Origin of the sequence: Actinomadura chokoriensis (assembly GCF_041463665.1) — a bacterium.
Classification (GTDB): Bacteria; Actinomycetota; Actinomycetes; order Streptosporangiales; family Streptosporangiaceae; genus Spirillospora; species Spirillospora chokoriensis_A.
The window spans coordinates 1-55,413 of the sequence record NZ_JAXCEJ010000031.1 but is presented as its reverse complement, the minus strand read 5'-3'; the positions used below and the strand labels follow the sequence as shown (position 1 = coordinate 55,413).

At 72.5% G+C, this 55,413-nt stretch carries 57 protein-coding genes and 1 riboswitch (1 of these 58 only partly in view); of the genes, 29 read left to right on the top strand and 28 right to left on the bottom strand.

Annotated elements, in window-relative coordinates:
• Positions 1-455 carry the final stretch of an adenylate/guanylate cyclase domain-containing protein gene (locus SM418_RS33505; RefSeq protein WP_371945468.1) on the top strand. The gene continues 1,138 nt to the left of window position 1, outside the view, so 455 of the gene's 1,593 nt are visible here — the last part of the coding sequence; its start codon lies off the left edge, out of view; the stop codon is at positions 453-455.
• On the opposite strand, the gene SM418_RS33500 is transcribed toward SM418_RS33505, so the two are convergent.
• From SM418_RS33500 to SM418_RS33480, 5 genes are all read right to left on the bottom strand, one after another.
• Complete coding sequence (locus SM418_RS33500) at positions 452-1,198, bottom strand: RlpA-like double-psi beta-barrel domain-containing protein (RefSeq protein ID WP_371945469.1); 747 nt, start codon at positions 1,196-1,198, stop codon at positions 452-454. The genes SM418_RS33505 and SM418_RS33500 overlap by 4 nt on opposite strands.
• Before the next feature lie 51 nt (positions 1,199-1,249).
• Positions 1,250-1,879: an MBL fold metallo-hydrolase gene (locus SM418_RS33495; RefSeq protein ID WP_371945470.1), complete on the bottom strand. Its 630-nt coding sequence runs from the start codon at positions 1,877-1,879 to the stop codon at positions 1,250-1,252.
• A complete protein-coding gene (locus SM418_RS33490; protein ID WP_371945471.1) occupies positions 1,879-2,964 on the bottom strand; it encodes an S-(hydroxymethyl)mycothiol dehydrogenase in 1,086 nt (361 codons plus the stop codon). The genes SM418_RS33495 and SM418_RS33490 overlap by 1 nt, the downstream gene beginning before the upstream one ends.
• Positions 2,965-3,114: 150 nt before the next feature.
• Positions 3,115-3,690 carry an ATP-binding protein gene (locus tag SM418_RS33485; RefSeq protein WP_371945472.1) on the bottom strand — a complete coding sequence of 192 codons (576 nt, stop codon included), beginning with the start codon at positions 3,688-3,690 and terminating at the stop codon, positions 3,115-3,117.
• A 167-nt stretch (positions 3,691-3,857) separates the two neighbouring features.
• Positions 3,858-4,523 (bottom strand): MBL fold metallo-hydrolase, encoded by a 666-nt coding sequence (locus SM418_RS33480; RefSeq protein WP_371945473.1) that lies wholly within the window; start codon positions 4,521-4,523, stop codon positions 3,858-3,860.
• A 188-nt stretch (positions 4,524-4,711) separates the two neighbouring features.
• On the opposite strand from SM418_RS33480, the gene SM418_RS33475 reads away from it, so the two are divergent.
• The 3 genes from SM418_RS33475 to SM418_RS33465 all read left to right on the top strand — a co-directional run bounded on the left by SM418_RS33475 (position 4,712) and on the right by SM418_RS33465 (position 9,817).
• A complete protein-coding gene (locus SM418_RS33475; RefSeq protein WP_371945474.1) occupies positions 4,712-5,203 on the top strand; it encodes a hypothetical protein in 492 nt (163 codons plus the stop codon).
• A gap of 5 nt (positions 5,204-5,208) precedes the next feature.
• Positions 5,209-9,015: a tetratricopeptide repeat protein gene (locus SM418_RS33470; protein WP_371945475.1), complete on the top strand. Its 3,807-nt coding sequence runs from the start codon at positions 5,209-5,211 to the stop codon at positions 9,013-9,015.
• A gap of 103 nt (positions 9,016-9,118) precedes the next feature.
• Positions 9,119-9,817, top strand: coding sequence for a Crp/Fnr family transcriptional regulator (locus tag SM418_RS33465; protein WP_371966133.1), 699 nt, complete (start codon positions 9,119-9,121; stop codon positions 9,815-9,817).
• Here the strand turns inward: SM418_RS33465 and SM418_RS33460 are convergent.
• Positions 9,814-10,560, bottom strand: a complete 747-nt coding sequence (locus SM418_RS33460) for a maleylpyruvate isomerase family mycothiol-dependent enzyme (RefSeq protein WP_371945477.1) — start codon at positions 10,558-10,560, stop codon at positions 9,814-9,816. The genes SM418_RS33465 and SM418_RS33460 overlap by 4 nt on opposite strands.
• Before the next feature lie 71 nt (positions 10,561-10,631).
• On the opposite strand from SM418_RS33460, the gene SM418_RS33455 reads away from it, so the two are divergent.
• The 4 genes from SM418_RS33455 to SM418_RS33440 all read left to right on the top strand — a co-directional run bounded on the left by SM418_RS33455 (position 10,632) and on the right by SM418_RS33440 (position 15,600).
• Positions 10,632-11,435: an MBL fold metallo-hydrolase gene (locus tag SM418_RS33455; protein ID WP_371945478.1), complete on the top strand. Its 804-nt coding sequence runs from the start codon at positions 10,632-10,634 to the stop codon at positions 11,433-11,435.
• A gap of 230 nt (positions 11,436-11,665) precedes the next feature.
• The gene (uvrA, locus tag SM418_RS33450) at positions 11,666-14,500 is read left to right on the top strand and encodes an excinuclease ABC subunit UvrA (protein ID WP_371945479.1); all 2,835 of its coding nucleotides are present in this window, start codon (positions 11,666-11,668) and stop codon (positions 14,498-14,500) included.
• Positions 14,501-14,572: 72 nt separating this feature from the next.
• The gene (locus SM418_RS33445; RefSeq protein ID WP_371945480.1) at positions 14,573-15,007 is read left to right on the top strand and encodes a Rieske (2Fe-2S) protein; all 435 of its coding nucleotides are present in this window, start codon (positions 14,573-14,575) and stop codon (positions 15,005-15,007) included.
• A 95-nt stretch (positions 15,008-15,102) separates the two neighbouring features.
• Complete coding sequence (locus tag SM418_RS33440; RefSeq protein ID WP_371945481.1) at positions 15,103-15,600, top strand: Rieske (2Fe-2S) protein; 498 nt, start codon at positions 15,103-15,105, stop codon at positions 15,598-15,600.
• On the opposite strand, the gene SM418_RS33435 is transcribed toward SM418_RS33440, so the two are convergent.
• Positions 15,587-16,813, bottom strand: coding sequence for a mechanosensitive ion channel family protein (locus tag SM418_RS33435; RefSeq protein ID WP_371945482.1), 1,227 nt, complete (start codon positions 16,811-16,813; stop codon positions 15,587-15,589). The genes SM418_RS33440 and SM418_RS33435 overlap by 14 nt on opposite strands.
• 174 nt (positions 16,814-16,987) lie before the next feature.
• Between SM418_RS33435 and uvrC the strand changes: the two genes are divergently transcribed.
• The 4 genes from uvrC (at position 16,988) to whiA (ending at position 21,917) form a co-directional block, all read left to right on the top strand.
• A complete protein-coding gene (uvrC, locus tag SM418_RS33430) occupies positions 16,988-18,985 on the top strand; it encodes an excinuclease ABC subunit UvrC (RefSeq protein ID WP_371945483.1) in 1,998 nt (665 codons plus the stop codon).
• The gene (gene rapZ / locus SM418_RS33425) at positions 18,982-19,860 is read left to right on the top strand and encodes an RNase adapter RapZ (protein ID WP_371945484.1); all 879 of its coding nucleotides are present in this window, start codon (positions 18,982-18,984) and stop codon (positions 19,858-19,860) included. The genes uvrC and rapZ overlap by 4 nt, the downstream gene beginning before the upstream one ends.
• A 37-nt stretch (positions 19,861-19,897) precedes the next feature.
• A complete protein-coding gene (locus SM418_RS33420; RefSeq protein ID WP_371945525.1) occupies positions 19,898-20,875 on the top strand; it encodes a gluconeogenesis factor YvcK family protein in 978 nt (325 codons plus the stop codon).
• 61 nt (positions 20,876-20,936) lie between these two features.
• A complete protein-coding gene (whiA, locus tag SM418_RS33415) occupies positions 20,937-21,917 on the top strand; it encodes a DNA-binding protein WhiA (protein ID WP_371945485.1) in 981 nt (326 codons plus the stop codon).
• Between the two features lie 6 nt (positions 21,918-21,923).
• Here the strand turns inward: whiA and SM418_RS33410 are convergent, their stop codons facing one another.
• The 3 genes from SM418_RS33410 to SM418_RS33400 are packed head-to-tail and all read right to left on the bottom strand — an operon-like array spanning position 21,924 to position 25,175.
• Positions 21,924-23,111 carry a hypothetical protein gene (locus tag SM418_RS33410; protein ID WP_371945486.1) on the bottom strand — a complete coding sequence of 396 codons (1,188 nt, stop codon included), beginning with the start codon at positions 23,109-23,111 and terminating at the stop codon, positions 21,924-21,926.
• Positions 23,101-24,372 (bottom strand): hypothetical protein, encoded by a 1,272-nt coding sequence (locus SM418_RS33405; RefSeq protein ID WP_371945487.1) that lies wholly within the window; start codon positions 24,370-24,372, stop codon positions 23,101-23,103. Before SM418_RS33405 ends, SM418_RS33410 begins: the two co-directional genes overlap by 11 nt.
• On the bottom strand, positions 24,369-25,175 hold the full coding sequence (locus SM418_RS33400) for a hypothetical protein (RefSeq protein WP_371945488.1): 807 nt from the start codon (positions 25,173-25,175) through the stop codon (positions 24,369-24,371). The genes SM418_RS33405 and SM418_RS33400 overlap by 4 nt, the downstream gene beginning before the upstream one ends.
• A gap of 219 nt (positions 25,176-25,394) precedes the next feature.
• Between SM418_RS33400 and gap the strand changes: the two genes are divergently transcribed.
• From gap to glyA, 6 genes are all read left to right on the top strand, one after another.
• A complete protein-coding gene (gap, locus tag SM418_RS33395) occupies positions 25,395-26,399 on the top strand; it encodes a type I glyceraldehyde-3-phosphate dehydrogenase (protein ID WP_371945489.1) in 1,005 nt (334 codons plus the stop codon).
• Positions 26,400-26,477: 78 nt separating this feature from the next.
• Complete coding sequence (locus tag SM418_RS33390) at positions 26,478-27,665, top strand: phosphoglycerate kinase (RefSeq protein ID WP_371945490.1); 1,188 nt, start codon at positions 26,478-26,480, stop codon at positions 27,663-27,665.
• A 3-nt stretch (positions 27,666-27,668) separates the two neighbouring features.
• Positions 27,669-28,463 (top strand): triose-phosphate isomerase, encoded by a 795-nt coding sequence (tpiA, locus tag SM418_RS33385; protein WP_371945491.1) that lies wholly within the window; start codon positions 27,669-27,671, stop codon positions 28,461-28,463.
• A gap of 151 nt (positions 28,464-28,614) precedes the next feature.
• A complete protein-coding gene (gene secG, locus SM418_RS33380; RefSeq protein WP_371945492.1) occupies positions 28,615-28,857 on the top strand; it encodes a preprotein translocase subunit SecG in 243 nt (80 codons plus the stop codon).
• A gap of 81 nt (positions 28,858-28,938) precedes the next feature.
• Entirely contained in the window at positions 28,939-29,310 is a 372-nt protein-coding gene (locus tag SM418_RS33375; protein WP_371945493.1) for an RNA polymerase-binding protein RbpA, read from the top strand.
• Positions 29,311-29,439: 129 nt separating this feature from the next.
• A riboswitch (ZMP/ZTP riboswitch) is annotated at positions 29,440-29,526 on the top strand.
• 53 nt (positions 29,527-29,579) lie between these two features.
• Positions 29,580-30,860 (top strand): serine hydroxymethyltransferase, encoded by a 1,281-nt coding sequence (glyA, locus tag SM418_RS33370; RefSeq protein ID WP_371945494.1) that lies wholly within the window; start codon positions 29,580-29,582, stop codon positions 30,858-30,860.
• Here the strand turns inward: glyA and SM418_RS33365 are convergent.
• Both SM418_RS33365 and SM418_RS33360 read right to left on the bottom strand, forming a co-directional pair.
• Positions 30,857-31,645, bottom strand: coding sequence for a class I SAM-dependent methyltransferase (locus SM418_RS33365; protein ID WP_371945495.1), 789 nt, complete (start codon positions 31,643-31,645; stop codon positions 30,857-30,859). The genes glyA and SM418_RS33365 overlap by 4 nt on opposite strands.
• Positions 31,629-32,741, bottom strand: a complete 1,113-nt coding sequence (locus SM418_RS33360) for a GNAT family N-acetyltransferase (protein ID WP_371945496.1) — start codon at positions 32,739-32,741, stop codon at positions 31,629-31,631. The genes SM418_RS33365 and SM418_RS33360 overlap by 17 nt, the downstream gene beginning before the upstream one ends.
• A 164-nt stretch (positions 32,742-32,905) precedes the next feature.
• Between SM418_RS33360 and SM418_RS33355 the strand changes: the two genes are divergently transcribed.
• On the top strand, positions 32,906-33,694 hold the full coding sequence (locus tag SM418_RS33355) for a carboxymuconolactone decarboxylase family protein (protein WP_371945497.1): 789 nt from the start codon (positions 32,906-32,908) through the stop codon (positions 33,692-33,694).
• Positions 33,691-34,314, top strand: coding sequence for a GNAT family N-acetyltransferase (locus SM418_RS33350; RefSeq protein ID WP_371945498.1), 624 nt, complete (start codon positions 33,691-33,693; stop codon positions 34,312-34,314). The genes SM418_RS33355 and SM418_RS33350 overlap by 4 nt, the downstream gene beginning before the upstream one ends.
• Positions 34,315-34,342: 28 nt before the next feature.
• Here SM418_RS33350 and SM418_RS33345 read toward each other — a convergent pair whose 3' ends face one another.
• The 7 genes from SM418_RS33345 to SM418_RS33315 form a co-directional block, all read right to left on the bottom strand.
• Positions 34,343-35,110 (bottom strand): isocitrate lyase/PEP mutase family protein, encoded by a 768-nt coding sequence (locus tag SM418_RS33345; RefSeq protein WP_371945499.1) that lies wholly within the window; start codon positions 35,108-35,110, stop codon positions 34,343-34,345.
• Entirely contained in the window at positions 35,107-35,952 is an 846-nt protein-coding gene (locus tag SM418_RS33340; protein WP_371945500.1) for a cytochrome P450, read from the bottom strand. Before SM418_RS33340 ends, SM418_RS33345 begins: the two co-directional genes overlap by 4 nt.
• Positions 35,953-36,044: 92 nt before the next feature.
• Positions 36,045-36,776 (bottom strand): aspartate/glutamate racemase family protein, encoded by a 732-nt coding sequence (locus tag SM418_RS33335; protein WP_371945501.1) that lies wholly within the window; start codon positions 36,774-36,776, stop codon positions 36,045-36,047.
• Between the two features lie 34 nt (positions 36,777-36,810).
• On the bottom strand, positions 36,811-38,205 hold the full coding sequence (locus SM418_RS33330) for an MmgE/PrpD family protein (protein ID WP_371945502.1): 1,395 nt from the start codon (positions 38,203-38,205) through the stop codon (positions 36,811-36,813).
• Positions 38,202-39,020, bottom strand: a complete 819-nt coding sequence (locus tag SM418_RS33325) for a cyclase family protein (RefSeq protein WP_371945503.1) — start codon at positions 39,018-39,020, stop codon at positions 38,202-38,204. The genes SM418_RS33330 and SM418_RS33325 overlap by 4 nt, the downstream gene beginning before the upstream one ends.
• Entirely contained in the window at positions 39,017-39,874 is an 858-nt protein-coding gene (locus SM418_RS33320; RefSeq protein ID WP_371945504.1) for an HpcH/HpaI aldolase/citrate lyase family protein, read from the bottom strand. The genes SM418_RS33325 and SM418_RS33320 overlap by 4 nt, the downstream gene beginning before the upstream one ends.
• Positions 39,871-41,058, bottom strand: a complete 1,188-nt coding sequence (locus SM418_RS33315) for a CaiB/BaiF CoA transferase family protein (protein WP_371945505.1) — start codon at positions 41,056-41,058, stop codon at positions 39,871-39,873. Before SM418_RS33315 ends, SM418_RS33320 begins: the two co-directional genes overlap by 4 nt.
• Positions 41,059-41,361: 303 nt before the next feature.
• Between SM418_RS33315 and SM418_RS33310 the strand changes: the two genes are divergently transcribed.
• Together SM418_RS33310 and SM418_RS33305 are read left to right on the top strand one after the other, a co-directional pair.
• Complete coding sequence (locus tag SM418_RS33310; protein WP_371945506.1) at positions 41,362-42,831, top strand: dihydroorotase; 1,470 nt, start codon at positions 41,362-41,364, stop codon at positions 42,829-42,831.
• 16 nt (positions 42,832-42,847) lie between these two features.
• The gene (locus SM418_RS33305) at positions 42,848-43,624 is read left to right on the top strand and encodes an IclR family transcriptional regulator (protein WP_371945507.1); all 777 of its coding nucleotides are present in this window, start codon (positions 42,848-42,850) and stop codon (positions 43,622-43,624) included.
• A gap of 126 nt (positions 43,625-43,750) precedes the next feature.
• Here SM418_RS33305 and SM418_RS33300 read toward each other — a convergent pair whose 3' ends face one another.
• A complete protein-coding gene (locus SM418_RS33300; protein WP_371945508.1) occupies positions 43,751-44,512 on the bottom strand; it encodes a phosphodiesterase in 762 nt (253 codons plus the stop codon).
• Positions 44,513-44,559: 47 nt separating this feature from the next.
• Between SM418_RS33300 and pdxR the strand changes: the two genes are divergently transcribed.
• Together pdxR and SM418_RS33290 are read left to right on the top strand one after the other, a co-directional pair.
• A complete protein-coding gene (pdxR, locus tag SM418_RS33295; protein WP_371945509.1) occupies positions 44,560-45,966 on the top strand; it encodes a MocR-like pyridoxine biosynthesis transcription factor PdxR in 1,407 nt (468 codons plus the stop codon).
• Between the two features lie 70 nt (positions 45,967-46,036).
• Entirely contained in the window at positions 46,037-46,435 is a 399-nt protein-coding gene (locus SM418_RS33290; protein ID WP_371945510.1) for a VOC family protein, read from the top strand.
• A gap of 140 nt (positions 46,436-46,575) precedes the next feature.
• Here the strand turns inward: SM418_RS33290 and SM418_RS33285 are convergent, their stop codons facing one another.
• The 4 genes from SM418_RS33285 to SM418_RS33270 all read right to left on the bottom strand — a co-directional run bounded on the left by SM418_RS33285 (position 46,576) and on the right by SM418_RS33270 (position 48,517).
• A complete protein-coding gene (locus tag SM418_RS33285; protein ID WP_371945511.1) occupies positions 46,576-47,148 on the bottom strand; it encodes a TIGR03086 family metal-binding protein in 573 nt (190 codons plus the stop codon).
• Entirely contained in the window at positions 47,135-47,617 is a 483-nt protein-coding gene (locus tag SM418_RS33280) for an SRPBCC family protein (RefSeq protein ID WP_371945512.1), read from the bottom strand. Before SM418_RS33280 ends, SM418_RS33285 begins: the two co-directional genes overlap by 14 nt.
• On the bottom strand, positions 47,550-47,945 hold the full coding sequence (locus SM418_RS33275; RefSeq protein ID WP_371945513.1) for an ArsR/SmtB family transcription factor: 396 nt from the start codon (positions 47,943-47,945) through the stop codon (positions 47,550-47,552). Before SM418_RS33275 ends, SM418_RS33280 begins: the two co-directional genes overlap by 68 nt.
• Before the next feature lie 140 nt (positions 47,946-48,085).
• Positions 48,086-48,517, bottom strand: a complete 432-nt coding sequence (locus SM418_RS33270; RefSeq protein ID WP_371945514.1) for an ATP-binding protein — start codon at positions 48,515-48,517, stop codon at positions 48,086-48,088.
• A gap of 183 nt (positions 48,518-48,700) precedes the next feature.
• Here SM418_RS33270 and SM418_RS33265 point away from each other — a divergent pair, with 183 nt between their 5' ends.
• Together SM418_RS33265 and SM418_RS33260 are read left to right on the top strand one after the other, a co-directional pair.
• On the top strand, positions 48,701-49,555 hold the full coding sequence (locus SM418_RS33265) for a helix-turn-helix domain-containing protein (RefSeq protein ID WP_371945515.1): 855 nt from the start codon (positions 48,701-48,703) through the stop codon (positions 49,553-49,555).
• Positions 49,552-49,767, top strand: a complete 216-nt coding sequence (locus tag SM418_RS33260; RefSeq protein ID WP_371945516.1) for a DUF397 domain-containing protein — start codon at positions 49,552-49,554, stop codon at positions 49,765-49,767. Before SM418_RS33265 ends, SM418_RS33260 begins: the two co-directional genes overlap by 4 nt.
• Positions 49,768-50,020: 253 nt before the next feature.
• Here SM418_RS33260 and SM418_RS33255 read toward each other — a convergent pair whose 3' ends face one another.
• On the bottom strand, positions 50,021-50,644 hold the full coding sequence (locus SM418_RS33255) for a TetR/AcrR family transcriptional regulator (protein ID WP_371945517.1): 624 nt from the start codon (positions 50,642-50,644) through the stop codon (positions 50,021-50,023).
• A gap of 113 nt (positions 50,645-50,757) precedes the next feature.
• On the opposite strand from SM418_RS33255, the gene SM418_RS33250 reads away from it, so the two are divergent.
• From SM418_RS33250 to SM418_RS33240, 3 genes are all read left to right on the top strand, one after another.
• A complete protein-coding gene (locus SM418_RS33250) occupies positions 50,758-51,141 on the top strand; it encodes an ester cyclase (RefSeq protein WP_371945518.1) in 384 nt (127 codons plus the stop codon).
• Positions 51,142-51,237: 96 nt separating this feature from the next.
• Entirely contained in the window at positions 51,238-51,651 is a 414-nt protein-coding gene (locus tag SM418_RS33245) for a VOC family protein (RefSeq protein ID WP_371945519.1), read from the top strand.
• Between the two features lie 5 nt (positions 51,652-51,656).
• A complete protein-coding gene (locus SM418_RS33240) occupies positions 51,657-52,121 on the top strand; it encodes a nitroreductase family deazaflavin-dependent oxidoreductase (protein ID WP_371966132.1) in 465 nt (154 codons plus the stop codon).
• Positions 52,122-52,373: 252 nt separating this feature from the next.
• Here the strand turns inward: SM418_RS33240 and SM418_RS33235 are convergent, their stop codons facing one another.
• From SM418_RS33235 to SM418_RS33225, 3 genes are all read right to left on the bottom strand, one after another.
• The gene (locus tag SM418_RS33235; protein ID WP_371945521.1) at positions 52,374-53,609 is read right to left on the bottom strand and encodes a reverse transcriptase domain-containing protein; all 1,236 of its coding nucleotides are present in this window, start codon (positions 53,607-53,609) and stop codon (positions 52,374-52,376) included.
• 17 nt (positions 53,610-53,626) lie between these two features.
• Positions 53,627-54,232, bottom strand: a complete 606-nt coding sequence (locus SM418_RS33230) for a reverse transcriptase N-terminal domain-containing protein (protein WP_371945522.1) — start codon at positions 54,230-54,232, stop codon at positions 53,627-53,629.
• A gap of 710 nt (positions 54,233-54,942) precedes the next feature.
• Positions 54,943-55,413: ISAs1 family transposase (locus tag SM418_RS33225; RefSeq protein WP_459077259.1), on the bottom strand; the 471-nt coding region annotated here is incomplete at its 5' end.

Sequence of the window (55,413 nt, the reverse complement as noted above, 5' to 3'; positions counted from 1 at the left end):
CCGTGGTCGTCGAGGTCGTCGGCGCGCACGGCGGCTGGATCAACAAGTTCGAGGGCGACGCCGCGCTCGCCGTGTTCGGGGCGCCGCTCGCGCTGGACGGACTGCCCGGCCGCGCGCTCGCCGCGTCCCGGGAGCTGGCCGTGCGGCTGCGCGAGGACGTCCCCGAACTGCGGGCGGCGGTCGGCGTCTCGGCGGGCGAGGCCGTCGCCGGGCACATCGGGGCCGAGGAGCGCTTCGAGTACACGGTGATCGGCGACCCGGTGAACGAGGCCGCCCGCCTCACCGACCTGGCCAAGAACACCGGTGAGCGCGTCCTCGCGGCGGGCTCCCTGGTCGCGCGGGCCGATCCGGAGGAGGCCGCCCGGTGGTCGCTCGGCGAGGAGGTCACCCTCCGGGGCCGGACGCAGGCCACCCGGCTCGCCTCGCCCCTCCCGTCCGAGCGCGTCCCCTCCTAGGACGGGCCGAGGGTCGCGCCGTTCAGCGTCGTGTAGAAGGGCGACTCGGACAGCCGCGCGTCCTTCTCCTCACCGATGTAGACGTCGGCGTGGTTCTCGCCCCCGTATCCCGGTCGAAACAGGTCTACGACCGTCCAGCGAGCCTTCTGGAACCCCGCGCACACCTCGCCCTCGATCGGGCGGCCGTCGCCGTCCCTGCCGCAGCCGACGATCGCGAACCGCCGGCCCCGGGCCAGGACCGACTTGTCGGCCGCCGCCGACGCCCACGGCACCAGCGGACGGCCCCGCGAGTCGCGCGTCGTGTCGTCCAGCCAGAAGCCGACGCTGTGCGACCAGTTCAGGTACCGGCCCCGCTGCGGCCCGCCGGTGATGCGCCCGCTGCCCTCCATCTGGACGACCTTCAGGAAGTCCGCCGGATACGACCCGAGCGGCGCCTTCCCGTGCGAGCAGTGGAAGCGGGCACAGCCCCGCACGGCCTTCCGCTCGCCGTCGTAGAGGCTTTCGAGCGCCGTGTAGTAGGTGGTGACGCGCCACCCTCCGGCCCGCCCGAGCGGCTGCGGCCTCGTCGTCGGCTGCGCCGTCGCGAACGGTGCGGGCTCGGGCGTGGGCTCGGGTGCGGGGGTGGGTGCGGCCGGCGGCGGGACGTATCCCGCCGCCTCTTCGCTGCTCTGGCCGCACCCCGCCAGCGCCGCGCCCAGCATCGCGCCGCCCAGCGCGAGGGCGAGCGGTGCCGTGCGTCGCATCGCACCCTCCCCGATCGGGACGCCAGTCCGCCACCGGGGACACTACCGGGGTCAGTGCCCGCGGGCGATCCACTCGTCCAGGTGCGGGGCCTCCGCGCCGATGGTGGTCGAGTCGCCGTGCCCGGTGCGGACGGTCGTCTCCGCCGGCAGCGTCAGCAGCCGCTCCCGGATGGAGTCGATGATCGTCGGGAAGTCGGAGAACGACCGGCCCGTCGCGCCCGGCCCGCCGTTGAACAGCGTGTCGCCGGAGAACACCGTGCCCAGCGCGGGCGCGTGCAGGCAGACCGCGCCGGGGCTGTGGCCCGGCGTGTGCAGGACGGTCAGCCCGGTGCCCGCGACCGTGATGACCTGCCCGTCGGCGAGGTCGCCGTCGGGGCTGGTGTCCGGATGCTTCTGCTTCCACAGCATCAGGTCGTCCGGATGCAGCAGGATGGGCGCGCCCGTGCGGGCCTTCAGCGCGGGCGCCGCGTCGATGTGGTCGTCGTGCCCGTGCGTGGACACGATCGCCACGAGGCGCCGTCCGCCGACCGCCGCCGCGATCGCGTCCGCGTCGTGCGCCGCGTCGATGACGATCGCCTCGCTGTCGTCGCCGACGATCCAGACGTTGTTGTCGACGTCCCAGGTGCCGCCGTCGAGCGAGAACGTCCCGGACGTGACGATGTGGTCGATGCGCGCCGCCATCAGAGCATCACCACCGAGCGCAGCACGTCGCCGTGGTGCATCTTCTCGAACGCCGCCTCCACATCGCCGAGCCCGATCGTCTCGGAGACGAACGCGTCCAGGTCCAGGCGCCCCTGGAGGTAGAGGTCGATGAGCATCGGGAAGTCGCGCGAGGGCAGGCAGTCGCCGTACCACGACGACTTCAGCGACCCGCCGCGGCCGAACACGTCCAGCAGCGGCAGCTCCAGCCTCATCTCGGGCGTCGGGACACCGACGAGCACGACCGTCCCGGCGAGGTCGCGCGCGTAGAACGCCTGCTCGTAGGTCTCCGGGCGGCCGACCGCGTCGACGACGACGTCCGCGCCGAACCCGCCGGTCAGCTCGCGGACCGTCTCGACGACGTCCTTCTCCCTGCCGTTGACGGTGTGCGTGGCGCCCAGCGCGGACGCGGTGGTCAGCTTCCGCTCGTCCAGGTCCACCGCGATGATCCTCGCGGCGCCGGCCAGCCGGGCGCCGAGCACGGCCGCCGCGCCGACGCCGCCGCAGCCGATGACCGCGACGGAGTCGCCCCGCCCGACCTGCCCGGTGTTGATCGCCGCGCCGAGCCCGGCCATCACCCCGCAGCCGAGCAGCCCCGCCACCTCGGGCTTGGCCGCCGGGTCGACCTTCGTGCACTGCCCGGCGTGGACGAGCGTCTTGTCGGCGAAGGCTCCGATCCCGAGCGCCGGCGACAGCTCGGTGCCGTCCTCCAGCGTCATCTTCTGCGCGGCGTTGTGCGTGTCGAAGCAGTACCAGGGACGCCCCCGCAGGCACGCCCGGCACTGCCCGCACACCGCGCGCCAGTTCAGGACGACGAAGTCGCCCGGCGTCACTTCGGTGACCCCGTCGCCGACCGACTCGACCACCCCGGCGGCCTCGTGGCCGAGCAGGAACGGGAACTCGTCGTTGATCCCGCCCTCGCGGTAGTGCAGGTCGGTGTGGCAGACCCCGCACGCCTGGACCTTGACGACCGCCTCCCCGGGACCGGGGTCCGGGACGATGATCGTCTCGATCCGCACCGGCTGTCCCTTGCCCGGTGCGACGACCCCGCGTACCTGCTGCGCCATGCTGCCGCCTCCCTTCGTCCGATCTTCTCGTCCGATCTTCTCGTCCGATCTTCTCGTCCGATCTTCTCGTCCGATCTTCTCGTCCGATCTTCTCGTCCGATCTTCCCCGACCCTACCCAGCCACCCGGCCGGGCCGCCGGTGCCGCCTGCTCAGCTGAAGTGGATGGCCTGGAGCTTGTCGGCGGCGTCGCGGTCGAGGACGGTGACGCCGGCGGCGGGCGGGAGGGGGGCGCCGCCGCGGGCGCGGTCGATGAGCGGGCGCCAGCGGCGGCAGTGGCGGTTGAAGGCGGTGGAGGTGACGACGCGGCCGCGGGCGAACTGGCCGGCGCGGGCGGTCTCGGGGGCGACGTCGATGAGGATCAGGTGCAGCCGGCCGCCGCGCCGGCGCGCCAGCCAGGCGAACAGGTGCAGGATGTGCGGCCAGGTGCCGCGCGTGTGCGCGACGACGCCCTGCCCGCTGAGGATCGCGCGCCCGATCCGCCACACGTGGGTGGCGTGGACGAGCGGGGTGCGCAGCCGCACGGGGAGGGGCCGCAGGAACCGCGCCCACCAGTTGCGGGACTGCCGGGAGTCGATCACCAGGGCGCCGCCCGCGGGCACCGGTTCCGTCTCGTCGCCCCGCAGCCCGTAGAGCCGGTCGAGCAGGGTGCTCTTGCCCGCTCCGGGCAGCCCGGCGACGAGTACCAGCGAGCCCGCCGGGTAGCGCAGGGCGGGTCCCGGATCCACTTCGTGGATTTCGTGGATGGTCGTCTCCTGGTTTCGGCCCGGTGGTGAAGGGGCCAACGAACACCCCGCACCGCTTGTTCCGGCCCGCGCGTACCGGCCTCGCGCGTCACCGGCCCGCGCGTCACCAGCCCGCGCGTCACCAGCCTCGCGCGCCACCAGTCCGCGCGTCACCAGCCTCGCGCGCGCCACTCCGGGAGCGAGGGACGCTCGCGGCCGAGCGTCGAGTCCTTGCCGTGGCCGGGGTAGAACCAGGTGCCGTCGGGGAGGCGGTCGAAGAGGCGCTCCTCCACGTCGGAGAGCAGCTGCTTGAAGCGGGTCGGGTCGCCCCAGGTGTTGCCGACGCCGCCCGGGAAGAGGCTGTCGCCGGTGAACAGGTGCGGGCGGTCGGCCAGCTCGCCGCCGGCGTCGTACAGCAGCGCGATCGAGCCGGGCGTGTGGCCGCGCAGGTGGATGACGTCCAGGGACACCCGCCCGAACCGGACGGTGTCGCCGTGCTCGACGGGTTCGGCGACCGGCTCGGGCAGCGACTCGGCGTCGCGGGGATGGGCGACGACCTGGGCGCCGGTGGCGCGCACCACCTCGCCCAGCGCCATCCAGTGGTCCTGGTGGCGGTGCGTGGTGACGATGCGGGACAGGGGACCGTCGCCGACCAGCTCCAGCAGCCGGGGCGCCTCGTTCGCCGCGTCGATCAGCAGCTGCTCGCCGGTCGCGGTGCAGCGCAGCAGGTAGGCGTTGTTGTCGTAGGGGCCGACGGCCGCCTTCGTGATCGTCAGCCCCGGCAGCTCCCGGACGTCGGGGCGTCCGCCGGTCTCGACGTTCCCGGTGTAGCTCATGGGGTCCTCCCCGTCGGTAGTGCGAAGACCATCCTCCATCATCGCGCGCCGCAGGGTGACCGTGGACCGCAGGGCGGTTGAGTCACCAGACGCAGCACGACCGTGCGCTCACGGACGGACATTTCAGTCTTGCCACTGCAGCATGGGAATTGGAAGATCAGGTTCGACCCCGTGAGGACGGTGAAGCGTTGGTTACCGCATTCCGTCCCGGACCGGGCAGGGAGCAGCCGGAGGACCTCCTCGGGCACGCCTGCACGCTGGTCCGGCTCTGCGGCCGGGACTCCGCCGTCGCCGCGGTGGTGCTCGCCCTCGTCCTGACCGGGACCGTGTCCCGGCTCGCGGCCGGCCTGCCCGGCCTCGCCGCGCTGGCGCTGCTGCCGGTGCTGGCCGGGTCGTTCGCGGTCTCGGCCGGCTACGCGGTCCGGTCGCGCCGCACGCTGCTGTCGGTGCTCGGCGACGTGCGCGCCCGCACCGGCTCGCCCCTCGACCCGGGCGTGCCGTGGACGCCGTTCGGGTCCGCGATAGCGCTGGACGACCGGGTCCGGGACGTGGAGCTGCGCCGGCTGCTGTCGGCGGCGCACCGCTGCGGCGAGCTGTCCTGGCAGGCCGTCGCGTGGGCGGCGGCGACCTCCGTGCTGTTCCTCTTCTGGACGCTGGCGGCGGCGATGGCGGGAGGGTGACCGGATTGATCGACTCCGTATCGAGCGACCACGCGCCCGACGTCCGGCCGGGCAGCTTCTGGGACCGGCTCGCCCCGAGCGACCGGCAGGCCCTGCGCGCCATGGGCCGGCGCACCGACATCCCGCCCGGCGGGATGCTGTGCCACCAGGGATCGGTCGCCCCCGCCGTCTACGTGGTGTTCAAGGCCTCGCCGCGCGCGGCCAGCAACGCGGTCGCCAAGGAGTTCGTCGACTCCAGCGACGGCGACGAGTCGATCATCGATCTGTTCGGGGCCGGGGACCTGGTCGGCTTCCTCGGCCCGTGGGGGCATCCGCAGCGCGGCACCGTCGCCGCGCTCGACCACGTCGCGGCGCTGCGCGTGGACCGCGCCAAGTTCCGCAGCCTGCTGGCGGCGAGCCCGCAGGTCGCCGAGGCGATGATGCACGCGATCTCGCAGAGCGTCACGTTCGGCGGCCGCCGGCACGCGGTGCGCGCGGCCGACCATCCGCAGCGGCTCGCCTACCATCTGCTGGAGCTGGCGCACCGGTTCGGCGAGCCCGGCGCCGGGGACGGGACGCGGATCCCGCTGAAGCTCAGCCAGGCCGAGCTGGCGAACTGGGCGGGGATCTCCCGCGAGACGCTGGTGCGGTGGTTCCGGTCGTGGCGGGCCAAGGGCATCCTCCACCAGCGGCCGCGCCCGCTGACCGTGCTGGACGTCGAGCGGCTGCGGCGCGCCGCGAGCCCGTGGGGGGACGAGTGGCCGGCCGCCGCCGAGCCCGCCGCTCCGGCCGGGCCCGCCGCGGACGCCGCGATCGCGGCGCGCGAGCCGGTGCGGCTGGAGCCGCCGGGCGGCCGCCCGCTCGCCGCGCGGCTGCCCGCCGACAACCCGTTCTTCGCCGGGCGCGCGGTGAGCCTCAGCAAGCTGGACCTGCTGGTCGGCCAGTCCGTGTGGCCGCGCGCGGTGATCGTCCAGGGCATGGCGGGGGTCGGCAAGACGACGCTGGCACTGCACTGGGCGCACCGCGTCGCCGACCGGTTCCCCGACGGGGCCCTGTTCGCCGACCTGCGCGGCACGAGCCGCAGCCCGGTCACCCCGGCGGAGGCGATGGGGCAGGTGCTGCGCGCCGCGGGCGTGCCCGGCGACCAGCTTCCGCGTACCGAGGACGGGCTCGCGGCGCAGTGCCGGTCGCTGCTGGGCGACCGCCGGATGCTGCTGATCCTCGACAACGCCGTCCAGCCCGAGCAGGTCAGGCCGCTGCTGGCGGCGGTGACGTCCGGGCTGGTGGTCGTGACGAGCAGGCGGCGGCTGCCCGCGCTCCTGGACGGCGCCGACGTCCGCACGCTGGAACTTGCGGAGATGGCGCCGCAGGAGGCCGTCGACCTCATCGCGGGCGTTCTCGGACCGGGGGACGCCCGCCTCCGGGACGAGCGCAAGGCCGTCGTGCGGCTCGCCCGCGAATGCGGCCATCTGCCGCTCGCGCTCGGCGTCATGGCCGGCCGGCTGGCCGAGAACCCGGACGAGTCGATCGCCGGGACCGTCCGGGAACTGGCCGCGCGGGACGCGCCCGACGCCGCGCCGTACGGGACGGGACTCGGCGTCTCCGCGGGGCACGGGACGTCCGGGCCGGGGCTGAGCGCCGTCGTCAACCCGACGTTCGACGTCGCCTACCGCAGCCTGCGCCGTGACCAGCGGGAGGCGTTCCGCAGGCTCGGGCTCGTCGCCGGCCCCGACTTCACGCCCGCCGCCCTCGCCGCCCTCCAGGACCGGACGGTGGACGAGGCGCGCGAATGCCTGGAGGGACTCCGGCAGGCCTACCTCGTGCACGACGTCGGCCCCGGCCGCTACCGGATGCACGACCTGCTGCGCGACTTCGCCCGCGAGCGCGGGCTCGGCGAGGACTCCGACGGCGAGCTGCAGGCGGCGCAGCGGCGGCTGCTGGCCGGCTACCTCGCCGAGGCCCGCGAGGCGGGCGCGGCGCTGCCCGGACGGCCCCGCCCCACCGCGCACCGGGGCGAGGCCCGCGGCCGCCCGTCACCGGCGGAGCGCGCGGCGGGGCTCGCCTGGTTCGAGATGGAGCGGCGCAACCTGGTCGCCGCCGTCCACCAGGCCGCCCGGCTCGGCCTGCACCGCACCTGCTGGGAACTCGCCGACGCGCTGTTCGACTTCCAGGACTTCCGCCGCTACAGCGAGGACAACATCGCCGTCCAGCAGGCGGGCCTGCACGCCGCCCGCGCCGAGGAGGACTGGGCGGCGGCGGCCGTCATGCTGCACAACCTCGCGATGGCGCACTTCGAGCTGGGCGGCTCCGTCCAGGCGATCGGCTACGGGGAGGACGCGCGGCGCGGGTTCCGGGCGGTCGACCCGCCCGACCGGTACGGGGAGGCCGTCACCCTCGCCACGCTCGCCGACGTCCACGTCGTCCGGGGCCGGTACCTGACGGCGATCGACCATGCGCGGCGGTCCCTGAGCATCCACGAGGAGCTCGGGGACGACGGGGGAGTCGCCAAGAGCCGCAGCACTCTCGCCCGCGCCCACCTCGGCCTCGGCGACTACGAGACGGCGCTGGAGCACGCGGCCAAGGCGCTGGTCATCCGGCGCCGGATCGACGACCAGGCGGGCGTGGCGGAGACCCTGATCACCGTGGCCGGCGTGCACCGGCGGCAGGGGAGCGTCCACGAGGCGGTGGCGCACGCGCTGGAGGCGCTGTCCATCCGGCAGGAACTCGCGGACATGCACGGCGCCGCCCAGGCGCTGACGGAGCTCGCGCGGATGAACGCCGCGCTCGGCCTGCGCGACATGGCGCAGCAGGACGCCGAGCAGGCGCTGCGCACCTACCGCGCCCTGGGCGGACGCCACGGCGAGGCGCGCGCGCTGAACACGCTCGCGATGCTGATGTGCGAGGCCTCGAAGTTCGCCGAGGCGTTCACCTACTGCGGCGAGGCGCTGCGGCTGCACCGCGACACCAGCGACCGGCACGGCGAGTCCGAGGCGCTCGCGCAGATCGGGATCGTCCACTGGAGGCTCGGCCGGTACCGGGAGGCGCGCGAGCACCTGCTGCAGGCGCTGGAGATCCGCCGCGAGATCGGCGACCAGCACGGCGAGGCCCACGATCTGGAGTACCTGTCGGTCGTGATGCGCCGACTCGGCCGCCCCCAGGAGGCGCTCGTCCTCGGCCTCGAGGCCCTCGACCTGTGGCACCACCTCGGCGCGCGGAGCGGGATGGCGGGGACGCTCGGCAGCCTCGCCCGCACCTACTCCTGGCTCGGCCTGCCTGAGGAGGCCGAGCGGGCGGCCCGGCAGGCGCTGCACCTGCGCAGGTCGGGCGGCGACCGGTACGGCCTCGGCGTCGGGCTGGACACCCTGGCCGCCGTGCTGCGCCGCGCCGGCCGTCCCGAGGAGGCGCTGTCGGAGGAGCTGGAGGCGCTGCGCTTCCTCGGCGAGGTCGGCGACCGGCACAGCGAGGCCACCGGCCTGGCCCACCTCGCCGCCATCCACCTCGACCTCGGCCGCGCCGACGACGCCCTGGAGACCGGGCGGCGCGCCCTCGACCTCGCCGCCGAGCTGGGCGCCGCGCGCGAGCAGGCGCACGCGCTGCACTCGATGGCCCGCGCGTCCCAGCTGCTCGGCAAGCACGCCCGCGCGGTGGAGCACGTCAACGCCGAGATCGTCATCCGCCGGGACATGGACGACCGGCGGGGGCTCCGGCAGGCGCTGGAGCTGCTGGGCGGCTCGCACCTCGCGCTCGGCGACCGCGCGGCGGCGGCCGACTGCGTGCGGCGCGTCCGCGCCCTCGACAACCTGCTTGAATCGGAAAGATCGCTGGACATGTGACGAATGAGGTAGTCCATCGGCGCAGCGCCGCGTTCACTGGACCATGACACGTGATCACGAGGTCGTGGCCCCGGCCCGGCCCGGGGTCCGGTGGGGAGGCGGGATGGCGGCCCTCGGATTCTGGGACGCGCTGAGCCCCCGCGCCCGGGAGGCGCTGCGCGCGGCCGGCGCCCCGGTGGTGATCAGGCCGGGCGCGTTCCTGATGCGCGAGCACACCCGCGCGTCCCAGGTCTTCGTGCTGCGCGCCGGCGCCGTCAAGGTCTGGGTGGACCGGCGCGGCGAGATCGCCATCCTCGACGTGCTCGGGCCCGGCGACCTGGTCGGCGAGGTGGAGGCGGCGGACGGCGGGATCCGGCACGCCAACGTGGAGGCGATGACCCGGGTGGAGGCGCTCGTGCTGCCCGCCGCCCGGTTCCGCGGAGTCCTGGACGCCCATCCCGGCTCGGTGTGGGCCGTCGCAGCCGTCCTCGCCGAGCGGCTGCGCGACTCCAACGAGCTGCGCGTCGCCCACTTCCCCGACGACCCCGGACGCCGCCTCGCCGGCCGCCTCCTGCGCCTGGCCGCGCGGTTCGGCACCCCGGTCAAGCGGGAGCGGCCGGACGGCGTGACGGAGGAGGTCGTCCACGTCCAGGTCCCGATCTCCCAGCAGGACCTCGGCCGCTGGGCCGGGATGGGCCGCCGGAAGGTCGCGCAGATCCTCGCCGCCGCACCGCTGCGCGACGGCCTGACCGTCGCCCGCGGCACGATCGCCGTCCGCTCCGCGGACGCCCTGCGCCTGCTCGCCGGACGCGACCCCGACTAGAACCCCGACGGCTCGTGCGGCCAGGGCGGCGGCACCGGGAGCGGGCCGTCCGGGCGGACGTGCACGCCGGAGCCGTCGGTGCGGCCGCTCAGCCAGCCGAGCAGCGCCCGTCCCGAGCCGGACGCCTCCGGCCCGCCCGCCGTCCAGCCGAGCTCGGCGGACTCGCCGGAGTCGGTCGCGGTGATCCGGTACCCGGCCAGCTCGCCGCGGCGCCCGGCCGGGACCGCGGCCACGTCCGCCAGCGTCGCGGCCGCCGCCCACCGGACGTAGGGCTCGGGCCAGTCGGCGGGCCCGTACCCGGCGGCGAGGTCGACGTGGTGCGCCTCCACCTCGTTCCACCGGCGGAACAGGGTGTACCAGGCGGGGTGCGGCCAGCCCTGCATCGCCTTCACGGGAGCGTTCCACGCGTCCTCGGGCAGGGTGCGGACCTGCTCGGCGAACCGCTCGGCGGTCGCGCGGACGTCCGCGATCAGCTCCGCACCGCTCCGCCCGGCGCCCGCGTCGAGGTCGGCGTTGCGCTTGTCCAGGCTCGGGTACTGCGGGATCTCCACCCCGGTCCGCGCCCATTCCAGCAGGTTCCAGAGGGAGTCGGCGTTACGGGCGATATGAGTGGCGACATGCCCGCGGCTCCAGCCCGGCAGCGCGGACGGGCCGCGCAGGTCGGCCTCGCCGAGCCCGCCCAGCGTCCCGGCGATGCGCTCGGTGCCCGCGTCCAGTTCGTCGATCACGTCGCGCCAGTCCATGACCCCTCCTCGACCGGAAAAGAGCCTCCATCCTGTCGCACCCGCCGGTCCGGTGCCAGACAATGGTGATCATGGATCTTCCGATCTGCGTGACCTGCGGCGTCCAGTACGCCGGGCCGCGTCCGGACTGCCCGATCTGCGAGGACGAACGCCAGTACGTCGGCTGGGACGGTCAGAGATGGACGACCCTCCGGGAGCTGCGGGCCGGCCACCGGGGCCGGATCGCCGAGGAGGGCCCGGACGTCGTCGGTATCGGCACCGAGCCGTCCACCGCGATCGGCCAGCGCGCCCTGCTGCTGCGCGCCCCGTCCGGCAACGTCCTCTGGGACATGATCACGCACATCGACGACGACGTGATCCGCCGGGTCGGCGAGCTCGGCGGCGTCTCCGCGATCGCGATCAGCCATCCGCACTTCTACGGCACCATGATCGAGTGGGCGCACGCGTTCGACGCCCCCGTCTACATCCACGAGGCCGACCGGCGGTGGGTCGCCCGCCCGGACGACGCGGTCGTCTTCTGGGAGGGCGACACCCACGAGCTGGCGGACGGCCTCACGCTGATCAACGCCGGCGTCCACTTCGACGGCGGCCAGGTCCTGCACTGGCGCGACGCCCGCGCCATGTTCTCGGGAGACATCCTTCAGGTCGTCCAAGACCGGGACTGGGTGAGCTTCATGTACAGCTACCCGAACCTCATCCCGGAGCGCCCGCGCACGGTCCGGCGGGCGCTGCGCCTGCTGGAGCCCTACGACTTCGACCGCGTCTACGGCGCCTGGTGGAAGAAGATCGTCTACACCGACGGCAAGGACGCCGTCCGACGCTCCGCCGACCGTTACCTCTCCTTCGCCCTGGACGACGAGCGGCCCGCGCCGTGAGCGGGCGCGCGAAGCGCGCGCGGGGGTGATGTGGTGGCGGGTGGTGTTCGAACACGTGTACGGTGCGGGAGTGCCGTCCGGACCGTTCGGAACGGGCGGGTAACTTCGTGAAATGCGGCGGCGGCCGTCGCCGTTAAGGAGTCGGGGGATTCTGTCGCACCCCGTGGCTAGCCTTGAGGCAGACCTGTCTCCCTACCGCCGCGCCCCAGAAGAGGAACCGGATCAACGCCGTGCATGACCGACTCATCGTGCGTGGAGCACGCGAGCACAACCTGAAGGACGTCTCGCTCGACCTCCCGCGGGACTCCATGATCGTGTTCACCGGTCTGTCGGGTTCCGGGAAGTCCAGCCTGGCGTTCGACACGATCTTCGCCGAGGGCCAGCGCCGGTACGTGGAGTCGCTGTCGGCGTACGCCCGGCAGTTCCTCGGCCAGATGGACAAGCCCGACGTCGACTTCATCGAGGGGCTGTCCCCGGCGGTGTCGATCGACCAGAAGTCGACCAGCAAGAACCCGCGGTCGACGGTCGGGACCATCACCGAGGTGTACGACTACCTGCGGCTCCTCTACGCGCGGATCGGGCACCCGCACTGCCCCGAGTGCGGCCGGCCGATCAGCCGGCAGGCGCCGCAGCAGATCGTCGACCGGGTGCTGGAGCTGGAGCCCGGCACGCGCTTCCAGGTGCTGGCGCCGGTGATCCGCGGGCGCAAGGGCGAGTACCTGGAGCTGTTCCGCGAGTTGCAGTCCAAGGGGTACTCCCGGGCGCTCGTGGACGGGCAGATGATCCGCCTGGACGAGCCGCCCAAGCTGAAGAAGCAGGAGAAGCACGACATCTCCGTCGTGGTCGACCGGCTCTCGGTGAAGGACTCCGCGCGGCAGCGGCTCGCCGACTCGGTGGAGACGGCGCTGGGGCTCGCGGGGGGCACGATCGTCCTCGACTTCGTCGACGTCCCCGAGGACGACGAGAACCGCACCCGGATGTACTCCGAGCATCTCTACTGCCCCTACGACGACCTGTCGTTCGAGGAGCTGGAGCCCAGGTCGTTCTCGTTCAACTCGCCGTACGGGGCCTGCCCCGACTGCACCGGGCTGGGCACGCGCATGGAGGTCGACCCGGAGCTCGTCGTCCCCGACGAGGAGCTCACGCTCGGCGAGGGCGCGATCCAGCCGTGGTCCAACGGGCACGTCAGCGACTACTTCCTGCGCCTGCTGTCCGCGCTCGGCGACGCCATGGGGTTCGACCTGAACACCCCGTGGCACAAGCTGCCGGCCAAAGCGCGCAAGGCCGTCCTGAACGGTCACGAGACGCAGGTCCACGTGCGGTACAAGAACCGCTACGGCCGGACGCGCTCGTACTACACGGCCTACGAGGGCGTGATCCCCTACATCCAGCGGCGGCACGCCGAGTCCGAGAGCGACTCCAGCCGGGAGCGCTTCGAGGGCTACATGCGGGAGATCCCATGCCCGACCTGCGAGGGCGCCCGGCTCAAGCCGGTCGTGCTGGCCGTCACCATGGGCGGGATGTCCATCGCCGAGGTCGCCGCGATGCCCATCGGCGAGGCCGCGAAGTTCCTGCTGGCGATGCAGCTGAGCGAGCGCGACGCGCATATCGCCGAGCGCGTCCTCAAGGAGATCAACGCGCGCCTCGGCTTCCTGCTGGACGTCGGCCTCGACTACCTCACCCTCGACCGGGCGTCGGCGACGCTCGCCGGCGGGGAGGCGCAGCGCATCCGGCTGGCGACGCAGATCGGCTCCGGCCTGGTCGGCGTCCTGTACGTGCTGGACGAGCCGTCCATCGGCCTGCACCAGCGCGACAACCACCGGCTGCTGGAGACGCTGATCCGGCTCCGCGACATGGGCAACACCTTGATCGTCGTCGAGCACGACGAGGACACCATCGCCGCCGCCGACTGGATCGTCGACATCGGCCCCCGCGCGGGCGAGCACGGCGGCGAGATCGTCGTGTCCGGCACCGTCGAGGACCTGAAGAAGTCCGACCGCTCGCTGACCGGCGCCTACCTGGACGGGCGCCGCGAGATCGCCGTCCCGCAGATCCGGCGGCCGCGCACGAAGGGCCGCGAGGTCACCGTCAGGGGCGCCCAGCAGAACAACCTGCGCGACGTGGACGTGGCGTTCCCGCTCGGCGTCCTCACCGCGGTGACGGGCGTGTCCGGGTCGGGCAAGTCGACGCTGGTCAACGACATCCTCTACAACGCCCTCGCCAAGAAGCTGAACGGGGCGAAGACCGTCCCCGGCAAGCACAGGCGCGTCAACGGCGTCGACCAGCTCGACAAGGTCGTCCACGTCGACCAGTCGCCGATCGGGCGCACGCCGCGCTCCAACCCGGCGACCTACACCGGGGTGTTCGACCACATCCGCAAGCTGTTCGCGCAGACCACCGAGGCGAAGGTGCGGGGCTACCAGCCGGGCCGGTTCTCCTTCAACGTCAAGGGCGGGCGCTGCGAGAACTGCTCCGGCGACGGCACCATCAAGATCGAGATGAACTTCCTGCCGGACGTCTACGTCCCGTGCGAGGTCTGCCACGGCGCCCGCTACAACCGGGAGACCCTGGAAGTCCACTACAAGGGCAAGACGATCTCCGAGGTGCTCGACATGCCGATCGAGCAGGCCACCGAGTTCTTCGAGCCGATCAAGGCGATCCACCGGCACCTGAAGACGCTGAACGACGTCGGGCTCGGCTACGTCCGGCTCGGCCAGCCGGCCCCGACCCTGTCCGGCGGCGAGGCGCAGCGCGTCAAGCTGGCCTCCGAGCTGCAGAAGCGCTCCACCGGCCGCACCATCTACGTGCTGGACGAGCCGACCACCGGCCTCCACTTCGAGGACATCCGCAAGCTCCTCGGCGTCCTGAACGGCCTGGTCGACAAGGGCAACACGGTGATCGTCATCGAGCACAACCTGGACGTCATCAAGACCGCCGACTGGATCATCGACATGGGCCCCGAGGGCGGCTCCCGGGGCGGCACCGTCGTCGCCACCGGCACCCCCGAGGAGGTCTGCGAGGTCGAGACCAGCCACACCGGCCATTTCCTCAAGAAGATCCTCTGACGGGTCGGTCTCGTGCGCCACGGCTCCGGGGGCCGGGACGGGGCATCGGAGGACGTGCACCAAGATGGACGCATGGGAGACAACATGACGGGTGGGGCCGTCGAGGCCGGGGCCGTCGGGCGCCGTGTGGTCCTGTGCGGCGGGGCGGCCGTCGTCGGGGCGACCGCGCTCGCGGGGTGCGCCTCGGGCAACGAGGAGAAGTCCGCCGCGGACCTCAAGGGCAAGGAGATCGCCAAGGCAGCCGACGTCCCGGTCGGCGGCGGGAAGATCTACGGGGACGAGAAGGTCGTGGTGACGCAGCCCAGCCAGGGCTCCTTCAAGGCGTTCACGGCGGTGTGCCCGCACCAGGGCTGCACGGTGGGCAGCGTCGCGAACGGGCAGATCAAGTGCCCGTGCCACGGCAGCGAGTTCAAGATCGCGGACGGGTCGGTGACGAAGGGGCCGGCGGCGCAGCCGCTCAAGGAGTACCCGGTCCAGGTCCAGAACGGCGGCATCGTCGTCACCTGAGCCCGGCCGATTTGGTTCTGGTTTGAACCATCCCGCCCTCCCGTACGTGCTAACCGGTGACGTGAAGGAACCGACAGTGCACCGGAGGGGCGAGCATGCCACAGGGGTCCGAGACGCAGGCCGACGGGACGGAGCAGGCGCCGGGGGCCGAACCCGGCCGCACCCGCAGGGGCCTGCTCATCGGGGCGGGGATCGCGGGCGTGGCCGGGCTCGCGGCCGCGTGCGGCGGGTCCGGGGACGGCGACGACGCGGGCGGCTCGGACGCGGGCTCCGGCTCCTCCGCGGGCGGCGGCGCCGATGGTTCGGGCGCCGCGCTCGCGTCTGCCGGTGAGATCCCGGTCGGGGGCGGCAAGGTCTTCGAGGACGCCAAGGTCGTCGTGTGCCAGCCGCGGCAGGGCCAGTTCACGGCGTTCTCCGCGACGTGCACGCACCGGGGCTGCAGCGTCGGATCGGTGTCCGGCGGGACGATCAACTGCCCCTGCCACGGCAGCAAGTTCAAGATCACCGATGGTTCGGTGGTGAACCCGCCCGCGGACGAGCCCCTGAAGGCGAGGAAGGTCACCGTCCAGGGCGACAAGATCATGCTCGCCTGAGCGACTTCGCCTTCGAACCCGGCTGCGCCGGGCCGTCCCCGTGGGGGACGGCCCGGCCGCCGTCGGGGTCGTCGGGCGCGTTCACGCCGGACGAGGCGCCGCCCGCCGTCCGCGGGCCGGGATGCGGGGCCGCGGGCGGCGCATCCCCGTCCGGGGACGCGCCCGCGCCGTTCGCGCCGTCGGCCACGGGCTCGGCGCCCACGCGGAACCGGGGGAGCGCCTCCGGATGGTGCTCGCGGACGTAGGCGACGAGATGCTCCCGCACGTCGCAGCGCAGGTCCCAGGTGCTCGCCGAGTCGGCGGCGCTCATCAGCGCCCGCAGCGTGACCAGCCCGTTCGGCAGGGTCTCCACGACCTGGAGCACCCACTCGCGGCGGTCCCACAGCGGGTTGTCCTTCAGCGCCGAGTACAGCTCGGCCCGCAGTTCCTCGACCGGGACCGTCCAGTCCACGTGCAGCTCCACCGAGCCGAGCAGCCGGCTGGAGTGCCGGGTCCAGTTCTCGAACGGCTGCTCGGTGAAGTGCGACACCGGGAAGATCATCCGCCGGTCGTCCCAGAGCCGCAGCACCACGTACGACAGCGTCAGCTCCTCGACCCGCCCCCAGATGTCCTGGGTGACCACGATGTCGTCCAGCCGCAGCGCGTCGCTGAACGCCAGCTGCAGCCCGGCGAGCAGGTTGCCGAGCGTGGGCCGGGCCGCGATGCCGACGACGAGCCCGGCGACGCCCGCGGAGGCGAGCACCCCGGCGCCGACCGCCCGGACGCCGGGGAAGGTGAACAGCGCGGCGCCCACCGCGAGGATCACGATCAGCACGGCCGCGATCCGGCGCAGCAGCATCATCTGGTTGCGGGCGCGCCTGGCCCGCCGGTTGCGCTCGCCCTCGATGTTCATCAGCCGGGTCAGCGGCGGGTCGCTCAGCGCGTAGCCGATCCGCAGCACCAGCCAGGTGGCGGCGCCGATGGCGGCGATCCGCAGCGCGTGCCGGACGGCGTCCTCGGCCTCGCCGTGCATCAGGTGGTACGGCATCGCGGCGTTGGTGCTGACCACCACCGCGAACGCGAACGCGGGGGCGGCGCAGCGGCGGGCGACGCGGCCGGCCCCCGGCCAGCGGGCCGACATCCGGCCGGCGAGCAGGCGCCGGCCTCCCTCGACGACGATCACGGACGTGGCGACGACGGCCGCCAGGACGACCCATGCCCAGAGCGCGGACACGTGCGCAACGACCCCCTCGGCTGATCGGAAACCTTCGTCCGACGTTCCCTTTCCCAGCGCTTTGCGGTCATCCGGTCCAAAAAGGGAGATCTATATCACCTTGTCCGGTTGCCCGTGCGCGGACGGGACGCGCGCGGCGTCCGGCTGTCGGTGCCGCCCATTAGGCTTTTGAGCGTGGCAGATCCGGCGACCTACCGACCCGCCCCGGGCTCCGTTCCGGAGTCCCCCGGGGTGTACCGATTCCGCGACGAGCACGGCCGGGTCATCTACGTGGGCAAGGCGAAGAGCCTGCGCTCGCGCCTGAACTCCTACTTCACCGACTTCTCCGCGCTGCACCCCCGCACGCAGACGATGGTGCAGACCGCCGCCAGGGTCGACTGGACGGTCGTCGGCACCGAGGTCGAGGCCCTCCAGCTCGAATACTCCTGGATCAAGGAGTTCGACCCCCGGTTCAACGTCCGCTACCGCGACGACAAGTCCTATCCGTATCTCGCCGTCACCCTGAACGAGGAGTTCCCGAGGGTGATGGTGATGCGGGGCGCCAAACGCAAGGGCGTGCGCTACTTCGGGCCGTACTCGCACGCGTGGGCGATCCGCGAGACGGTCGACCAGCTGCTGCGCGTGTTCCCCGTCCGGACGTGCAGCGCCGGCGTGTTCAAGCGGCAGCACCAGCTCGACCGCCCCTGCCTGCTCGGCTACATCGGCAAGTGCTCCGCGCCCTGCGTCGGCCGCGTCTCCCCGGACGAGCACCGCCTGCTCGCCGAGGACTTCTGCGACTTCATGGCGGGCAACACGACCCGGTTCATCAAGCGCCTCGAACGCGACATGCGCGAGGCCGCCGCGTCCCAGGAGTACGAGCGCGCCGCCCGGCTCCGCGACGACGTCCGCGCGCTGGAGCGCGCCCTGGAGAAGCAGGCCGTCGTCCTGCCCGACACCACCGACTGCGACATGATCGCCTTCGCCGAGGACGAGCTGGAGGCCGCCGTCCAGGTGTTCTACGTGCGCGGCGGCCGCATCCGCGGGCAGCGCGGCTGGGTGGTCGACAAGGTCGAGGAGGTCACCACCGCCGACCTCGTCGAGAACTTCCTCATCCAGATCTACAGCGAGAGCGAGTCGGTGCCCCGCGAGGTCCTCGTCCCGGCCCTGCCGCCCGAGGAGGACGCCATGACCGAGCTGCTCGCCGAGCGGCGCGACGGACCGGTCCGGCTGCGCGTCCCGCAGCGCGGCGACAAGAAGGCCCTGCTGGAGACGGTCGCGCGCAACGCCCACGAGGCGCTGAAGCAGCACAAGACGCGCCGCGCGTCCGACCTCACCACCCGCAGCCGGGCGCTCCAGGAGCTCCAGGACGCCCTCGAACTGGACGAGGCGCCGCTGCGCATCGAGTGCTACGACGTCTCCAACCTGCAGGGCACCAACGTGGTCGCGTCCATGGTCGTGTTCGAGGACGGCCTGGCCCGCAAGAGCGAGTACCGCCGGTTCACGATCAAGGCCGTCGAGGGGCAGGACGACGTCCGCTCCGTCCACGAGGTGATCACCCGCCGGTTCAGGCGCTACCTCGCCGAGAGCGAGAAGATGGGCGAGCTGGACCACCTGGGCGACCCCGAGGACGAGGGCGCCCACCAGCCGATCGACCCCGAGACCGGGAAGCCGCGCAAGTTCGCCTACCCGCCCAACCTGGTGATCGTCGACGGCGGCGCGCCGCAGGTCGCCGCCGCCCGGCGCGCCCTGGACGAGCTGGGCGTCGACGACATCGCGGTCTGCGGCATCGCCAAGCGGCTGGAGGAGCTGTGGCTGCCCGGCGAAGGCGATCCCGTCATCCTGCCGCGCAACAGCGAGGGCATGTTCCTCGTCCAGCGGGTGCGCGACGAGGCGCACCGCTTCGCCATCGCCTTCCACCGGCAGCGGCGGTCCAAGTCCATGACCGCCAGCGAACTCGATAACGTACCGGGTCTGGGCCCGGCGCGGCGCGCGGCGCTGCTGAAGCACTTCGGTTCGCTGAAACGGCTGCGGGACGCGACGCCCGAGCAGGTCGCCGAGGTCCCGGGAATCGGCACGCGCAGCGCGCAGAGCATCGTCGCGGCACTGCACGGCGGCACAGCGCCCGCGGCGGGCGGTGCCGCAGCGGGCGGTGCCGCGGCGGGCGACGGGGAGCACAGGGGGAGACGGGCATGACCAGCGAGACCAAGATCCCGGACATCGTGATCGTCACCGGCATGTCCGGGGCGGGCCGCAGCACCGCGGCCAAGTCCCTGGAGGACCTCGACTGGTTCGTGGTCGACAACCTGCCGCCGGGGCTGCTGGCCACGATGGCCGACCTCGGCGGCCGGGTAAAGGACGCGGTGCCCCGCATCGCCGTCGTGGTGGACGTGCGCAGCCGCGCCTTCACCGAGGACCTGCACTCCTCGATCGCCGAGCTGGAGGCCCGCGGCGTCCACCCGCGGGTGGTGTTCCTGGAGGCGAGCGACGCCGACCTCGTGCGCCGTTTCGAGAGCGTCCGGCGCCCGCACCCGCTGCAGGGCGACGGCCGCCTGGTGGACGGCATCGCCCGCGAGCGGGAGCTGGTCCGCGAGGTCCGCGCCGAGGCCGACCTGGTGATCGACACGAGCGGCCTCAACGTGCACGAGCTGCGCAACAAGATCATCGGATTCTTCGGCAACGACACCGGCGAGTCCAGCCTGCGCGCGACCGTCGTGTCGTTCGGCTACAAGTACGGCCTGCCGGTCGACGCCGACCTCGTCGTCGACTGCCGGTTCCTGCCGAACCCGCACTGGGTGCCGGAGCTGCGGCCGAAGACGGGCCGCGACACCGCCGTCCGCGACTACGTCCTCGGGCAGCACGGCGCCAAGGAGTTCCTGGACGCCTACGCCGAGGTCCTGCGGCTGCTCGCCGACGGCTACGAGCGCGAGGGCAAGCACTACGTGACCCTCGCCGTGGGATGCACCGGCGGGAAACACCGTAGTGTGGCCATGGCGGAACAGATCGCCGCCCGGCTGCGGGACGAGGGCATCGAGGTGCAGGTCGCCCACCGTGACCTCGGCCGCGAATGACCACCCGCGGGACCCGGACGAGGAGAGTTACGGCACGGTGAAGCCCCCTGGCTCGAACGCGGGCCCGAAGGTCGTCGCGCTCGGCGGGGGCCACGGCCTCTACGCCTCGCTGTCGGCGCTGCGCAACGTCACCGACCGGCTGACCGCGATCGTCACCGTCGCCGACGACGGCGGCTCCAGCGGGCGGCTCCGCCGTGAGCTCGGCGTGCTGCCGCCCGGCGACCTGCGGATGGCGCTCGCCGCCCTGTGCGGCGACGACGAATGGGGCCAGACCTGGCGCGACGTCGTCCAGCACCGCTTCCGCAGCGAGGGCGACCTGCAGGGTCACGCCGTCGGCAACCTGCTGATCGTCGCGCTGTGGGAGCTGCTCGGCGGCGCGGACGCGCCCGCCTCGACCGTCACGGGCCTCGACTGGGTCGGCCGGCTGCTCGGCGCGCACGGCCGCGTCCTGCCGATGGCGGCCGTCCCGATGGACATCGTCGCCGAGGTGCGCGGCGCCGACCCCTCCAGGCCGGACGAGATCACGCAGGTCAAGGGGCAGGTGGCGTGCGCGAGGACGCCGGGCGGCGTGCTCGGGGTGTCGCTCGTCCCGGCCGACCCGCCCGCGTGCCCGGAGGCGCTCGCCGCCGTCGACGACGCCGACTGGATCGTGTTCGGCCCCGGCTCCTGGTTCACCAGCGTCCTGCCGCACCTGAAGGTGCCCGCGCTGGCCCGCGCCCTCACCACCGCCCGCGCCCGCCGGGTGGTCGCGCTGAACCTCGCGCCGCAGCCCGGCGAGACCGACGACTTCTCGCCGCAGACCCATCTGGAGGTCCTGCAGGCGCACGCCCCGGACCTGCGCATCGACGTCGTCCTCGCCGACCGCGGCGTGGTGGACGACCCGGCGGCGCTCGACAAAGCCGTCCAGGCCCTCGGCGGGCGGCTCGTCCTCGCCGACGTCGCCGCCGACGACGGCTCGCCGCGTCATGAACCCGCCCGGCTGGCCCAAGCCTTCGTACAGATCTTTGACGACTGACGACCCGCGGGGCCGGAATCGGCCACACTGCTGGAAGTCCATTAGGGGGAGGGTTCATCAGATGGCGATGACCGGTGTGGTCAAGGACGAGCTGAGCAGGCTCACGGTCATGAAGCCGTGCTGCCGCAAGGCAGAGGTCTCGACGCTGCTGCGGTTCGCGGGGGGCCTGCACCTGGTCAGCGGGCGCATCGTGATCGAGGCCGAGATCGACACCGGGGTCGCGGCCCGGCGCCTGATCAAGGACATCGCGGAGGTGTTCGGGCACACCTCCGAGGTCGTCGTGCTGGCGCCGAGCGGCCTGCGCAAGGGCAACCGCTACGTCGTCCGCGTCTTCCGGGACGGCGAGTCGCTCGCCCGGCAGACCGGGCTCATCGACGGCAACGGCCGGCCCGTCCGCGGGTTGCCCCGGCACGTGGTCGCGGGGGCGGCCTGCGACGCCGAGTCGGCCTGGCGCGGCGCGTTCCTCGCGCACGGCTCCCTCACCGAGCCCGGCCGGTCCATGTCGCTGGAGGTGACCTGCCCCGGCCCCGAGGCCGCGCTCGCCCTGGTCGGCGCCGCCCGCCGGCTCAAGATCCACGCCAAGGCCCGCGAGGTCCGCGGCGTGGACCGCGTCGTCGTCCGCGACGGCGACGCGATCAGCGCCCTGCTCACCCGGCTCGGCGCGCACGACAGCGTCCTCGCCTGGGAGGAGCGCCGGATGCGCCGCGAGGTCCGGGCCACCGCCAACCGGCTCGCCAACTTCGACGACGCCAACCTGCGCCGCTCCGCCCGCGCCGCCGTCGCCGCCGGCGCCCGCGTCGCCCGCGCCCTGGAGATCCTCGGCGACGACGCCCCCGAGCACCTGGTCAACGCGGGCCGCCTCCGCCTGGAGCACAAGCAGGCGTCCCTGGAGGAACTCGGCCAGCTCGCCGACCCGCCCCTCACCAAGGACGCCATCGCCGGCCGGATCCGCCGCCTCCTCGCCATGGCCGACAAGCGCGCCGGCGACCAGGGCATCCCCGGCACCGACGCCAACCTGACGGCGGACATGCTCGCGCCGTAGGCGGACTCAGTCGCCTCTGAGGACCCGGTGGATCAGGTCGTCGCGCAGCTGCCCGTAGCCGGTCTCGGCCCAGACGCTCTGGGACGGGTCGGCCTCGAAGTAGGGGACGTCGCGGCCGTCGCGGCGGTCCGTCAGGATGTCGGGGGTCTCCTTCGTGCGGGCGGCGCGGGCGCAGTCGCGGCAGGCGTGGACGCGGAGGCGGCGCCGGGAGCCGATGGGGCGCCACTCGATCCTGGTGGCCGCGTCACCGTGCAGCGGGTTGAAGAAGCAGAGCGGGCTCGGCGGGATCTCCGGCCTGCCCGCGGCGACGGCCTGCGCGGACGCGAGGGCGTCGCGGCCCTGGTCGAGCAGGACCAGGACGCCCGCGAGGTCCGGGATGCCGCGCGCCCGGTCCAGCGTCTTGCCGGCCGCCTGGTAGGCGTCCAGCGCCCGCGTCATCAGCTCGCCGGTCCGTTCCCCGGAGACGGGCACGTCCGTGGTGTCGAGGAGTTCGCCGAAGGCGATGACCTCCCGCGCCGTCTGCTCGCGGAGCTGGTCCTCCCCGGCGCGCTTCGCCGTGGAGAACACCGTCCGGGGCATCAGCAGGGCGCTGTCGCCGCGGGACGTCGCCGCCATCCGGCGCCGCCGCCACAGCAGGAGGCCGCCGATTCCGGCGGCCGCGATGCCCGCGGCGCCGAGCGTGAGCGGGAGCACGGACGAGTCGCCGGACCTGGGCTCCTCTTCAGCACGGCGCTCCTCGACGCGTTTCTGGATCGCCGCCGACTGGCGGTCGTACTCCTTCTTGGCGTTGCCCGACACCATGAGATCGGCGATGCGGTCGAGCCGGGTCGCGAGCGACGCGTCGTCCATGGAGCGGTCGAAGGACACCGCCCAGGCGGCGTAGCGGGCCTGGTGCTCGCCGCCGAACTCCTTCGCCCGCAGGTCGTCTCCGATGTCGCTGAACGTGATGTAGACGCCGTCCCGGCCGAGTTTCGCGTGCACGACCGTCGCCAGCTGCTCGTCGTCGCTCCAGGTCCCGCCTTTGACCAGCGGGACGAGGACGACGAACACGGGCACGGAGAGCTTGCGGAACTTGGCGATGAGCCGCGCGCGGTCCGCCTCGGGCAGCGCGGAGGCCAGGGACGGGTCGACGTAGATGGGGGAGCGCCGCAGCGCCGCGGCCAGCCGCTCGCCGGGGGACGGTTCACTCGACACCGAGATACTCCTGGATGCGCCGGATCAGATCGCCGTCGGCCCCGAAGGCGGTGTCCTTCCAGACCCCGGCGATGGTGTGGTGGGGGCGCGGCCCGTCCGGGCCGGGGACCTTCAGTTCACGCGCGGTCAGCGCCGTCGTGCTCCGGCTGCCGCACGAGGCGCAGACGCGGCGCCGCCTGGGCCGCGGCTCGCCCAGCTGCGTCTTCCGGTTCTGCGTCGACTGGCCGTGCAACGGGTTGACGAAGCACGGTGCCGGCGGCGTCGCGGTCTTCTGGGCGAGGGCCGCCCGTCCCAGCCGTGCCAGGACGATCGCACCGGCGAGGTCGAGCGACTTGCCGGGATCGTCGCCCGCGTCGTCGTAGAGGATCTGCGCGGCGTCGTAGGCGGACACCGCGTACTCGCGGCCCGGGTTCCCGGTGCTCTCGGGCAGCAGGGTGCGCAGCCGGTCCAGTTCCCTGCCGCCCGTGCGGCGCAGCCATTTCACGGACGGCTCGGCGGGCGCGCCCGGATGGGCCTCGACGGCTCCGCCGGCGGCGGTGGCACGGGGTGCGCGGCGCCGCCTCCGGTACGCGGCGGCGCCCACGCCCGCGCCGTACAGCGTGAGGCCGGCGACCGGGCCGGCGAGCAGCAGGCCGGTGAGGAAGGGGGCCTTGGTCTCGGGCTCGACCGACCGCAACCTGTCCTCCTGCCCGAACGGGTCGGGCGTGGTGTAGAGGCTGGGGGTGCTCGCAGGTCTGGACGGCGCGTCCCGGATGATCTGCAGCCGGGCGGAGAGCCGGTCGGCCAGGTCGGCGAAGCGGTTGTCGCCGTCGGCGGGCCGGTCCGTGCGCTCGTCGTCGATGGAGTACAGCCGGCGCGGCACGCCGAACGCCTCCTCCTCGAACCAGGCGGCGGAGTTGACCAGCAGGTAGAGGCCGTCGCGGCGGAGCCTTTCATGGAGCCCGTGCAGGAGCACGTCGTCCCTGCCCTGGCTCTCCGACTCCTGGTGGTTGGGGATCACCACCACATAGACGGGCGTGCCGAGCCCGCTCGCCGCCGATTCCATCGCCGCCCGGACGCGGGCGCGGCCGGCCTGGTCCAGCGCCGTGGACATGTCCGGGTCGACGAAGAGAGGGTCCTTGGCGAGCGCCGCCGCGACGCGGTCCAGCCTGTGCCGCGCGTATGCGGGGATCGGCTCGCCCGCGGCCGCGGGCGCCACCGCGAGCAGCGGCGGGACGACGGCGAGGGCCGCGAGGACCAGGAACCGGGTGACGGCGTTCACCGGCGCTTCCCCCGCTTCTTCCGCTGCGCCGCGGAACCCGGCCTGGCGGTCTTGCCTCGCATTTTCTCGGCCTGCGCCTTCCTGGCGTGCGTCTTCCCGGCCTGGGTCTTCCCGGCCTGGGCCGTCTTGGCCCGTGCCGTCCTCCGCCGATAGAGGACGAGGAGGAGCAGGAGCGCTGCGCCGCTGAGCGTGGTCCCACCGGCGAACGCTCGCCATTCCGCGCGGCTCGCCTCGCGTTCCGACCGGTCGCGGGCGTCAAGGGCGATGCGCACCTTCGACTTCGGTCTCGGCCCGGCGCGCTCCCGCCGCTCCTCGGCATGGCCGGACAGGGCGATCTCCACGAACCGTTCGACCATCGCGACCGCGCCCGCATCGGAGGGCAGTTCCGACCAGGTGGCCCACACCGCGTCCTGCACCGGGAGCGTCGCGCCGCCGTACTGGACGGCGGAGAACGACGAGCTCGTCGGGTCCGCCACGATGTAGACGCCGGGGCGGCCGAGGTCGTCGTGCAGCAGCGGGACGAGGTCCTCCGTCCCGTAGCCGTCGGCGAGCCGGGCCGGCGTCACCGCGACGTAGGCGGGGACGCCGAGCCGGGCGACGGCCTTCTTGATCCGCTGGGCCGCGTCCTCCGGCACCGCACGCGGCGCGTGATCTGTGACATAGACGGGGTCACGGCGCAGTTCGGCGGTGAGGTGGTCGATCCGGCTCACCTGCTCGGCACGCTCGAGCGGGGCCGCCGAGGCGGGCGCGGGGAGGCACGCGAGTAGAGCACCGATCACCAGGACAGACCACCCGCGCCGCATGGACGGCGAGTGTAGTGATGATCGACGAATGTCGTGAGCTGGGGTGGAAGCGGAGGAACCCCCCGGCCGGGGGACGGCTGAATCACCCGTGAAACCCACACCACCGGTGTCGGGCTACTGCCGAGTCATTGGATAGGGTCGAAGGCGGGGAGAGCCCCGGGATACCGCAGTTGGCAGTCCGGGCGCACCGGGCGACACGACGTGAGGGAGAGCCGTTCCGTGACCATCCGAGTAGGCATCAACGGGTTCGGCCGGATCGGCCGCAACTTCTACCGCGCCGTCAAGGCGAGCGGGGCCGACATCGAGATCGTGGCGGTCAACGACCTGACCGACAACGCCACGCTCGCCCAGTTGCTCAAGTACGACAGCATCCTCGGCCGCTTCCCCGAGGAGGTGCGCGCCACCGCCGACGAGATCGTCGTGGGCGGCAAGGCGATCAAGGCGTTCGCCGAGCGCGACCCCGCCAACCTGAAGTGGAGCGACGTCGGCGCCGACATCGTCGTGGAGTCGACCGGCTTCTTCACCGACGCCACCAAGGCCAAGGTGCACGCCGACAACGGCGCCAAGAAGGTGATCATCTCCGCGCCGGCGAAGAACGAGGACGTCACCCTCGTCCTCGGCGTCAACGACGACCAGTACGACCCGGCCAAGCACACGGTGATCTCCAACGCGTCCTGCACCACCAACTGCCTGGCCCCGCTGGCGAAGGTCCTGCACGACAACTTCGTCATCGAGAAGGGCCTGATGACGACCGTGCACGCCTACACGCAGGACCAGAACCTGCAGGACGCGCCGCACAAGGACCTGCGCCGCGCCCGCGCCGCCGCGCTGAACGTCGTCCCGACCTCCACCGGCGCCGCCAAGGCGATCGGCCTCGTGCTGCCCGAGCTGAAGGGCAAGCTGGACGGCTACGCGCTGCGCGTCCCGGTGCCGACCGGCTCCGCCACCGACCTGACCGTCAACGTGTCCCGCGAGGTCACGGTCGAGGAGGTCAACGAGGCGTTCAAGAAGGCCGCCGAGGGCGCGCTGAAGGGCTACCTCACCTACACCGACGACCCGATCGTCTCCAGCGACATCGTCACCGACCCCGCGTCGTGCATCTACGACTCCGGGCTGACCAAGGTCATCGGCGACCAGGTCAAGGTCGTCGGCTGGTACGACAACGAGTGGGGCTACTCCAACCGCCTCGTCGACCTCGTCAAGCTCGTCGGCTCGCAGCTGTAACCGAAGCCGTCGCCGCCGTGGCCGCGCAGGACGCGCGCGGCCACGGCGCGGCCGTGTACGGAAGGACTTCGCATTCCGATGCGCACCATTGACGACCTCGACGTCGCCGGGAGGCGGGTGCTGGTCCGCGCGGACCTCAACGTCCCGCTGGAGGACGGCCGGATCACCGACGACGGGCGGATCCGGGCCAGCCTCCCGACGATCGAGGCGCTGCGGACCAGGGGCGCCAGGGTCATCGTCTGCGCCCACCTCGGCCGTCCCAAGGGCCAGGTCAAGCCCGAGTTCTCGCTGGCGCCCGTCGCGCGGCGGCTCGGCGAGCTGCTCGGCACGGACGTGACGTTCGCCTCCGACGTCGTCGGCGACTCCGCCCGCGCCGCCGCCGAGGGCCTCGCGGACGGCGGCGTCGCGCTGCTGGAGAACCTGCGCTTCGAGCCGGGCGAGACCAGCAAGGACGACGCCGAGCGCGGCGCGCTGGCCGACCGGCTGGCCGCGCTCGCCGAGATCTACGTCGGCGACGGGTTCGGCGCCGTGCACCGGAAGCACGCCTCCGTCTACGACGTGCCGCGGCGGCTCCCGCACGCCGCCGGCGGGCTGATCGCCGCCGAGGTCGAGGTGCTGAAGCGGCTCACCGAGGACGTCGAGCGCCCCTACGCGGTCGCGCTCGGCGGCTCCAAGGTGTCCGACAAGCTCGGCGTGATCGACAACCTGCTCGGCAAGGCCGACCGCATCCTGATCGGCGGCGGCATGGTGTTCACCTTCCTCAAGGCCCAGGGCCACGAGGTCGGCGAGAGCCTGCTGGAGGAGGACCAGCTCGACACCGTCCGCGACTACCTGCGGCGGGCCGAGGAGACCGGAGTCGAGTTCGTCCTGCCCGTCGACATCGTCGCGGCCACCGCGTTCGCGGCCGACGCCGACCACGCCGTGGTCGCCGCCGACGCGATCCCGGCCGACCGGCTCGGCCTCGACATCGGCCCCGAGTCCGGCAAGCTGTTCGCCTCGCGCCTCGCCGACGCCCGGACGGTGTTCTGGAACGGCCCCATGGGCGTGTTCGAGATGGAGCCGTACTCGCACGGCACCCGCGCGGTCGCGCAGGGCCTCATCGACTCCGGCGCGTTCACCGTGGTCGGCGGCGGCGACTCGGCCGCGGCCGTCCGCCGGCTCGGCTTCGACGAGGCCGCCTTCTCCCACATCTCGACCGGCGGCGGCGCCAGCCTCGAATACCTCGAAGGCAAGACGCTGCCCGGCCTGCAGGCTCTGGAGGACTGACCGATGGCCCCCGCTACCCCTTCCCGCAAGCCGCTGATGGCCGGCAACTGGAAGATGAACAACAACCACCTCGAGGCGATCGCGCTCGTCCAGAAGATGGCGTTCGCGCTCAAGGAGCCCGACTTCGACGCCGTCGACGTCGCCGTCATCCCGCCGTTCACCGCGATCCGCTCCGTGCAGACGCTGATCGACGCCGACCGGCTCGCCATCCAGTACGGCGCGCAGGACGTCTCCCAGCACGCCTCCGGCGCCTACACCGGCGAGATCTCCGCGGCGATGCTCGCCAAGCTCGGCTGCACCTACGCCGTGGTCGGGCACTCCGAGCGCCGCCAGTACCACGCGGAGGACGACGCGGTCGTCAACGCCAAGGCCAGGGCCGCGCTCGCCGCCGACCTCACCCCGATCCTGTGCGTGGGCGAGGGCCTGGAGGTCCGCAAGGCGGGCGAGCACGTCGCGCACTGCCTCGCGCAGCTCGACGGCGGCCTGGAGAAGATCACGGCCGACCAGGCGCGGCGCACCGTGATCGCCTACGAGCCCGTCTGGGCCATCGGCACCGGCGAGGTCGCCACCCCGCAGGACGCGCAGGAGGTGTGCGCCGCGATCCGGACGCGGCTCGCCGACCTGTACGACGGCGGAGTGGCCGACGAAGCGCGTATTCTGTACGGCGGTTCGGTCAAGGGCGGGAACATCGCCAAGCTCATGGCGCAGGACGACGTGGACGGCGCTCTGGTCGGCGGTGCCAGCCTGGACCCGGGAGAGTTCGTCAAAATCTGCCGGTACCGGGATCTCCCCGTCTGATCAAAACTGATCAATTCTGCTTGAACTGGGGGTTCTTGCCGAACCAGCGGGTAGTTCGTCGTACCCTTCGTAGCTGACGGGTAAACCGCCCGGCGCGCCCCTCCGTCCCGACCAACAGACACCGACCCACAGACAAAGGCGCTGAAGAATCGTGATCATCGCAACGTCCATCGTGCTCATCGTCGCGAGCCTGCTGATGGTGGTCCTCGTCCTGATGCACAAGGGCAAGGGCGGCGGGCTGTCGGACATGTTCGGCGGCGGAGTCTCGTCGTCCCTGGGCGGGTCGTCCGTGGTCGAGCGCAACCTCGACCGGCTGACGATCGGCGTCGGGGTGCTGTGGTTCGCCTCGATCGTCGTGCTGGGGCTGCTGTTCAAGCACAAGGGCGTCGGCTGAGCCACCCGTCCGAAACATGCGATCGCCGCGCCGTCCCAGGAGGTCACGGGCGGCGGCGGAACACCGAGCGAGGAGTTATCCGTGGGTAGTGGCAACGCGATTCGGGGCAGCCGTGTCGGGGCCGGTCCGATGGGAGAGGCGGAGCGCGGCGACGCCGCCCCCCGTGTCTGGGTGACCTTCTACTGCGCCAACCGGCACGAGACCCGCCCCAGCTTCGCGACGGACGTCGCGGTCCCCGAGACCTGGGACTGCCCGCGCTGCGGGTTCCCCGCCGGCCAGGACTCGGAGAACCCCCCGGCCCCGCCGAAGACCGAGCCCTACAAGACGCACCTGGCCTACGTGAAGGAGCGCCGCAGCGACGAGGACGGCGAGGCCATCCTCGAGGAGGCGCTCGCCAAGCTCCGCCAGAAGCGCGCCGCGGTGAAGAAGGCCATGGAGGCCGCGGCCCGCTGACCCTGATCTTCGCGCAGGCGGCGTACGGCCCGGCCCCGACGAGGGCCGGGCCGTACGCGGTTCGGGAGCGGGTCGTCCCCCCGTGCGGTGTCGCAGGCGGCCGCCGCTCCTCGCGGCCGGCCGGTATGATGGCGCGCACGTGACTGGCGCAGTCGAGGTGGAGTTGACCACCGGGGAGCGAAACTAGTCCGCACGCCGCGCGCCTGGGTGTACGGGTCCCCTTCGCCGGGGCGCCCGAAGTCCCGGCGCGAGCAGCGCGGAGGCTCACGATGCACGCACCGCCCGTCCCCCATCTGCACGACCAGGACCCCGAGATCGCCGGGCTGGTGGAGGCCGAGGCCCGCCGCCAGTACGAGAAGCTGCGGCTGATCGCCTCCGAGAACTACGTGTCGCCGGCGGTCCTGGAGGCCACCGGCTCGGTGCTGACGAACAAGTACTCCGAGGGCTACGCGGGCAAGCGGTACTACGAGGGCCAGCAGAACGTCGATCCGATCGAGCTGCTGGCGATCCGGCGGGCGAAGGAGGTGTTCGGCGCCGAGCACGCCAACGTCCAGCCGTACTCGGGGGCGCCCGCGAACCTCGCCGTCTACATGGCGTTCCTGGAGCCGGGCGACCCGGTCATGGGGCTGTCGCTGCCGATGGGCGGGCACCTCACGCACGGCTGGTCGGTGTCGGCCACCGGCAGATGGTTCCGGCCCGTCCGCTACGACGTGCGCGCCGACACCGGCCGCGTCGACATGGACCAGGTGCGCGACCTCGCGCTGCGGGAGCGGCCGAAGCTGATCTGGTGCGGCGGCACCGCGATCCCGCGCACGATCGACTTCCCCGCGTTCGCGGAGATCGCGCGGGAGGCGGGCGCGGTGCTCGCCGCCGACGTCGCGCACATCGCCGGCCTGATCGCGGGCGGCGCCCACCCGTCCCCGATCGGGCACGCGGACGTGGTCACCACGACGACGCACAAGACGCTGCGCGGCCCGCGCGGCGCCATGATCCTGTCGACGGCCGAGCACGCGAAGGCGATCGACAGGGCGGTCTTCCCCGGGCTGCAGGGCGGCCCGCACGACCACACGACCGCGGCGATCGCCGTCGCGCTGAAGGAGGCGGCCCGGCCGGACTTCTCCCGGTACGCCCGGCAGATCGTCGCGAACGCGAAGGTGCTGGCCGCCGCGCTGACCGACCGCGGCTACGACCTGGTCACCGGCGGCACCGACAACCACCTCATCCTGATCGACCTGACGAACAAGGGCGTCGCGGGCAAGCCCGCCGCGCAGGCCCTCGACCGCGCGGGGATCGAGCTGAACTACAACGCCGTACCGTTCGACCCGCGCAAGCCGTTCGACCCGTCCGGGCTGCGGATCGGCACCGCCGCGATCACCACCCGCGGGCTCTGCGAGGAGTGGATGCCGCAGGTGGCGGCGTGGATCGACGAGGTCGTGCAGGCCGCCGCCAGGCAGGAGGAGGCGGTCGTCGAACGCGTCGCGGGCCAGATCCGGGAACTGCTGGCGTCCTACCCGATGCCCGGCTGGGCGCCCGCGCCCGAGGGCCGCTAGGTCCGGGCGCCGCGCAGGATCGTGATCATGCGCCAGGCTTCGGGATCGGTGAGCGGCACGGCGTCCTCGCCGGTCCCGAAGTCGCCGTACTGCGCCACCACGTCGAGGCCGCCGGCGAGGCGGAGCGCGGCGTCCAGTTCGGTGGCCGTCCAGAAGCGGTAGGGGACGACGTCGCGCACGACCCGCGTGCGGTCCCCTTCCGTGATCGTCATCGTGACGTGGTCGTCGGCGATCTGCGTGACCGGGTCGAGCCGGTCGGACGGCTCGCCCCACCGCACGCTCGCCCGGACGCCGCCGCGCTCGACCGTCCAGCCGGTGCTGACGCTCGGCTCGTCGCCGAGCCGGTCCCGAGGGTGCGACATCTCCAGGATGTAGAGGCCGCCGGGGGACAGGTGCGCGGCGACGCGGCGCAGGTGCGCGACGAACGCGTCCAGCGTCATGAGGTGGGACGTGGAGTCGAGCATCGTCACCACGAGGTCGAACCGGCGACCCAGGTCGAACCGGGTCATGTCGTCCTGGACGACTTCGATGCCGGCGCCGATGCCGGCGCCGGCCCGGGCGGCGTAGGCGCACATCTCCGGGTTCAGGTCGAGCGCCGTCGCGGCCAGGCCGCGGCGCGCGAACTCGCGGGCGTGCTCGGCCGGCCCGGCGGCCAGCTCCAGCACCGACGCGGGCTTCACGCCCCGCTCGGCGCACCAGCCGAGCAGGACCTCCACCTCGGCGGCCACGTCGCGGAACGAGCACGCCAGCTCGTACGCCCAGGGATCGTCATAGATGCCGGTCACCCGGCCATCCTGCCAGCGCCTCCGGCCAGGCGGGACGGCCGCCGGGCCGCAGCCTGATCTCCAGGACCGCGGTGTCGTCGGTGCGCCGCGTCCGGCCGCCGAACGAGGTGAGCAGCCGCCGCATCCGGACGTTGTCGCTCAGCACCGTCGCGCGCAGCTCCACCAGGCCGCGGTCGCGCGCCACCGCCAGCAGCAGTTCGGTGAGCCCGCGGCCGAGCCCGCGCCCCTGCCAGGCGTCCTCCACCAGGAACGCCACCTCCGCGACGCCCGGGTCGAGGACGTGGATGAGGTGCGCCAGTGCGATCAGCGACCCGTCCGCGCCCTCGGCGACCAGCGTCAGGCCGTGCGCGGGGTCGCAGAACCGCTCGATCGTCCGCCGCGGCGGGAAGGGCTTCGGGCTGAAGTACCGCAGCCTGCGGCTGTCGAGCGAGCAGCGCTCGTGCATCGCCCGGACCGCGTCCGCGTCGCGCCGGTCGATCGGCCGGGCGACCACCTGCGTGCCGTCGCTGAGCGTCATCCGGCGGCGGGCGGCGCGGCGCGGCGCGGCGGGCAGCACGGCCCGCACCAGCGCGTCCGCGCGCGCGGCCTCGGTCGCGGTGAACGGCAGGCCGTACCTGCGCAGCCGGACGCGGCGGCCGCGCACCGGGACGTCGAGGACGCGCCTGTCCGGTTCGCCTGCATCCGGTTCGCCTGCATCCGGTTCGCCTGCATCCGGTTCGTCCGCATCCGGCGCGCCGGCCCAGCCCGCCTCGTCGGCGCGCAGCAGCTCGCCCAGGACCTCGGGCAGGGCGTGCGGCTCGGCCCGCAGCCGGGCCACGAGGACGAGGGCGCGGGTCGGCTCGTCCACCAGTTCGTGCGGGCGCGCGGGAAGGACGGCGGTGCGGGCCCCGCCCGCAGCGCCGAGCGTCTCGGCGAGGGCCCGCGCGTCGGCGCCGCCGCGCGGGACGTCGACGATGAACTCGTCCACCACCCCTTCGGCGTCCATCTGGACGGAGAGGCCGAGGATGTTGGCGCCGCGCCGGCCCAGCGCGGCGGTGAGCAGGGCCAGGCGGCCGGGCCTGTCCTCTATCTCGGTGCGGATGCGGAACAGCGGCATGGAACGTTCCTCTCGGGGGGCGGGCGGCCCCGTTCGTGCCGGGTGCGGTCGACGGTCAGGCTCCCCGACGCGTGTTACGCGACCGCTACGTCACCGTGTGCCGGGGGTTTCACATTCCGGACCGGGGGTTGAGCCGTCCGCGCCGACCGCCTAGCGTGCGGTAAGTGATCGACCCCGTGAGCGGTGAGCGCGTCAACGATCGACCCCGGCGCGACCCGTCCTCCACCAGGCTGCCGCTGCTGCTCCCCGGCATGCTCAGCGACGAGCAGCGGGCCGTGTACGAGGCGGTGACGGGCGGCCCCCGCGCTGCCGGCCGCACCCCGCCGTTCGGGCTCGCCGACGACGTCGGGCGGCTCCACGGCCCGTTCAACGCCATGCTCTACAGCCCGTCCGTCGGGCTGCCCCTGCAGGACCTCGGCGCCGCGCTGCGCTTCCGGACGGCGTTCACCAAACGGGAGCGGGAGATCGCCACGCTGGTCGTCGCCGCGCACGTCCGCTCCGACTACGAGTGGTACGCGCACGAGCGGATCGGCCGCCGCCACGGTCTCGCCGAAGCGGAGACGGACGCGCTGCGGGAGGGCCGCGCGCCCATGTTCGGCGACGTCCGCGAGCGCGTCGTCTACGAGGCGGCCCGGCAGCTCGCCGCCGAGGACGACCTCGCCGACGCCGTGTTCACCGAGGCGGTCGCGACGCTCGGCCGCGCCGCCGTCGTCGAGCTCGTCACGCTCGTCGGCTACTACAAGGCGGTCGCGCTGCAGCTCCGCGTGTTCCGGGTGGGCGTCCCGGACGGCGAGGAGCCCCCCGAATGGCCCGCCGACGACCCGGCGGAGCCGGGCATGGACGCCCCTTTCGGCACCGGGCGTGGACGCCCCGGCGGAGCCGGGCATGAACACCCCGGCGGAGCCGGGCATGAACACCCCGGCGGAGCCGGGCATGAATGGGGCAGGGGATGAGCGAGGTGCTGCGCACGGTGCGGCTCGCGCTGCACCCGGTGTCGATGCGCGACCACCGCGCGCTGCTGACGCACTGGACGGGGCCGCTCGTCCGCCGCCATCTCTTCGACGACCGGATGGTCACGCCGGTCCAGGTCAGCGAGATCATCGAAGCGAGCGAGCGGGATTTCGCGACCGAGGGCTACGGGCTGTGGGCGCTGCGCCCGGCACGCTGGTCCGCCGGGATCGACGCCGCCGGTACAGACGCCGCCCGTACAGACGCCGCCGGGTCCGCGCCGGGGGAACCGCTGATCGGCGTCGCCGGGCTCAGCCACCACGAGGGGCCGCTCGGCCACGGCGTGGACGTCGAGATCCTCTACAGCCTGGACCCGGACCACTGGGGGCGGGGCCTGGCCGCCGAGGCGTCCCGCGCGGTGCTCGACTACGCGTTCGGGGTGGTCGGCGTGCACCGGATCACCGCCGAGATCGACATGGCCAACGGGGCGTCGGCGGAGATCGCGCTGCAGCTCGGGATGCGGCGGTGGCGGGACGGTCCGGCCGGCCCCGACGGCGCCGCCTACTACGCCGCGGACCGCTCCCGCTGGATCGGCTCCCGCCGGATCATCGACGCGGTCTCCTAGCCCGCGCCGGCGCGCCTCGCCGACCGGATCACCGGTCACCGACGAGCCGCTGGACGTCCCCGTACGAGGGCGCCGGACGGCTGCCGTCCTCCCCGGTGACGTCGAGGGCCGCGGCGACGGTCGCCTGCAGCGCCGTGCGGAACAGCAGCGACCCGGTGCTCACCCGGTGCACGCCCAGCCGCGCGAGCCGCGAATACTCGGTCCTGCCCGGCAGGTACAGGACGTTCAGCGGCACGCCCGCCGCCTCCAGCACGGCCCGGATGTCGGCGTCCTCCACGATGCCGGGCACGAAGACCCCGTCCGCCCCGGCCGCCGCGAAGGCGCGCGCCCGCCGCAGTGTCTCCTCCCGGTCGGGGACGCCCAGCCAGAACGTGTCGGTGCGGGCATTGAGGAAGACGCCGGGCGCGGCCCGCTTCACGGCGGCGATCACCGCCGTCTGGTGGTCGAGGGGCGCGAGCGTCCCGTCGGGCCGCCCGTCCTCCAGGTTGATCCCGGCGATCCCGAGCGAGGCCAGTTCGGCGACGAGCCCGGCCACATCGGCGGCCCGGTCCGAGAACCCGCCCTCGACGTCGACGGTGACCGGCACGGGCAGCCGCGACAGGGCACGGGCGAGGGCGAGGGTCTCCTCCCGCGTGCCGCCGGTCGCGTCGGGCTTCCCGGCCGCCGCCGCGACGCCGAGGCTCGTCGTCCCGATCGCGGGGAACCCCGCCTGAACCAGCGCGGCCCCGCTCGCGAAGTCCCAGGCGTTCGGCAGCACCAGCGGCCGGTCCCGGAAGTGCAGGTCTCTGAATCTCACCGGACACCCTCCGCTCCGTGCAGAATCCCCTCGATCGCGCCACCGGCCAGGTGCAGTGCATGGCCGGCGCCGGGACAGGGCCGCCGGCCCGCCCCGAAGGTCAGGTGACCGCGTTCCCGCCGCCCGGGATCGAAACGATCCGGATCCTCGAACACGGCGGGATCCCGGTTGGCCGCCCGCAGATCCAGCGTGACGACGGCGCCCCGGGGGATCGCCCGGCCGTCCAGGCGGGCGTCCTCGACGGCGACGCGGCGCATCGCCGGCACGGGCGGGTCGAACCGCAGGACCTCGGCGACGACGTCCTCGACCGGCCGGGCCCGCGACTCCGGCCGCCGCGCGTACGGCAGGGCCGTGCGCACCAGCGCCGCCGTCGCCTCGTACGCCTGCAGGAGGACGGCGATGCGGCCCGCGACCACCTCGTCCGGACCGGGCCCGAGGAGCCGGACGAGCACCGCGACGGCCGCGTCGGCACCGTCGCGCCCCTGGCCGGTCAGGTACCCGGACGCGGCGGCGGGCACGGCTTCCGTCAGGGCGTCCAGGTCGGTGACGCCGAGGGCCTCGCCGAGCACGCGGCACGGAACCTCGGCCGGCGCGCCGCCGGCCCGCACGAGGTCGCGAGCACGGCGGCGCGATCGCGCGGGGTCGAGGGCGTCCAGCGCGTCCACCACGATGGCGCGGCGGCGCTCGTGCTCGGTGCCCTCGCTGAACCGGCACACCGTCCGCCGGAGCCAGGCGAGCGACGCGGGCGGCCCGCCGGCGGCGGGCGGGACGGCGAACCGGGCGTCGCGCAGGACGGCGACGACGGCCGCGTACCGATCGATGACAACGTCGGTGTTCTCCATGTCCCCGAATCTAGGGACGGTTTATTTCACCGCCGGTCGAAGCGTCGGCCGCCAGGCGTGGAGGACGCCGTGCCCGGTCGGGGCGCGGCGGCTCAGGGAGTGGGGGCGGGGCCGCCGCGCCAGGCGGGGACGGGGCGGCGGCCCACGGCGACGTCGAAGGCGGCGCGGGCCAGCAGGCGGGTGGAGTCGAGCGTGGGCAGCGGCGAGACGTCGGGTGTGACCAGGAGCGGGATCTCGGTGCACACCAGCGCGACGGCGTCGCAGCCGCGTTCGGCGAGCCGGTCGATGATCCGGACGTACTCGCGGCGCGACTCCTCGGTGAAGACGCCGTTGACCAGCTCGTCGAAGATGATCCGGTTGACGGTCTCCCGGTCGGCGGGCGCGGGGACCTCGGCGGCGATGCCGCGTGCGGCCAGCTCGCGCGGGTAGACGGGGCCGTCCATGGTGTAGCGGGTGCCGAGGACGCCGACGCGCGTCCGGCCGTCGGCGGCGGCCCGGCCGGCGACGACCTGGGCGATGTGCAGGCCGGGCAGCGGCAGGTCGCCGCCCGGCCTTTCGAGGGCCATGTGCGCGGTGTTGTCCGGGCACACGAAGAAGTCGGCGCCCGCCGCCGCGAGCCGCCGGACGCTCTCGGCCAGGATCGCCCTGATCGAGTCGTGGTCGCCGGCGTCCCACGCGGGCATGCTGCGCGCCAGCGCGATGAGGTCGAGCGTCACGTCCGGATGGTCGTCCGGGCCCAGCTCGCGGAAGCCCTCCTGGCAGAAGGTCCGGAAGCAGAGCGCGGCGCCTTCCGCGCTGTGGGCGAGGATGCCGAGATGTCTCATGGCGTCCGACCCTACGATGATCTTCCGGTTCCCCCTAGCCGAGCAGGGACGTCAGCGTACTCAGGTCCTCCAGGTCGGCCAGGCCGTAGACGAGGCCGGTGATCCGCTCGGCCTGGGACTCGGCGGCGCGGCGGGCGGCGTTCAGGCGGAACTTCGTCGCCAGCTCGTCGGCCGACAGCGGGTTGCCGGGGCCGCCCCGGTTGGCGTCCACCCGTTCCTCCAGGACGGCGCCGTCGCGGGTGCGGACGCGCAGGACGGCCGGGAACTGGTGCGGGAAGATCTCGTCGCAGCGGGCGTCGGGGACGCAGTGGACCTTCGCGGCCAGCGCCAGCCGGTCGGGGTCGGCGGCGGCCTCGTCGGTGAAGTCCTCGTGGAAGACGCCGAGGCCGCCCCCGCCGAGCATGGCCGCCGCGACCGTGTAGGGGCCGGAGAACGCGGCGTGGTACCCGGACTTGGGGCGGATCTTGTCCTCGTGCGGCTCGCCGATCGTCCGCAGGACGGGAGTCGGCGCGCCCAGTTCGATCGACTCGATGCCGGCCGGGTCCAGCCCGCGGGCGCGCAGGCGCAGCGCGGCGTCGATCCCGGCGTGCGTGAAGTGGTTGCACGGGTACGGCTTGAAGAAGATGCCGGGGAGTTCCCAGTGCTCGCCGAGGCCGGAGGTGAGGGCGTCCAGCTCGACCTGGTCGCCGCAGAACGCCTGGAGGAACCCGAAGCGTCCCTCGAGGACGGTCGGCGGGCCGGTGATCCCGGTCCGGGCGAGCCCGGCGGCGGTGACGGCGGCGTGCGCGGCCCAGCCGCAGTGGATCCGCTTGACCGTGCCGCCCGTGCGGTTGGCCTCCAGGATGCCCGAGCCCATGCTGGCGGCGATGCCCATGGCGTCGGCGATGCCGTCGGCGTCCAGGCCGGACAGCATGGCGGCGGACGCGGCGGCGCCGACCGTCCCGCAGATCGCCGTGGCGTGCTGCCCGCGCTCGAAGAACACCGAGTTGCCGAGTTCGCGGTCGTACCCGGCCATGCCGAGCCGCACGGTGATCTCGACGCCGACGCCCACCGCGTCCAGCAGCCGGGCCCCGGTCGCGCCGCGGGCCTCGGCCACGGCCAGTGCGGCGGGCACCACCGAGGCCGACGGGTGCAGGACGGACGGCAGGTGCGTGTCGTCGAAGTCGAGCGAATGGGCGAGCGTCCCGTTCAGGAGGGCGGCGCTCGGCTCGGGCAGGCGCGTCCCGGCGCCGATCGCGGTGGCGCGGCCCTCGCCGCCCCATTCGGCGACGAGCGCCCCGACGGCGCGGGCGGGCGCCTCCCCGGTCGCGGCCAGGCTGTTGCCGAGGACGTCCAGGACGCGGCGGGCGGCGTCGGCGCGCAGTTCCGGCGGCAGCCCGCGGGAGGCGGTGGAGGCGGCGAGGTCGGCGAGCCGCTGGACGGGCGTCATGCCGTCACCGCCGCGAGCGGGCGGACGGGGGAGCCGGTGCCGCCCTTGATCCGCAGCGGGGCCAGCACGAACACGAACTCGTGCAGCCCGGCCTCGGCGAGCGCCTCCAGGTTCAGGTGCTCCAGGATGAAGATGCCCGAGTCGACCAGCAGGATGCGGTGCACGGGCAGGACGGCGTGCCCGGCCCCCTGCGGGATCTGCTCGTAGGCGGTCGTGTCGGCGCCCGTCGCGACGATGCCCCGCTCGGCCAGCCAGCGCCCGGCGTCCGGGGTCGCGCCTGGGACGCCGGTCTCCTTGCCGAGGTAGGCGGTCGTGTCGCCGAAGTTGCGGGACCAGCCGGTGCGGATCAGCGCCACGTCGCCTTCGCCGGGTTCCGTGCCCGCGCGCTTGGCGGCGAGTTCCAGGTCCTCGACGGTGATGCCGTAACCGGGCGGCAAGATGTCCACCTCGTGCACGGCCGCCACGTCCAGCAGGACGCCCCGGCAGAGCAGGCCCGGAAGGTTCTCCGCCCCGTGCTGGGTGAAGACGCCGCCGTGCTGGGCCTCGGCGGCCGAGACGCCGCCGTGCAGTTCCCCGTCCTGGCTGACGTGGGACAGCGCGTCGATGTGCGTGCCGACGTGCCCGCCGGTCACGATGATCTCGTTCGCGGCGGACCCGCCGTCCGGGCGCTCCATGTCGCCGTGCCGCCGGATCAGCGTCATCCGGAACCCGGGGTGGTTGGGGGAGCAGGGCATGCCGGTGAAGAACGGCTGGCCCAGCTCGATCAGCCGGACGCCGCCGGCGACGGCCGCGAGCAGCGGATCCTGCGTGGTCATTTGTGGCCTTCCTTGACGGGGCGGGCGGCGGACTCGGCGGCTTCGAGCAGCCATGCGGCGCGCTCGACGACGGCCTTGTCGACGAACCGGCCGGACGAGTCGATCCATGCGGCGTCGCCGCGTTCGGCGAGCCGGCTCATGAGGTCGCGCGCCCACGCGACGTCGTCCGGGTCGGGCACGGACGCCTCGTGGACGACGGGGATCTGCGCGGGGTGGATCACCGACCGGCCGAAGAACCCGGCCCGCCGTCCCGCGACGGTGTCGGCGCGGAGCCCGTCCAGGTCGCGGACGGCCGTCCACACGCTCTGCGGCGGGGAGGGGAGCCCGGCGGCGCGCGCCGCGACCACGACCCGGGAGCGCGGCCACGCCAGCGCCTCGCCGCCCGCCCGCAGGTCGGCGGCGAGGTCCGCCTCGCCGAGCGAGATCCCGGCGACCAGCGGGTGCGCGGTCGCGAGCAGCAGGGCGTTCTCGACGCCGAGCGCCGACTCCAGGATCGGGAACACCGGCACGCCGAGCGTGTCGGCGACGCGGCGCAGCTCGCCCGGGTCTTCGCACTTGGGTACCCGTACCCCGGCGGGGGCGGCAGGCGCGGTCGCGAGCAGCGCGATGTCGTCGGCGCCCTCCGCGGTGGCGGGCGGGTTGATCCGCACGTAGGCGGGGGTCCTCCCGGTGTCCTTCCCCGCGTCCTTCGCGGCGGCAAGCGCGTCCAGGACGTTGCGGCGGGCGTCCGGCTTGGCGGCCGGCGCGACGGCGTCCTCCAGGTCGAGGACGACCGCGTCGGCGTCCGAGGCGAGCGCCTTGCCGATCCGGTCCGGCCGGTCGCCCGGCACGTACAGCCAGGACCGGGGCGTCACTTGACCACCCCCTTGGCGCGCAGGTCGGCCAGCCCGGCCTCGTCCACCCCGTAGCGGGCGAGGATCTCGGCGGTGTGCGCGCCGAGCGGCGGCCCGGCCGACTCGATCCGCCCCGGCGTCCCCGACAGCCGGAACAGGACGTTCTGCATCTTCACCGGGCCGAGTTCGTCGTCGGGGACGGTCGCGATGGTGCCGAGGGCCTCGAACTGCGGGTCGGTCATGACGTCGGCGGCGGTGTAGATCGGCGCGACGGCCGCCTGCGCCTCCTCGAACGCCTTGACGACCTCCTCGCGGTCGCGCGCGGCGATCCAGGATCCGACCGCCCCGTCCAGCACGTCGGCGTGCTTCGCGCGTTCCGCGCCGGTCGCGAACCAGGGCTCGTCGATCAGCTCGGGCCGGCCGACCAGCCGCATCACCCGCTCGGCGATCGACTGGGCGCTGGTGGAGATCGCGACCCAGCCGCCGTCGCGGGTGCGGTAGGTGTTGCGGGGCGCGTTGTTGTGCGAGCGGTTGCCGGTGCGCGCCTGCAGCTCGCCGAGCTGGTCGTAGGTGATGATCTGCGGGCCGAGCAGCGTCAGGATCGGCTCGATGATGGCGAGGTCGACCACCTGCCCCTCGCCGGTCGCCTCCCGCGCGCGCAGCGCCGTCATCACCGCGAAAGCGGTGGTCAGCGCGGCGATCCCGTCGGCGAGGCCGAACGGCGGCAGGGTCGGCGGGCCGTCCGGCTCGCCGGTGATCGCGGCGAACCCGCTCATCGCCTCGGCGAGCGTCCCGAACCCGGGCCGCTTGGCGTACGGGCCGATCTGCCCGAACCCGGTGACCCGCGCGAGGACGAGCCGCGGGTTGATCTTCTTGAGCTCGTCGTAGCCGAGGCCCCAGCGCTCCAGCGTCCCGGGCCGGAAGTTCTCGATCACCACGTCGGCGTCGGCGACGAGGCGGCGGAACAGGTCCTGCCCCTCGGGCGAGCCGAGGTAGAGCGTCATGGCCTTCTTGTTCCGGCCGAGCATCTTCCACCAGAGGCCGACGCCGTCGCGCTGCGCGCCGTGGCTGCGCACCGGGTCGCCCTTCGGGTGCTCGATCTTGATGACCTCCGCCCCGAAGTCGGCGAGCAGCGTCGCGGCGAGCGGGCCGGCGAACAGCGTGGCCGTGTCGAGGACCCGGACCCCGGACAGTGCGTCGGTCATGGACGGTACCGCCTTCACGGACGATCGTTCCGCTAAGAGAAACGAGGTGGACAGCTCGGCCGGTTCGCGCGGGCGTCCCGGAGTTCCCAAGTTGGCACTGATTGACGAGTTTCGTCAAGTTTTGTCTAGATGTTGACCCGCGCCGCTGACGGGTGCCACGATGACGCATCAGTGACGTGCTGTTCCTCTAAGCGGAACGATCAGCGAGCGCAGGCTTGGAGAGGCGGATGCCGGCTTGACGCCCGCCGCCGCCCGCCACGAGATCCGCCGTACGATCACCCGCGACACCTGAGGAGATGTTCCATGGCGACTACCGAACTGCTGCTGAAGAACGTGCGGGTGGTCCGTCCCGACGCCCCCGAGGGCACCGAGCCCGTGCTCGCGGACATCGCCGCCAACGACGGCAGCATCGTCCGCGTCGCGCCCGGCCTGCCCGACGACGACGCCGCCACCGTGATCGACGGGCGCGGGCGGCTCGCCTTCCCCGGCGTGGTCGACGCCCACCAGCACTGGGGCATCTACAACGAGCTGGCGACCGACACCCGCACCGAGAGCCGCGCCAGCGCGCAGGGCGGCGTCACCACGTCCCTGACCTACATGCGCACCGGCCAGTACTACCTGAACAAGGGCGGGCCGTACCGGGAGTTCTTCCCCGAGGTGCTGAGCGCCGCGCAGGGCAACGCCTACATCGACTACGCGTTCCACCTCGCGCCGATGATGGCCCAGCACATCGACGAGATCCCCCACCTCGTCGAGGAGCACGGCGTCACCTCGTTCAAGATCTTCATGTTCTACGGGAGCCACGGGCTGCACGGACGCTCCTCCAGCCAGAGCGACTTCCTCATGACGCCGCCGGAGGAGCGCTACGACGTCGCCCACTTCGAGTTCGTCATGCGCGGCATCCAGAAGGCCCGCGAGCAGCTCGCCGAGTACGCGCCGCACATCTCCCTCTCGCTGCACTGCGAGACCGCCGAGATCATGACCGCCTACACCAAGATGGTCGAACAGGACGGGTCGCTCAGCGGCCTGCGCGCCTACAGCGCGTCCCGCCCGCCGCACTCGGAGGGTCTCGCCGTCACCATCGCCTCCTACCTCGCGCACGAGACGGGCCTGCCGAACATCAACCTCCTGCACCTGTCGTCGGAGAAGGCGCTGTCGGCGGCGCTCACCATGGCGGGCGCGTTCCCGCACATCGACTTCCGCCGCGAGGTCACCATCGGGCACCTCCTGGCCGACGTCGACACCGCGCACGGCCTCGGCGGCAAGGTCAACCCGCCGCTGCGCGACCGCTCGGACGTCGAGGCGCTGTGGCGGCACGTCCTCGCCGGCGAGGTCGACTGGGTCGTCAGCGACCACGCCTGCTGCCGCGACGAGATGAAGTTCGGCGCCGACCGCGACGACATCTTCCTCGCCAAGTCCGGCTTCGGCGGCGCCGAGTACCTGCTGCCCGGGCTCGTCGGCGAGGGGCTCAAGCGCGGCCTGCCGCTCCAGCGCGTCGCGCAGCTGACGTCCTGGAACCCGGCCCGCCGCTACGGGCTGCTCAAGAAGGGCGCCATCGCCGAGGGCTACGACGCCGACATCGCCCTGGTCGACCCCGACGTCTCCTGGACGGTGCGCGCCGCCGACTCCGAGTCCACGCAGGAGTACACGCCGTTCGAAGGGTTCGCGATGACCGCCCGCGTCACCGACACCTTCGTCCGCGGCAACCACGTGTACAAGGACGGCGCGATCGCCGGCGACCCGGTAGGGCGCTACCTGCGTCGCGGCCGGTGAACCCTAGGATCGTCCAGTGACCAACCAGGCCGCCGCCCCGCCCTCGGGGGGCACCGAGGTCGCCGGGCGCGTCGCCGACGTGCTGCTGCTGTTCGCCGGCGGGCCCGAGCACCTCGGCGTCACCGCCATCAGCCGGGAACTCGGCATCTCCAAGGCCGTCGTGTACCGCATCTTGCAGTCGCTGGTGTCGCGGGAGATGCTGGAGGCGGGGACGGCCGGCTACCGGCTCGGCCCCGCCGCCGTCGCGCTCGGCGTGAGCGCGCTGCGCGGCTTCAACGTCCGCAACGCGGCCGCGCCGGTGCTGCGCCGGCTGCGGGACGAGACCGGCGAGACGACGACGCTGTCCGGCCTGGCCGGGGACGAGCGGGTCTACCTCGACCAGTTCGAAAGCCCCCGCGAGGTCAAGATGACGGTCGAGGTCGGGCGGCGGTTCCCGCTGCACGCCGGCTCCTCGGGCCGGGTGATCCTCGCGTTCCTGCCCGAGGCGCGCCGCGAGGCCGTCCTCGCCCGCCCGCGCGTCGCCCTGACCGACCGGACCGTCACCGACGAGGCGGTGCTCCGCGCCCGGCTCGCCGAGACGGCCGAGGAGGGCGTCGCCGTCTCCTTCGGCGAACGGCAGGCCGACGCGGGCTCGGTCGCCGCGCCGCTGTTCGGCCCGGACGCGGAGGTGCACGGCTCGATCAGCGTCTGCGGGCCCCGGCACCGCTTCACCCCCGAGGCGGTCGAGCGGTACCGGGGGCTCGTCCACGACGCCGCCGAGGAGATCACCCGCACCTGGACGACGCACCGCTAGCCGGTGTCCACGAACGTCGACCGGGTCGCCACCTCGTTGACTTGCGGCATGTCGTTGCTTCCGACGCGCCCATAACAACGACATGCCGCAAGTCAACGCACCCGGTGAACCTTGGTGGACACCGCACTAGACGGTGCGGTAGTGCGTGGTCAGGCGGCCCTCGTCGTCCAGGATGTGGAACGCCATGCCCGGGGGAGCGTCGTAGTCGGCGATGTCGCCGCTCTCTGTGTCGCCCTTCTCTGTGTCGCCCCTCTCGACGGGCAGCCTGAGCGTGGAGACGACGCCGGGCGCGACGAGCAGGGGCCGTCCCGCGAAGGTCGTGGCCGCAGCCGTGTGGTAGTGCCCGCACAGGACGGCGACGACCTGCGGATGCCTCTCGATGACGGCGGCCAGGCGCTCCTCGCCGAACTGCCGGATCTCGTCCACGCGGGGGATGCCCAGCGGCGCGGGCGGATGGTGGAAGCACACGAACGCCGGTTCGCCGGGGGCCCGGCCGAGCTGCCGGTCGAGCCAGGCGATCGTCTCGTCGTCAAGGAACCCGTGGTTCTTGCCGGGGACGGTCGAGTCGCACATCGCGAACGCGGCGCCGGCGATCCTGTGGAGCCGGTTGACCGGGCCGCCGTGCGGCGGCTCGTCCAGGAGGACTTCCCGGAACGCGCCGCGCACGTCGTGGTTGCCGGGGCAGATCAGCACCGGGTGCGGCGAGGCCAGCAGCAGCTTGCGAGCCTGCTCGTACTCGGCGGGCTCGCCGTGGTCGGTGATGTCCCCGGTGACGAGGACGGCGTCCAGCCGGAGGCCGTTCAGGTGATCCATGACCCGCGCCACGCGTTCGGCCCTGCGGCCGCTCAGGTCGAGGTGGGTGTCGCTGAGCTGGGCGAAAACAATCATGCCGGCGAATCTAGACTGAGACCGGACCAGGATTAAGATCCAGTTTCATGCCGAAAGATTGGTCCGGTTACGTTGACCTTCATCTGGACGTCGACACGTCCGGCGGCCGCCGGGCGGGTCTGGAGCACGCTCTCCGCGCCGCCATCGCGACCGGACGCCTCGCCCCCGGCACACCGCTCCCGTCGACCCGCGCGCTGTCCGCCGAGCTGGGCTTCTCGCGCGGCACGGTGACCGCCGCCTACGACCAGCTGATCGCCGAGGGCCACATCGTCACCGCCCCCGGCTCCGGGACCAGGGTCGCCTCCGCCAGGGACGCGCCGCCCGCCGCGTCCATCCCCGCAGCCGGACCTGGCCTCCCGGACGTGCCCGCGGCGCCCCTGCACGACCTGCGGCCGGGACGGCCCGACCTGAGCACGTTCCCGTCGGCGGCGTGGCTGCGCTCGACCCGCCGCGCCCTGTCGGTGGCGCCGTTCGAGGTGCACGCGCTCGGCGACCCGCGCGGCCGCATCGAACTGCGCGAGGCGCTGGCCGGCCATCTCGGACGGGCACGCGGCGTTCACACCGACCCCGCGCGGATCGTGATCACATCCGGTTACGCGCAGTCCCTCGGACTGCTCGCCTCCGTGCTCGCCGGCGCGGGGCCCTTCGCGATGGAGGAACCGGGACATTTCTTCCACCGCTCCATCGTCCGGAGCGCCGGGCCCGGCATCGTCCCGCTGCCCGTGGACGACCGGGGCGCCCGCCCCGACGGCCTCGACCGTGCGGGCACGGCGGTGCTGACCCCGGCGCACCAGTACCCGGTCGGCGCGACCCTCCACCCGGACCGCCGCCGCGCGTTCGCCGCCTGGGCCCGCGGCACCGGCGGGACGATCATCGAGGACGACTACGACGGCGAGTTCCGCTACGACCGCCAGCCCGTCGGCGCCCTGCAGGGGATGGCCCCGGGCCACGTCGTCTACGGGGGCACCGCGTCCAAGACCCTCGCCCCGGCGCTGCGCCTCGGCTGGCTGGCGCTGCCCGCGCACCTCGTCGAGCCCGTCACCGAGGCCAAGCGGCTCGCCGACGCCCACACGCAGTCGCTCGCGCAACTCGTCCTCGCCGACCTGATCGACACCCACGGCTACGACCGGCACATCCGCGCGTCCCGCCTCCGCTACCGGCGCCGCCGGGACCTGCTGGTCGACGCGCTCCGCGCTCGTGCCCCGCACGTCCGCGTGCAGGGCATCGCGGCCGGCCTGCACGCCCTCGTCCTGCTCCCCTCCGGCGGGCCGGACGAGGACGAGATCACCCGGCGGGCCGCGTCGGCCGGGCTCGCCCTCATGCCCCTCCGCGAGCACTGGCAGGACCAGGCCGACCACCCGCAGGGCCTCCTCATCGGCTACAGCACTCCGCACGGCGCCGCGTACCGCCCCGCGCTGGACGCGCTGTGCACCGTCCTCGCGACGCGGACCTAGGCCTTTCGTCGCAGCGAAGAACGGACTCCGGCCCGATCCCCGGACGACGACGGCTCCCTAGCGTGGACGCATGGAGATTCCGGAGCACTACAAGTACGCGGTCATCCCGCACATCCTGGTCGACGGCGCCGCCGAGGCGATCAAGTTCTACGCCGAGGCGTTCGGAGCCTCCGAGCTGTTCCGGCTCGACGGTGACGACGGGCGCATCGTCCATGCCGAGATCAGCGTCCAGGGGTCCACGCTCATGCTCGGTGACGCCGAGGCCCCGTTCGCGCCCCCGGCCGAGGCCGGACCTTCGGTGATCCTGCACGTCTACGTCCCGGACGTGGACGCGCTGACCGACCGCGCCGTGGCCGCCGGAGCCGAGCTGATCTCGCCTCCGGCGGACATGCCCTACGGCGCCCGCCAGTCCATGCTCCGCGACCCGTCCGGCCATGTCTGGATCTTCCTGACCCCCATCGACGGCTGAACGCGAATCGCGCGTCCGGCTCGCCCCCGGCCGGGGCCCGGGAATTTGGCTATGGCTCGGACTGGCTCGGCTCACGGCTCGGACTGGTCCGGCTCACGGCCGGGCCCCGCCGGCTCGGCTACGGCCGGGACTGGTCCGGCTCACGGCCTGGACCAGAAGGGGTCCCGGCCGATGAAACCCAGCAGCCTGGTCTGGACGTCCGCGTCGCCGGGCACGTCGACGCGGGCGCCGTACTGGCCGGAGGAGCGGAGCACCTCCTCCATCTGCTCCATCCCGCCGAGGAGCCGAGCGCAGAACTCGGGGTCCAGCCGGTCGTCCTGACCGGTGGCCCTGGAGAGATCCCACGTGTGCATGAACACGTCGGCGGTGTAGAACTGGTCGATAGCGGCGTCCAGGGGGAGGCTGCCGATGTGCGGGTTGCTGAGTTTCCGGTGCGCCGTCTCGGGATCGTCCAGCACCGCCTGGACACCGTCGCAGTGCACCTGCCACGCGGCGACCGGGTCCTCGTCCACCGACGGCCCATGGGGCAGCTCGACGCCGGCGCCCGCGGCCAGGAACCCGGGGAACCAATCGGTCAGGTGACGCACGACGTCGCGGGCGGCCCAGCCGGCGACCGGGGACGGCGCGTCCCATGACGCGGCGCCGCGGACCCGGTCCGTGAACACCCCGGCCACCTGCCGGTGCCGCTCGGCCGGACGGTCAGACAGAACCATCGGCGAGCATCCTGTCCAGCTTGGCGTAACCCTCGTCGACCCCGACCTCCATACCGCTGCGCAGCCAGGCGTCGCGGCCCTCGAAACTGTCGACCAGCGACTGCGCCCGCAGCCGCGTGCGGCCGTCGCCCAGGTCCTCGAACCACAGCGTCTCCAGCGCGACGCCGTCCGGGTCGCCCTCGTACGTGAAGGTCTGCACGATGCGGTCCGCCCGCACCTCGTGGAAGCAGCCGTGGAACCGGTACTCCGTGCCATCGTGCACCGAGGTGTACCGCCAGCTGCCGCCGGTCCGCGCGTCCCACTCCTCGATGCGGGTGGTCAGGGCGTCGGGCCCCACCCACCGGGCGAACAGCGCCGGGTCGGTGTGGGCGCGGAGCAACTGCTCGGGCGTCGCCTCGAACTCACGAGTCATCCGGATGACCGGCAGTTTCGGGTCGGCCTCGATGACCGTCTCCGTGATCCTGTTCATGCTCGTCTCCCTTCATCTCCGCCAGGACGGCGTCGAGGCGGCGGTAGCGCTGCTCGACGCGGACCCGGTGGCGCTCGATCCAGGTGTCCATCAGGTCGAAGGCCCCGGCCTCCAGCCGCACCGGCCTGGGCTGCGGCCCTCGCGGGCGGCTGACGAGCCCGGCGTCCTCCAGCACCCGCAGGTGCTTGTAGACGGCCTGCAGCGACATCTCGTACGGCTCGGCCAGGCGGCCCACGGTCGCGTCGCCCTCCGAAAGCCGGGCCACCATGTCGCGTCGGGTCGGATCCGCAAGCGCGGCGAAAACCCGCGACAGCGCGTCCGTGGTCATCCGCGGTCCCTTTCAACTCAACGGTTAAAACAACCGTAGAACGCGTGTCGCCTACATGTCAACCAAGTGGTTGAAAGCCCTGCTGCAGGGGTTGTTGAAGCGCTGCGGTCTGTGGACGCGTGGACGGTGCGCCGACCCGGTCAGCCGAAGGTTCCGGCGGCGAACTCGGCCCACACTGTGGTACGGGGCCCGTCCGCACGGTGCCCCCAGCGGGACGCGAGCGCGGCGACGATGAGCAGGCCGCGCCCGCTCTCGCCGTCCGCCGCGTCCCGCAGCACCGGCCGCGCCCCGCTCGCCCCCTCGTCGCTCACCTCCGCACGCAGGACGCCGTCTCCCGCCCACAGCGCGACGTGGAACTTCCCGCCCCGGCCCGAAGCCGTGTGCTTGATGCAGTTGCCTGCGAACTCGTCCACGACGAGCGCCATGTCGTCCAGCAGCTCGCCGCCCGGCGCCACGTGGTCGGGGACGAGCGTGTCCCGGAGAAACAGCCGGGCATGCCGGACGGAACGCTCCACGCCGGGAAGCGTCAATACGGCGAGAAGCCGCAGCTCTCTGGCCTCGCGGGTGATCATCGTGATTCCTCCTCCGAATGTCACTCGCCAGGCTGATCGCCCTCCGTCACCGCATCAACACTTTCCCGTGAGCTGAGAGGAATCCGTCGCGGGCCCATTGCAGAACTGAAGTATCGAAGTCCGGATGTATGGAACTTCGGCGAATCCGACCCGCTCCATTACGCACGGTGACAAGCTGGGTGCATGACGTCAGATGACCGGTTGTCGTACCGGCGCCGCAAGATCGGCCAGGCGCTCCGCCGGTACCGCGAAGAACGCAACCTGACGCAGGACGCGGCGGCCCGCCTGGTCGAACGCTCGCCGGCCACCCTCAGCGCCTACGAGAACGGCCATCGCGCCGTCCGCCCCCGCGATCTCCGGCAGATCCTCGACCACTACGGCATCACCGACGAGCGCGAACGCTCCCGCCTTCTCGACCTCGCCACCCAGGGCCGCAAGGACGGCTGGTGGCTCGGCTACCGGGAACGGACGGACCCCTTCATCGTGGATTACGCCTCCCTGGAGGGCGACGCCTCCCGCATCCGATCATTCGAGACGCAGGTGATACCAGGGCTTCTCCAGACCGAGGAGTACACCAAGGCAATCTTCTCGGCATATGACTCGGTCAGGCCTGACCCGCGAAAAGATGGAGCGACCAGTTTTCGCATGGCACGGCAGCGCATCCTCGCGGACGCGCCCCCGCAAGTGACGTGGATCCTCGGTGAGATGGCCTTGCGTGTGCCGGTCGGCGGCCGGGAGGTGATGAAGAAGCAGCTCAAGAAGATATTGCACGTGACAACCGCTCCTCATCTCAGCCTGCACGTACTGCCGCTTGCGGTCGGTGCCCATCCGGGGCTGGACGGATCCTTCTCGATCCTTGATATCGGGGCTGATGGTTCGACGAGCGTCGTCGCTGTTCACAGCCTCGTTCGTAGTTGGTTCATCGACGAATCGGCGAGCGTTGACCACTACGAGCGTACATACGGAGTTCTTGCAGCCACTGCTCTCACGGAACCCGAATCCAGGAACCTCATCGAGGAGATAGTGTTCGGGCTATGAAGATCCAAGAATTCGAGGATGTGCAGTGGCGTAAGAGCAGCCGCAGTGCCGACCACGGGACCGACTGCGTCGAGGTGGCCGCCCTCGTAGCCCCCAATTGCGTCCTCGCTCGAGACTCGAAGGATCGGGCGGGACCGGTGCTGGACTTCACGTCGGTGGAGTGGAGCACATTCCTGGACGCGGTCAAGCGCGGTGCATTCGACCTCGCGTGACCTTTTCCCTCCTCTGTCACTGGTGGCACAAGAGGGACTCGCAGCACAACGTCCGGGACCTGACTGTGTGGAGGCGGCGCTTGTGGGCACCGGCTGCCTTCTCGCGCGGGATTGGACAAGTCGTGTGAGCTGGAGTTGGAGTGCGCGCCGGTTGAGTTGACCGGTCTTACAAGTAGAGAGGTGCATCGACCTGGGGCGGAACGGCGTCAAGGCGCTCGTCGGGCTTGGGCTCGGCTGAGAGGCGCGGGGACGTTCACCGCGGCCGGGGGCGCAGCCCGTCGAGGATGATCTGGGCGATGTGCGCTGAGCGTTCAGGGCTGGTCTCCGCGGCGGCGTGGCGGATCGCGGTGAAGGCTCCGGCGACGAGCGCCATCACCTCGTCGACGGAGGCGTCCTGGCGCGCGACACCGGCTGCGTGCGCGCGATCCAGCAGAACGGCGACGTGCTGCGTGAGGTCTGCCGCGACGTCCGGGGCGGCGGTGCGCAAGTCGAACTCGGCGGCCGCGAGCGCGCTCTTCACCGCGACGTTCTCGGCGCCCGTCGCCACCATTCGCGACAGCAGCGTGAACAGGGCCGCGGGATCGGCGGTGGCGGCGAGCTCTTCCGCCTCCGCCGCCAACTGCCGCAGCATGTCGGTCGCGACGGCGAGATAGAGCGCTTCCTTGGTGGGGAAGTGCCGGTGGACGGTGCCGGGGCCGACGCCCGCGCGGCGGGCGATCTCGTCGAGCGAGACGCCGAGGCCGTCCGTCGCGAACAGTTGCCGCGCGGTCCGCAGGACCCGCTCGCGGTTGCGGCGCGCGTCAGCGCGGAGTTCCCGATCACTGCCGGGAGCCGTCGTCGGTGTTGCCCGGGTGGGCTCGTGCGGCTGGCTGGACATTGCGAATTCAGTATAACCGGGGCGGCGCACCGTATAGTCTGGCCGTAACCGGGGCGACGCACCGCTTACATGCTTGCGCCGCTCAGCCACTCAAGCGCGAGGAGATCATGCCGATGACCACACGTGAGGACGCGAGCGCATTGGTGCGGCGGATGCAGGAGTGCTTCAACACCCGCCGGTTCGACCAGGCCGCCGACCTGCACACCCCTGGCTTCTTCAGCCACCCGCTCGGCACCGCCGGGTTCGAGGCGGGCAAGGACGCCTGGCGCATGCTCGTCACCCGGTTCCCCGATGTGCGCGTCGTCGCCGAGGACATCCTGGTCGACGGCGACAAGGCCGCCGTCCGCTCGTCCGTCCAGGGCATCGCGGCCCCGGACGGCGGCGCGCAGCCCATGCTGTTCGAGATCTTCCGCATCGACGATGGCCGGTTCGCGGAGATGTGGGGGGCCAGCACCGGATTCCCTGCCTCGGCCAGCCCTGAGGACCTGCTCGGCTGAGAGTGAGAGTTCGCGGGCGGGGCGTGGGAAAGAGGTGACTGAACCGATCAGGAATCAAGAAGCGGCGGTCGGCGGGCCGCGCCTAGCGTGAGGGGCATGGACATCACCATTCACACTGTCTTTCTCCCGCATGAGGACCCGGAGGCATCGCTTGCCTTCTACCGCGACACCCTCGGCTTCGAGGTTCGCAACGACGTCGGCAAGGGCAAGATGCGCTGGATCACCGTCGGCCCCGCCGGCCAGCCCGAGACGTCCATCGTCCTGACCCCGCCGGCCGCCGACCCCGGCATCACCGACGAGGAGCGCCGCATCATCGCCGAGATGATGGCCAAGGGCACCTACGGCATCATCGTCCTCGCCACCCCCGACCTCGACGGCGTCTTCGAGCGGCTGCAGGCCGGCGATGCCGAGGTCGCGCAGGAGCCCACCGAGCAGCCGTACGGTATCCGCGACTGCGCCTTCCGGGATCCCGCGGGGAACATGATCCGGATCAACGAGGTTCGGGGGTAAGCCCGATGGCCGGAAAGCAGCAGGCAGGCGGGCGCAGGCCCGGCACGCCGGGGGCGTTCTCACGCTGGACGCAGCACCGAATGAACGCACGCATGAACCGCAAGGTCCGGCGCGGGCGCGGCTCGTTCATGGGCATGGACGTGCTGATCCTGAACACGGTGGGCAGCCGCAGCGGGCAGCCGCGCGAGACGCCCGTGGCGTGGTTCCCCGACGAGGGCGACTCCCGGCTGATCGTCGCGTCGGGCGGTGGGAGCCGGAATCCGGACTGGTTCGACAACCTGATGGCGCACCCCGACCGGGCGTCCATAGAGCTGCCCGGCGAGGAGCCCAGGCCGGTGACACCGCAGCAGCTTGAGGGCGGGGAGCGTGAACGGGCGTGGCAGCGCATCGCCGAAGCGCAGCCGCGTATCGCGAAGTACCAGAGCAAGTCCGACCGGCAGTACCCGGTCGTCCGGCTCACTCAGCGGTGACCCGAACATCTGCCGTCCGCATCCGCGATCGCGGGTTTTCTGCCTGACCTGCCCGCGCCTGGGCGGAGCGGTGACGATCTGGTACGGGATTCTTGGAGTGCGCACTTTCTGGTTCTTTGTTCGGTGGTGGGGGCGGCGCTGCGTACGGGGCCGCCCCTCCGAAGTCAGTCGGGTAGCCCCGGCGCATTGCTGCGCCGGGGCCCCCTCAGAACCGGACGTGCGGCGTTAACTGCATCCGGCTCAAGCAAGCCCCTAAAAGGGCGGGCGGAAGGGTGCTGGTTTCCTGCCCAGGCGTTCGGGAAACGCCCGGTGGCAGGACGAGTGCACCAAGCGGAGCGCATCCCCCGCGGGCCCACTGCGTCCCGCTTTGCCAGCGGTCACAAGGTACTCGTGCCGTATGGCCTTGCGGGTGACAAACAACCACCGGCTCGCCCACTGCTGAGGCGATCCCGGCGGCTGATCGGCGGAGATCAGCGAGTCCCTGCATAGCGGGCACACGCCGTTCTGATCACTGATCAGATCCAGCATGTGGCCGTCCAGCGGGGGCTTGACCCGTCTCCGTCGCTGGGCCCAGTAGGCGGCGAGGTCCGGGTCATCTGGAGATGCCGTGCCTCGAACCGTGGTGTGCCGGACGATGTTGTGCCATCGGAACTTCACCAGGTGTGCGACGCCGCCGTCGGCGTTGACGGTCGTGCGGTCGCCGAACACCCAGCTGTCGCCGGAGTTCCAGTTGAACCGGCCGTAGTACTGGTCGATAACCCAGTGCTTCGACTTGTTCGGGTGGCGAAAGTGCGCCCACTTGTAAGTGAGCCGCCACGTGTAGGAGTCCAACGCCTCGAAGATCTTGTATGACACCGCTCCCCGGTAGTAGGTCGCCCACCCCCGGATGATCGGGTTGAGCTTGGCGATGACCGCCCCCGCGTTCGATCCGCGCAGCGCGCGGACCTCTGTCGCGAGCCTCTTCCGGAGCCGCTTGACGGCCGTGTCACTCGGCTTGATCAGCAGCTTGGGCCCTTGGTAGCGGCGCACGTTGAATCCCAGGAAATCGAACCCCTCAGTGAGGTGGACGATCCGCGTCTTGTCCTCATTGATCGCAAGACCCCTGGGCGCGAGCCACTGGGCCAACCTGTCCTTGACCTCCTCGGCCTGCCGCCTGGTGTGGCAGCACACCGCGAAGTCGTCGGCATACCTGACCAAAACGGGGCCCGTCGATCGCGTGATGCCGACCGACGGGTCGTCGTTGCGGTGTTTCACGCCTGCGGCCGCCTCCAGACCATGGAGCGCGACGTTCAACAACAAAGGGCTGATCACCCCGCCTTGCGGGGTGCCCTCCTCGGTGGGCGCGAAGGCCTTGCCGTTCTCGAAAACCCCGGCCTTCAGCCAGCCCCGGATCATTTCCCTGGCGGGGAACGCCCCGAGCATGGCTAGAAGGTGGTCGTGGTCGATCCTGTCGAACGCCGCCGTCAGATCCGCGTCCAAGATCCACACGCGTTGAGCCTTCCGGTTCAACGTGCTGAACAGGCCTCGATCGCGTCATGACAACTGCGACCCGGCCGGAAGCCATATGACTTCGGCTCGAACAGGGCTTCCCACTCGGGCTCCAGCGCGTTGCGGACCCGCGCCTGATGGCACCGGTCCACGATCACCGGAATACCGAGCGGACGCAGCTTCCCGTTGGCCTTGGGGATGTGCACCCGCTTGACCGGCAGGGGCTTCCAGGACGTGATCGACTGGTGCACCTGCACCGCCGTCCGCATCCTGGCCTCGGGCGTCAAGGAGACGACGCCGTCCACCCCGGCGGTCCTGCGGCCAGCGTTGCGCTGCGTGACCTGCCGAACGCTCACCAGCGTGTTCGACCAGGACCGCAGCATCAGTTTCTGCAAGGACCGGGCTTGCCTCCAGTCCTCCTCCAGCGCCGCCTTGAAGATCCTCTGCCGCAGCCGCCGTACGCGGGTCTCGTGAGTCCGCCAGTTGATCGCGTCCCACGCAAGATCCGCGCCCTCAGGTCCGTTCACTGTGAGGGCTTCGACCGTCGCTTCCAAAGCGACCTCGGAGCTTCCCATGTGTCCAACTTGCCCTTCGGTTCCGTTGGCCGATCCAGCCGTCTTCAAAGGCCCACCTGTCCACGTCAGCTCCCTTTCGGGCCCGGCACCATGGCCGGTATCCGGCCGGTTATTCGATCACCCCGAGTCGGAGGCTCGGGACCGCAGCGATCGGTTTCCCGCTGCCTTTCGGCCGCCGGCGTTCGCTTCTTGGACATCCTGTTCCCGCCGAGGAGTTCAGCTCTCCTCACGGTCGGCTTACCGGACCCAGAGGCCCGGACCCCGACGGGGTTTCCACGTTCCGCACGCACAAGATGTGGCCGGGTTGGGTGCCCTCTTTAACCCGGGGACGATGGTGCTCTCCCGACCGGACGCCCTTCACCGGTCGGCACCTGCCGCCTCCTCCAGCGGCCAGCCCTGTACCCCGTTGAAACATCCCATCTACGGGGGTCGCGATAACGAGGCATCACAGAGGGTTCATCACTTCACCCGTCCGGCCTTCCCCTCGCCTGTGGCCCCCGGATGAATCGGGAGCCCTTGGGCTTCACCCCGGGCTTCAGACCCCGCAGTCGCCCGCGACGCCCGCCAGGACAGGGACGAGCCCTCAGCACTGGCCCGAAACTACGTCATCGGCATTCGCCGACCTCCAATCGACTTGTTCACTTGTGCTGTGCGACCTCGTGTCGCACAGGGCGCTTCGCGTCGCTTCGCGATGGCCTCCGGCCACCCTTGACTTCCAGGGCGATTTCAAAGTCGGTTGTTGATCGCCGGTCGTGACGTTATGTGATCAGTGGGGCGGCTCGCATGGGGCGGCGGCCGATGGCCTGCACGGTCTGTTTGATCTGGGTGATGCCGTGGATGCTGAACAGGCCGAGGGCAAGGTTGCGCAGTGCGGCCATCGCCCGGGGCCCGTTGCCGAGGTATGCCTGCTGGTCGTCTTCACGCCAGACGGTGTCGCGGGCCCGGTGCTCGAGGTTCTCGATCCCCCAGTGCCGGCGGGCGTGGCCGCATATCTCGGCCGCTGACAGCGTGGCCCGGCTGGTGGCCACGATCACGACCTGCTTGCTGAGCGGCTGCCCGGCCAGGTCGGCGACATCCCGGCGGATCACCGCCAAGCGGGCCGCGTACGGCAGCCCGATGCCGGCGTCGGTGCCGGTAACCCAGGTGCTCCAGCGGTTGATCCGGCCATGGCCGCGTTCCTGGGTCACGTGCCCGGGCGGGGCGGCGATCAGCTCACGACCCGCCGCCAC

What these genes read in the sequence shown, in the direction of transcription:
- tpiA (WP_371945491.1), top strand. Translation starts at nt 27,669, where the DNA reads ATGGCCCCCGCTACCCCTTCCCGCAAGCCGCTGATGGCCGGCAACTGG.
- SM418_RS33290 (WP_371945510.1), top strand. Translation starts at nt 46,037, where the DNA reads ATGGAGATTCCGGAGCACTACAAGTACGCGGTCATCCCGCACATCCTG.
- SM418_RS33285 (WP_371945511.1), bottom strand. Translation starts at nt 47,148, where the DNA reads ATGGTTCTGTCTGACCGTCCGGCCGAGCGGCACCGGCAGGTGGCCGGG.
- SM418_RS33455 (WP_371945478.1), top strand. Translation starts at nt 10,632, where the DNA reads ATGGATCTTCCGATCTGCGTGACCTGCGGCGTCCAGTACGCCGGGCCG.
- rapZ (WP_371945484.1), top strand. Translation starts at nt 18,982, where the DNA reads ATGACCAGCGAGACCAAGATCCCGGACATCGTGATCGTCACCGGCATG.
- SM418_RS33240 (WP_371966132.1), top strand. Translation starts at nt 51,657, where the DNA reads ATGGCCGGAAAGCAGCAGGCAGGCGGGCGCAGGCCCGGCACGCCGGGG.
- SM418_RS33500 (WP_371945469.1), bottom strand. Translation starts at nt 1,198, where the DNA reads ATGCGACGCACGGCACCGCTCGCCCTCGCGCTGGGCGGCGCGATGCTG.
- pdxR (WP_371945509.1), top strand. Translation starts at nt 44,560, where the DNA reads ATGCCGAAAGATTGGTCCGGTTACGTTGACCTTCATCTGGACGTCGAC.
- SM418_RS33270 (WP_371945514.1), bottom strand. Translation starts at nt 48,517, where the DNA reads ATGATCACCCGCGAGGCCAGAGAGCTGCGGCTTCTCGCCGTATTGACG.
- SM418_RS33250 (WP_371945518.1), top strand. Translation starts at nt 50,758, where the DNA reads ATGACCACACGTGAGGACGCGAGCGCATTGGTGCGGCGGATGCAGGAG.
- glyA (WP_371945494.1), top strand. Translation starts at nt 29,580, where the DNA reads ATGCACGCACCGCCCGTCCCCCATCTGCACGACCAGGACCCCGAGATC.
- SM418_RS33245 (WP_371945519.1), top strand. Translation starts at nt 51,238, where the DNA reads ATGGACATCACCATTCACACTGTCTTTCTCCCGCATGAGGACCCGGAG.
- SM418_RS33315 (WP_371945505.1), bottom strand. Translation starts at nt 41,058, where the DNA reads ATGACCGACGCACTGTCCGGGGTCCGGGTCCTCGACACGGCCACGCTG.
- whiA (WP_371945485.1), top strand. Translation starts at nt 20,937, where the DNA reads ATGGCGATGACCGGTGTGGTCAAGGACGAGCTGAGCAGGCTCACGGTC.
- SM418_RS33465 (WP_371966133.1), top strand. Translation starts at nt 9,119, where the DNA reads ATGGCGGCCCTCGGATTCTGGGACGCGCTGAGCCCCCGCGCCCGGGAG.
- SM418_RS33330 (WP_371945502.1), bottom strand. Translation starts at nt 38,205, where the DNA reads ATGACGCCCGTCCAGCGGCTCGCCGACCTCGCCGCCTCCACCGCCTCC.
- SM418_RS33280 (WP_371945512.1), bottom strand. Translation starts at nt 47,617, where the DNA reads ATGAACAGGATCACGGAGACGGTCATCGAGGCCGACCCGAAACTGCCG.
- SM418_RS33275 (WP_371945513.1), bottom strand. Translation starts at nt 47,945, where the DNA reads ATGACCACGGACGCGCTGTCGCGGGTTTTCGCCGCGCTTGCGGATCCG.
- SM418_RS33265 (WP_371945515.1), top strand. Translation starts at nt 48,701, where the DNA reads ATGACGTCAGATGACCGGTTGTCGTACCGGCGCCGCAAGATCGGCCAG.
- SM418_RS33350 (WP_371945498.1), top strand. Translation starts at nt 33,691, where the DNA reads ATGAGCGAGGTGCTGCGCACGGTGCGGCTCGCGCTGCACCCGGTGTCG.
- SM418_RS33480 (WP_371945473.1), bottom strand. Translation starts at nt 4,523, where the DNA reads ATGAGCTACACCGGGAACGTCGAGACCGGCGGACGCCCCGACGTCCGG.
- SM418_RS33400 (WP_371945488.1), bottom strand. Translation starts at nt 25,175, where the DNA reads ATGCGGCGCGGGTGGTCTGTCCTGGTGATCGGTGCTCTACTCGCGTGC.
- SM418_RS33340 (WP_371945500.1), bottom strand. Translation starts at nt 35,952, where the DNA reads ATGGAGAACACCGACGTTGTCATCGATCGGTACGCGGCCGTCGTCGCC.
- SM418_RS33495 (WP_371945470.1), bottom strand. Translation starts at nt 1,879, where the DNA reads ATGGCGGCGCGCATCGACCACATCGTCACGTCCGGGACGTTCTCGCTC.
- SM418_RS33440 (WP_371945481.1), top strand. Translation starts at nt 15,103, where the DNA reads ATGCCACAGGGGTCCGAGACGCAGGCCGACGGGACGGAGCAGGCGCCG.
- SM418_RS33490 (WP_371945471.1), bottom strand. Translation starts at nt 2,964, where the DNA reads ATGGCGCAGCAGGTACGCGGGGTCGTCGCACCGGGCAAGGGACAGCCG.
- SM418_RS33310 (WP_371945506.1), top strand. Translation starts at nt 41,362, where the DNA reads ATGGCGACTACCGAACTGCTGCTGAAGAACGTGCGGGTGGTCCGTCCC.
- SM418_RS33300 (WP_371945508.1), bottom strand. Translation starts at nt 44,512, where the DNA reads ATGATTGTTTTCGCCCAGCTCAGCGACACCCACCTCGACCTGAGCGGC.
- SM418_RS33325 (WP_371945503.1), bottom strand. Translation starts at nt 39,020, where the DNA reads ATGACCACGCAGGATCCGCTGCTCGCGGCCGTCGCCGGCGGCGTCCGG.
- SM418_RS33260 (WP_371945516.1), top strand. Translation starts at nt 49,552, where the DNA reads ATGAAGATCCAAGAATTCGAGGATGTGCAGTGGCGTAAGAGCAGCCGC.
- SM418_RS33390 (WP_371945490.1), top strand. Translation starts at nt 26,478, where the DNA reads ATGCGCACCATTGACGACCTCGACGTCGCCGGGAGGCGGGTGCTGGTC.
- SM418_RS33460 (WP_371945477.1), bottom strand. Translation starts at nt 10,560, where the DNA reads ATGGACTGGCGCGACGTGATCGACGAACTGGACGCGGGCACCGAGCGC.
- SM418_RS33445 (WP_371945480.1), top strand. Translation starts at nt 14,573, where the DNA reads ATGGGAGACAACATGACGGGTGGGGCCGTCGAGGCCGGGGCCGTCGGG.
- SM418_RS33335 (WP_371945501.1), bottom strand. Translation starts at nt 36,776, where the DNA reads ATGAGACATCTCGGCATCCTCGCCCACAGCGCGGAAGGCGCCGCGCTC.
- SM418_RS33360 (WP_371945496.1), bottom strand. Translation starts at nt 32,741, where the DNA reads ATGCCGCTGTTCCGCATCCGCACCGAGATAGAGGACAGGCCCGGCCGC.
- SM418_RS33255 (WP_371945517.1), bottom strand. Translation starts at nt 50,644, where the DNA reads ATGTCCAGCCAGCCGCACGAGCCCACCCGGGCAACACCGACGACGGCT.